The following is a 55,702-nucleotide window of genomic DNA, read 5'->3' on the forward strand; positions in this document are numbered from 1 at the left end:
ATCCCGGCCTCCGGCGCCCGGCCCGCCGGTGCTGTGACCTTCCGCACGGCAGGGCCCCCCGCTCGTTCCGAGAAGCTCCTTCAGGGTTTAGGGTTCGGCGTGCCGACAGGCCGGGAGGAAAACGGCATGAGACCCGGATCTGGGGGGCTGTGACATGAACCCGAACAACCGGGGACCCGAGGGGTTCGACGACGAGACAGAGCGCCGCGACGGAGAACGTCGCGGCGCCGCAGGCGATGCCCTGACCGTGCCGCAGCGGCAGGCGTTCGCGCGGACCGTCGAGCTCGTGGCGGCCGATCACCTGCTCACGGTCAACCCCGTCGACGGCAGTGAGATCGAGCCCTGCCCGCCCGGCGCCCACCCCGGCACGCCCCCGCGCCGCAGCGCCGAGGACCGCGCGGCCCGCAGCCGCGCCGCCCGGCCGCCCGCGCCGGTGGGCCCCGCCGTGACGGAGCCCCGGCCGGTCCTGGAGCGGGAGGAGGAGCGGGAGCGGCTCGTACGGCTGCTGTCCCGCGGTCGCTCCGTACGGGTGACCGGACCCGCCGGTTCCGGTCGTACGGCCCTGCTCGACGCCGTGGCGGCCGACTGCGCGGGGCTGGCCCCCGACGGGCTCGTCCGGCTCTCCGGCCACCGCCGCACCGCGACCGACCTGCTGCACGAGCTGTACGCCGCCGTCCACGACACCTCCGCGTACCGACCCGGACGGGCCGAGCTGCTGGCGGGCGTCCAGGGCATCGGGGCGGTCGTCGTCCTCGACGACATCGAGTTCGGCGGCAGCGCCCTGGACGAGCTGCTCACGTCGACCCCCGAGTGCGCCTTCCTCATCGCCGCCACGCCCGACGTGGCCGCACCGTCCCCCGACTCGCACCTCGAAGAGGTCTTCCTCGGCGGACTCAGCCGCTCCGCCTGCGTGGAGATCCTGCAGTGGGCCGTCCAGCGGCCGCTGGAGGAGCAGGAGACGTCGTGGGCGGGCGACCTGTGGTTCGAGTCCGAGGGGCTGCCGCTGCGCTTCGTCCAGGCCGGGGCGCTGCTGCGGCAGCGCGACGTCCTGTGGGCCGAGGCGGCGGCCGCCGACCCGGCGACCGCCACCGCGGACGGGACGGACGGCACGGGGGACGCGGGCGCCGTTGAGGGGGCGGACCCCGCGACGGGCGAGACGGGCACCACACCCGTACCCGGCGCGCCGCTCCCCGGCGAGACCCCCGCGCTCGGCACCCCCATCATCGACGGCACGCCCCCGCTGGGCACGCCCCTCGCCGAGGAGATCTCCAGCCTCGCGCTGCCCTCGGTCGGCCAGGCCGCGGCCCCCGCCGCCCTGCTCGGCTCGCGGCTCAGCGAGGCCGCGCGGGAGACGATGCGGTTCGCCCTCGCCCTCGGCGGCGCGTGCCCGCACCAGGCCCATCTGCCGGCGCTGGCCGGGGACACCCACGCCGACGCCGCCGTCGGCGAACTGATCGCCTGCGGGCTGCTCAGCACGGCAGGTTCGCACTACCGCCTCGCCCCCGGTGTCGCCCTCCAGCTCGACGCGGCGGGCTACGAGGAGGGCGCCGGAGCGCGCGCCCTGAGCGCCGCACAGCACTACGCGTGGTGGGCGGGCCACCCGTCCGTGACGCCCGAGCGCGTCGCCGCCGAGTCCGCCTCGATTCTCGCGGCGCTGTCCTCGCTGGTGGCGCAGGGCGAGGCCGGGCAGCCGAGCGCGGCCGTCCTGCTGGCCCGTACGGCGGCACCCGCGTTCGCCGCGGCCGGTGCCTGGGGCGCCTGGGAGCGGGCGCTGCGGCACGGCCAGGAGGCCGCGCGCGTGGCCGGCGAGGTCGCTGAAGAGGCGTACTTCCACCACGAGTTGGGCGTTCTGGCGCTCTGTACCGGGAATCTGGACCGGGCGCGCGCCGAGCTCGAGGCGTCGATAGCTCTGCGGGGTGCGCTCTCCGACCGGCGTGGCGCTGTCGCGGGGCGCAGGGCGCTGGCGCTCGTCACGGACAAGGCGCGCGGATTCGTCGCGGGCGTCGGGCGTACCGGGTCCGACGAGGAGTCCGCGGAGGCGAGGACGACGGCCGCGGGCGCGCCCGCGGCGTCCCCCACCACCGCCCGCACGGCGCTGTTCAAGCCCGGCTCGGACGAGGCCGTGACGGTCGTGACGCAGCGGGCCGAGCCTGCCGCCGGCGCCACGGGTTCCCACCGGCGGTCCGGTCTGCGCCGGTCGGTCGTGGGCGGGACCCGGCGCAATGTGGTCGCGGCGGGCGCGGGTGCCCTGCTGGCCGCCGTGCTCGGTACGTACGTGACCATCGGCATGACGTCCGGCGACGACGGACCGGCCGACCGCGTCACCTCCGAGCAGAGCGCGAACCAGGACGACGGCAACAACGGGCTGCTGCCCGAGGACCCGTCGACGAGCGACAGCACCAACGGCCCGCGGAAGCCGAGCGGCAGCACCTCGTCCGGATCGCCGGACGGCACGACTCCGGGCGGCAGCGGGGACACCGCCGAGGAGCCGTCGGACTCCGGCAAGCCGAGCTCGTCCACGCCGGAGGAGACGGACGACCCGCCTCAGACGCCGACGGAGCCGCCGTCCTCCACGACGAGTCGCCCGACGACGCGTCCGCCGTCCTCCACGCGTCCGCCGTCGCCGAGCCCGACCGAGACCGAGACGTCACCGACGCCGTCGGACAGCGGCTCGGGTTCGTCGAGCCAGTCCGCCACGGGCACGCCGTCCGGCAGCGGACCGGGCTCACCCACGGAGACCAGCCCCACGCCCACGCCGACGACGAGCGCCCCCACCACGGGCACAGGATCGGCCACCCCGTAGCGTCAACCGCTCCGAAAACCTTGTGTGGCCCGGCCCTTCGACGAAGGGCCGGGCCACACAAGGTTTTCGCGTACGGGGAGAGGCGGCGCCTTCTGTGTCGCCGCCGGCGGTCTCGGCGGCGACACAGAAGGCCTCGTCAGAAGAGACGGAGCTTGTCGTCCTCCAGGCCGCGCAGCGCGTCGTAGTCGAGCACGACGCAGCCGATGCCGCGGTCGGTGGCCAGAACGCGCGCTTGTGGCTTGATCTCCTGAGCCGCGAAGACCCCCTTCACGGGCGCCAGGTGAGGGTCGCGGTTGAGGAGTTCGAGATAGCGGGTGAGCTGCTCCACGCCGTCGATCTCGCCACGGCGCTTGATCTCGACGGCGACCGTCGCGCCGTCCGCGTCCCGGCAGAGGATGTCCACCGGGCCGATGGCGGTGGGGAATTCACGCCGAATCAGAGAATAGCCCTCGCCGAGGGTTTCGATACGGTCCGCGAGCAGTTCCTGCAGGTGTGCCTCGACGCCGTCCTTGATCAGGCCCGGGTCCACGCCGAGTTCGTGGGAGGAGTCGTGCAGCACTTCCTCCATGGTGATGATGAGCTTCTCGCCCGCCTTGTTCACCACGGTCCACACGCGGTCGTCCCCCTCCTTCAGCGTGCAGGGCGGGGACATCCAGTTGAGGGGTTTGTAGGCCCGGTCGTCGGCGTGCACCGACACGCTTCCGTCCGCCTTCACGAGGATCAGACGGGGGGCGGAGGGGAGGTGGGCCGTGAGCCGGCCCGCGTAGTCCACGGAGCAGCGGGCAATGACGAGACGCATGGTCGGTCACGCTACTCGACACCGCGCCGTCCACGCGATTCGCCCTGGATGGACCTGTTCGGGAGTGGCCGGTTGTGTGCCCATTCTCCTGGTGCGGCTGCGATGACCGGCTTAGATTGAAGCGGGAAGTTGTCGAACGAGCACGCAGCGTGCGCGACAACTTCCCTTCCCTGCCCGTAAGACCCCTTTTCGGGGTCGCGAGAGGAGAACCCATGTCGCTCGACGTCTCACCGGCCCTGCTTGCGAAGGCCGAGCGAGGCGAGGTCGATGAAGCCGAATTCGTCGACTGCGTCCGGACCTCCCTGCCCTATGCGTGGGAGATGATCAGCTCTCTGGTGGCTCAGCTCAAGGTCGACGGCGGAGAGTTCGCCGACAACCAGGTGCCGCCGCCGGACGAGCAGGCGCGCGGCCAGCTGCTTCGTGCGCTGGCGAGCGACGCGATACGGGGTGCGCTGCAACGGCACTTCGGGGTGCGGCTGGCGTTCCAGAACTGCCACCGCGTGGCGGTCTTCCCGCTCGACTCGTCGTCCGACGAGCGACTGGCCCGCTTCACGTCCGTGCGGGGGCAGTTGCTCAACCAGTCGCCGGAGTTCAGGGACTGCTGAGGACTTGGCTGCCGCTCTGCCGCGGGGGGAGGTGCATCAGGGCAGGAGCGGCAGCACCTCGCTGCCCAGCCGCCGTACGTTCTCCTCGGTGGCCGCGAGATCGCCCGACCCCTCCACGAGGAGGGCGAATCGCTTGATGCCGGTGCGCTCCGACGTGGCCGCGAGCCGGTCCGCGCACAGCGCGGGCGGGCCCACCGCGTGCAGCCGGCAGAGGAGTTCGGTGTACTCGTGCGGGTCGCGCATGCGTCGCGCCCTGCCGTCGACCGTGACGTGGGCGCCCAGGCCCTGACGCAGCCAGCCGGGCATGGCCTTGGTGAGCGCCTCGGCGGCGTCCCGCCGCGCGTCGGCGATCTGCACCACGCCCGCCGAGACATGCTCGGCCGAGGCGACCTCGTCCGGTGAACGGCCCGCCGCCAGCGCCGACTTCCGCCACAGCGCCACCGCCTCCGCCTTCTCCTCGTCACCGCAGTGCATGCCGAGCAGCATCGGCAGCCCGCGCTCGGCGGCCAGCCGCACGCTCGCGGGAGAGGTGCAGGCGACCACGACGGGCGGACTCCCGGGCCCGTCCAGGAGTTCGCCCGGGCGTGGCACCACGGGGACCTCCCGGAAGGAGAAGCGGTCGCCGTCCGCGCCGACGCGCGGCTCGCGCAGCCAGCGCATCAGCAGATCGAGGGATTCGGGGAAGCCCGACTCGTACGCCTCCAGACCCGGGCCGAAGACCTCCAGATCCACCCACGGGCCGCCCCGCCCCACGCCGAGGGTGAACCGGCCACCCGACGTGAGGTGCAGCAACGCCGCCTGCTCGCCCAGGGCGACGGGGTGCACGGTGGGCAGCACGCTGACCGCCGTGCCCACGCCGATGCGCCGCGTCCTGCCCAGGAGCAGCGCCGCGAGCGTCACGGCGGACGGACAGACCCCGTACGGTACGAAGTGGTGCTCGGCGAGCCAGACCGTGTCGAGCCCCGACGCCTCCGCGACATCGGCGGACCGCACCGCGCGGTGCAGCGCCTCCCCCTGTCCCTGGCCCGGGAATTGGGCGGCCAGTACAAAAATTCCTACGCGCATCGCCTTCTGCCTCCTCGCGGCCGACGCGGCATTCCCCCTTACTGGCATTAACGCCTGACACGTGCCAAAGGCACGGCCTCGCAAGAGTTTTTGCCGATTATCAGCGCGATGTGGCGGTCCCAGCGGCGGAGGCCGGCGTTCCGCGGGCGGAGGCGGATGTTCCGCGGGTTTTCCGGGGGTGGAGGCGGGTGGTCCGCGGTGTCCTGCGGGTGATCCACCGGTGCGGGGCGGCGCCGCCCGCAGGTGTCCGGCGCTCTGCCGGCGGGGCTCGGCCGCGTAGGCTGGACGGCCGTACCGTCCCCCGATGATCGCGAGGTGCCGCGTGTCTCCGCGTCGCAACCGCCCGCCCGGCGCAGGGAAGACCCCGCCCCCGCGCGGCTCCGGTGACCGCTACGGACTGGAGCGGACGGAGAGCTGGCAGGGCGAGTCGTGGGTCGTACGGCAGATCAGCGGCAGCGCCGCGACGAAGCCCTACCGCTGCCCCGGGTGCGACCAGGAGATCCCGCCCGGGTCACCGCATGTCGTCGCCTGGGCGCAGGACGGCACCGTCGACGACCGCCGCCACTGGCACCGTGCGTGCTGGAACGCGAGGGACCGCCGCACCACGCGGGTGCAGCGGTCCCGTAACGCTCCCCGGTACTGACCGGGTACCTCGTCACACGTCGCGCTTCTCCAGCAGGGCGAAGGCGGCGACGAGCGCGGCGGCGGTCACGCCCGCCAGGATCCACAGCAGGTCCCAGCCGGTGCCGCTGCCGCCGTCCATCGGCATGCGGTAGAGCGAGGCCAGTCCGTTCAGCGGCGAGTACTCGATGAGGAACTCGCGGACGTCCTGAAGGCTCTCGGTCGCCATGAACAGCGCGAGCAGCAGGGGCAGCAGTACGACGCCGAGCATCGCGGTGATCGCGCCCGCGGAGTGTCGGAGCATCGAGCCCACGGCCAGGGACAGCAGGCCGAGGATCGCCACGTAGAGTCCGGCGCCCACCGTCGCGCCGAGCCACTCGCTGCTGGAGGCGACGACCTTGCCCGCCTCCAGGGACTCCTTGGGGATGCTGGCGAACTCCGACGGCGGACGGCCGCCCAGCATCGCGTCGTTGATGAGCGCCGTCAGGCCGGTGGCCACGGTCGTCATCACGAACGACACGACGAAGAAGACGATCGACTTCGCGGCGAGCACCCGGCCACGCGAGGGGCAGGCGGTCAGCGTCGTACGGATCATGCCGGTGCCGTACTCGGAGGTGATCACCAGCACGCCGAGCGTGATGATGCAGATCTGACCGAGCATCAGCCCGAAGAAGCCGCCGGCCAGCACGGGCGTCGAAGCCTCGGAGCCGCTGAGGCCGAGGGCGGTGAGCAGGCCGACGCCGACGACGAGCATGAACATGATGCCGAGCGTCCACATCGTGGAGCGGACCGTACGGATCTTGGTCCACTCCGAGGTGAGTGCATGGCCGAGGTTGGTGCGGCGGACCGGGATCGGCGAGTGGTAGCCGGCGCCGTGTCCGCCCTGTCCCTGACCGCTCATGCCCTGCTGACCGCTCATGCCCTGTCCGCTCATGCCGTGTCCGCCGTGTGCCCGCTGCGGGTCCGGCGCGTGCGGCGGCGCGGCGGATGCCGGGTTCTGCGGGGGCGCCTGCGGCGGCAGGGGAGCCGCGCCGTGCTGCTGGTACGGGGTCGTCATCGGGCGTCCTCGCTGTTGCGCGTCGTCGGGTCGGGGACGGCGGGGGCCTGCGGAGCGGCGGCGCCGTGCGGCTGCGGCGGCTGCCACGCGGCCTGCGGCGCGCCGTACGGGTTCGGCGCACCGGCGGGCGGGCCGGCCGGGGGCTGCGCGTACGGGTTGGCACCGCCGGGCTGCGGCGCTCCGGCCCCGGGGACCTGGCCCGGAGCGGGCTGTCCCCAGCCCTGTCCGGCGGGAGCGCCCTGGCCCCAGCCGCCCTGCTGCGGCGGGGCGAAGCCACCGGGCGGCACCGGGCCGCCGGGGACGGCGCCGGGCACGCCCTGCGCGAAGCCGCCCGCGGGCGGGCCCTGCAGCCCGGCCCGGTGGTCGTCGGTGGAGCGGTAGTCCACGGCGCCCTGCGTCAGCTGCATGTACGCCTCTTCCAGCGACGCCTGGTGCGGGGAGAGTTCCCACAGCCGTACGTCCGCGCCGTGCGCGAGGTCGCTGATGCGCGGCAGCGGCAGGCCGGTGACGCGCAGCGCGCCGTCCGGCTCCGGCTGCACCTGGCCGCCTGCCTCCTTCAGCGTCGACTGCAGCTTCTCGGCCTGCGTCCGGTCGCCCTCGGGGGTGCGGACCCGCGCGAAGTCGGCGGAGTTGGCGGAGATGAACTCCTTGACGCTCATGTCGGCCAGCAGCTGGCCGCGGCCGATCACGATCAAGTGCTCGGCGGTCAGGGCCATTTCGCTCATCAGGTGGCTGGAGACGAAGACCGTACGGCCCTCGGACGCCAGGCGCTTCATGAGGTTGCGAACCCAGAGGATGCCCTCGGGGTCGAGGCCGTTGACGGGCTCGTCGAAGAGCAGAACCTGCGGGTCGCCCAGCAGGGCCGCCGCGATGCCCAGGCGCTGGCCCATGCCGAGCGAGAAGCCCTTGGACCGCTTCTTCGCGACATCCTGCAGACCGACGACGCCGAGCACCTCGTCGACCCGCTTGGCCGGAATGCCGGAGAGCTGGGCGAGGCACAGCAGGTGGTTGCGCGCGCTGCGGCCGCCGTGCACGGCCTTCGCGTCGAGCAGGGCGCCGACCTGGCGCGGGGCGTTGGGCACCTTGCGGTACGGGTGACCGCCGATGGTCACATGCCCGCCCGTGGGCTGGTCCAGCCCGAGGATCATGCGCATGGTGGTGGACTTGCCGGAGCCGTTCGGCCCCAGGAATCCGGTGACCGTACCGGGCCGCACCTGGAACGACAGGTTGTACACGGCCGTCTTGGCGCCGTAGCGCTTCGTCAGGCCGACTGCCTCGATCATTCTCCGCCCCTCGACAGGTTCGTCGGGGCACAGCTCGGGCCCCCGTAAGCGTTAGGACGCTATCGCAGGGTTGACGGTTCATTTCAAGTCGGCGCAATCCTGTGTGGACCGGCTCACCGGGATGTGCTGGAGCCGCCTGTCGGGGGAGGCAGGTCGTCGTGGAGCAGCGGTCCGGCCCGGTCGCCGTCGTACGGCGGGAAATCCGGCGGCGGCAGCACCCAGCCCTCCTCGGCGAAGACGCGTGCGCCGAACGCACGGAGCGCCGCGTCGGATCCGGCCCGCGCGACCCACGACTCCGGGCCGGGGCCGAACACTTGGCGCAGCCGGAGCGAGGCGGAGAGCAGCGCGGACAGCAGCGCGCGCTGGTCGCCTCCGCCCGGTCGGGGCGCCCCGCCGGGGCCCGCGAGCAGCCCGCGCTCGCTCGCGTAGACGTACGCGCCGGGCAGCCGCTCACCGGACGGCATGGTCATCGCGAACCCGTCTCCCGGCAGCAGCACCCGCCGGTAGTTGAGGTTCTCGGTGCCGTCCAGCGCCTCCATCTGGTCCCTCTCCAGCCAGCTCACCACGAGCGTCACCACGGCATCCGGTGCGGGGTACGGCGTCGCGGCCACGAAGCCGGGCCGGCTGATGTGGGCGGAGGCGGCGACGCCGATCCCGTGGAACCGGACCGGCACCATCGGTACCGCGACCGGCAGCCCGAGCCGCGTCAGCTTGTACCGGATCTGACCGGGCGAGGCGTTGGAACCCACCGCGGCCACCGGGTGGCGCCGTCCGGTGGCCGCCCGGCCCAGAGCGGTGAGCACGTCGTCCAGCGAGGGAGCGGGCCCGGAGCCGCCGTCCGTGCGTCCTCCGACGGGCCAGGTGCCCAGGCGGCCCGGCCGGACGGCCAGCGGCAGCAGCGCCTCGTCGGTGAGGAGACCGGGCCCGGGCGCGGGGCGGCCGGGATAGGTGAGGGGCTGCAGGGCCGGTACGTCGGCGAGGCCCAGCGCCTCCAGGCTGTGGTCCGGTGTCACCAGGCTGTGGCCCGACGTCTCCGGGCCGCGGTCCGGAGTCTCCGGACCATGGCTGTGCGCCTCGGTGCTGCGGTCCGTCACGGCTGTCTCTCCCCGGGCGGGACGGCGTTCCCCACCAGGTCTACCCGGAACGGGGGAGCGGCACCAGCGCGCCCCGACCGGGACGCTGCGCGGAGGAGCCCGCGCCGTACGGGCAGGCGCAGGTCAGGCGTCCCGGTTCCTGAGGACCGCGTAGCCGCCCAGCATCGCCGCGGCCACCCAGAGGATCATGATGCCCAGCCCGCCCCACGGCCCGTACGGCGCGGTGTCGTCCGGCGGGGTGATCACCTGCATCACGCGGCTGCCCGCCTGGTCAGGAAGGTACTGGCCGACCTTGCGGGTGGCGTCCACGTTGCCCAGGACGTTGGAGATGATGAAGAAGAAAGGCATCAGGATGCCGAGCGACAGCATCGGGCTGCGCAGCATCGCCGCGACGCCCATCGAGAACATCGCGATCAGGCCCATGTAGATCCCGGCGCCGAAGACCGCACGCAGCACACCGGGTTCGTCGATCGAGACGCTGTGGTCGCCCAGCAGCGCCTGGCCGAGGAAGAAGGCCCCGAAGCTCGTCACGAACCCGATGAGGAACGCCAGCGCGGAGGCCACGGCGATCTTGCCGAAGAGGAAGGTGCCGCGCTGCGGTACGGCGGCGAGCGAGGTGCGGATCATGCCGGTGCTGTACTCGCTGGAGACCACCAGCACCCCGAACACGATCATCGCGAGCTGGCCGAGGCCCATGCCCGCGAAGCTCGTGAACGTGGCGTCGAAGGAGAACTGGTCCCGCGACGACAGGTCGTCGAAGGTGTTGCGGGTGACGATACTGATGAGCGCGCCGAGCGCGAGCGAGACGATGAAGGCCAGGCTCAGCGTCCAGATCGTCGACGTCACGGACCTGATCTTCGTCCACTCCGACCGGAGGACATTCGTCGCCGCCATGGGTCAGTGCCCCTTTCGGTGCTTGGGGCCGGCCTGAGTGCGCCAGTCGGCGCCCCACGCGGGCGCCGCGGGCTCCCGCGGCGCGGCCCCCGCCGCTGCTCCCGGTGCGACCGGCTTCTCCAGCGACACGGCCGCGCTCTCCGTGCCGTCGTTGTGCGCGTGGTACTCCACCGCCCCGGCCGTCAGCTGCATGAACGCCTCCTCCAGCGACGCCTGCTGCGGGCTCAGCTCGTGCAGCACCAGCCGGTGCTCCGCGGCCAGATCCCCGATCCGCGCCGCGTCCCCGTCCTCCACCTCCAGCGAGCCGTCCTGCGCCGGGACGACCGAGGTGATCCCGGCGCCGCCCAGCACATCGCGCAGCTTCTCCTGCTCGGGCGCGCGCACCCGTACGTACGACCGGGAGTTCTGCGCGATGAACTCGCGCATCGAGGTGTCCGCCAGCAGCCTGCCCTGACCGATGACGACCAGGTGGTCGGCGGTCAGCGCCATCTCGCTCATCAGATGGCTGGAGACGAAGACGGTGCGGCCCTCGGCCGCCAGACGCTTCATCACATGGCGGATCCAGTGGATGCCTTCGGGGTCCAGGCCGTTCACCGGCTCGTCGAACATCAGGATCCGCGGGTCGCCGAGCAGGGCCGCCGCGATACCGAGCCGCTGGCCCATGCCCATGGAGAAGCCCTTGGCGCGCTTCCTCGCGACCGAGGTCAGTCCGACGACGTCCAGCACCTCAGGGACCCTGCTGCGCGGGATGCCGTTGCTCTGGGCCAGGCACAGCAGATGGTTGTACGCGCTGCGCCCGCCGTGCACCGCCTTGGCCTCCAGCAGGGCGCCGATGGAGGTCAGCGGATCGCGGAGCGCCGCGTAGTGGCGGCCTTCGATGCGGACGTCCCCCGCGGTCGGACGGTCCAGGCCCAGGACCATGCGCATGGTCGTGGACTTGCCCGCCCCGTTGGGGCCCAGGAAGCCGGTGACGGTGCCCGGCCGGACCGTGAACGTCAACCGGTCGACGGCGAGCTTGTCGCCGTAGCGCTTGGTCAGCCCCTCGAGCTCGATCATTCCCTCACGCTAGGCATGGGACGCGGCAGCCTGCCATGCGAGGGCATCCGGCCGGGGCAGAGGGCGGACTGACCGAGCCCGTGCGGGACTTCGCAACAGAAGAACCGCGGCCCCGCGCCACCTCGGGGTGGCACGGGGCACGCGGTTGGTGCGGGCTGCTCCCCTGCGGAGGAGGGTCAGCGCGTCTGCTGGGCGGGCACGCCGCGGGTGGCCTGCTCCTCGTCCTGCGTGCCGGCCGCTGCGACCGCGGCACCGGTCAGCGTGGCGAGCATCTCGCGGACGTTGGTGAGCTGCGCGTTGATGCTGTCGCGGCGGTTGGTGAGCGCGGCCAGCTCACGCTCGGACTCGCTGCGGATCCGGTCGGCCTTGGCGTTGGCGTCGGCGACGATGTCCTCCGACTGACGCTGGGCGGTCTCGACCGTCTGACGGGCACGGCGCTCCGCGTCCGTACGCAGCTTCTCGGCCTCCAGGCGGAGCTGCTCGGCGCGGTGCTCGATCTCCGCCAGGCGCTTCTCGGCCTTGGCCTGACGGGAGGCCAGGTCGCGCTCGGACTGCTCACGGCGCTTGGCGAGGTTCGTCTCGAAGTCGGCGGCGGCCTGCGCGGCCTTGGCACGCGTCTCCTCGAAGAGGGTGTCCGCCTCCTCGCGCTTGGACTGCGCGTCCTTCTGCGCGTCCGCGCGCAGGGCGGAGGCGTCGCCCTTCGCCTTCTCGACGATACGGGCGCCCTCGTCCTCGGCCTTCGCCTTGCGCTCGGAGGCGTACGACTCCGCGTCGTTGCGGACCTGCTGCGCGGCGCCCTCGGCCAGCTCGCGGTGCTGCTCGGCGGCCCGGCGGGCCTCCTCGCGCAGATCCTTCGCCTCCTCCTCGGCGAGCCGGAGGATCTTCTCGACGCGGGCACCGAGGCCGGCGTACGAGGGCTCGGCGTCGTTGACCTGGGCCTGCGCGTTCTGCGTTTCGAGGTGGAGCTCCTCGATGCGCTTCTCCAGAGAGGTGATTCGAGCAAGTGCACTGTCACGGTCGGCGACGAGCTTGGTGATGCGGTCGTCCACCTGCCCGCGGTCGTAGCCACGCCGCACGAGCTCGAAGCCGAAGGGGGAGGAAGTGTCGCTCATGGGGTTCCTGTCGAAAGAGACCGGTGAGGTGATAGAGGGAATCCTAGGGGCGCGAGCGGCGTGTCATCGAGTCAATGCGGGTTTGATCTGGAGAATGAACCCTCTTTTGGGTGGCTTAGCCCTCTGATTGCTTGCCACTCGTTCGGGTTGCACCTGCTCCTGCCGCTGCCTTGACACCGCTCGCGGTCGAGCTGCCGTTGGCGCCCGGTTTCCCGGCACCTGGCGTCTCGAAGGACTCCAACGCCTCCAGGACGTCCTGGACACGGGAGATCTCGGCGTTGATGTCCTCACGGCGCCGGACGAGGACCTCCAGCTCGTGCTTGCCCTCGTCGACCGTGCGCTTGGCGTCCTCGGCCGCCTCGGCCCGGATGCGCTCCGCCTCCCGCTGCGCCTCGGCCTTCTTCTGCTCGGCCTCCTTGAGCAGGCCCTCGGCCTTGCGCACGGCGGCGATCCGCACCTTGCTGGCCTCGCTGTTCGCCTCCGAGACCAGCGACTTGGACTTCTCCTCGGCCTCGGTGAGCTGCTCGCTCGCCGCCTTGACGAGCTTGTCCACCCGCTCGCCCGCGGACTTCATCGTCTCGGAGGTCTCGCGGCGGGCCCGCTCGTGGAGTTCCTCGACCTCGGTGTCGACACGGGCGCGCAGCTCCTCGGCGCGCTCGCGGATCGCGGTGGCGTCCCGGCGTGCCTCGCCGAGCAGTGTGTTGGCGTCCGTACGGGCCTGCTCCACCAGCCCGTTGCCCTCGTTGGTCGCGTCCTCGACGATGCGGTCGGCCTCCTTGCGGGCCGCGCCGACCATCGCGTCGGCCTGCTCCTCGGCGGTGGTCGCCGCTCGGACGGCCTCCTCCTGGGCCTTGGCCACGAGTTGGTCCGCCTGCTCGGCCGCCGAGCTCAGACGCTTGGCCGCCGCCTCGCGCGCCTCGTCGGCCTTCGCCGTCGCCTCGTTGTGCAGCCGCTCGGACTCCGCCCGGGCCTCGGCCACGAGACGGTCGGACTGGTCGGCGGCGGCGGAGCGGCGCTGGTTGGCCTCGGCGCGGGCCTCCTCGCGCAGGCGCGCGGCCTCCCGCTCGGCGGTGCCCAGCGCGTCGGCGGCTTCGGTGCGCAGCCGCTGCGACTCCGACGTGGCCTCGGACATGAGCCGGTCCGCCTGCTCCGCGGCCTCGCCGCGCTTGCGCCCCGCGTCCTCGCGCGCGGCGGCGACCAGCCGGTCCGCCTCGTCGATCGCTTCCGAAACGGTCCGCTCCGCCAGCGACTTGGCGGCCTCGGTCTCGTCCTGCGCCTCGCGCCGGAGCCGGGTCGCGTCCTCCGAGGCACGCTCCCGCTCGGCGTACGCGTCGGCGCGGACCCGGTCGGCCTCCTCCTGCGCCTCCGTACGGGTGCGCCCCGCGGCGTGCTCGGCGGCCGACCGCAGACCGGCGATCTCCTCCTCGGCCTGCTCGTGCAGCCCGGCCACCGAGTCGCGCACCTGCTGTGCCGTCTGCTCGGCGGCGGCGACCAGTTCGGCCGAGCGGCGCTCGGCCTCCTCGACCAGGCGCTGCGCCTCGGTCTGCGCCTCCTCGACCCGCTGGCGGGCCGTGGCCAGCAGCTCGTCGCTCTGCTCGCGTGCCTGCGTCCGCTCCTGGTGCGCCTCCTCGCGGGCGTCGCCGAGCAGCGTCTCCGCCTCCCGGCGGCGGCGGGACGCCTCCTCCTGGGCGGCGGCCAGCGCCTCGGCGGCCTCGGTGCCGGTGCGCTCGGCGGCGGTCGCGGCCTCCGCCCGTACGCGATCGGCGGTCTCCTGGGCCTGCGCCCGCAGCTCCTCGGCCTCCGCGGCCGCCTCGCTGCGCAGCCGTACGGCGGCGGACTCCGCCTCGGCTCGGGTGTTGGACGCGTCGCCCGCAGCCTCGTTGCGCAGCCGCTCGGCCTCGTCCTCGGCCTGCTGCTGCAGGGAGCGCAGCCGTTCGGCGGACTCGCTCCGCAGCCGCTCGGTCTCCTCGGCCGCCTCCCGGCGCAGCCGTTCGGCCTCCGTACGGGCCTCGCGCAGCGCCTCCTCGGCGGCCGTGACCCGGGTCTCGGCCTCGGAGCGGAGCCGGGACAGCTCGTCCTCGGCCTCCGCGCGCCGGTCGCGGGCGGCCTGTTCGGCCTCCTCGCGGAGCTGCTGGGCCTCGTCGGCCGCGGCCTGCGAGAGCTGCCGGGTCTGCTCGGTGGCCTCGGCCCGCAGCTCCTCGGCCTCGGTACGGGCCCGCTCCAGCGCCTCGTCGGCCTGGCGGCGCAGGGTGGAGGCGCGCTCGATGGCCTCGGTGCGGACGCGCTCGCTCTCGGCCGAGGCGGAGCCGCGCATCTCCTCGGCGTCCGCCTTGGACTTGGACAGCAGCTCCTCCGCCTTGCTGGCGGCCTCCTCGATCTGCTGGACCGCCTCGCGCCGGGCCTCGCCGCGCAGCCGCTCGCCCTCGGCGACCGCCTGTGCGCGCAACTCCTCGGCCTCGCCGCGCAGCCTCCGCGCCTCGTCCTGCAGCTCGACGGTCTTGGCGCGGTACTCCTTGGTGTCGTCCTTGGCCGCGCCCTTGAGCTGCTCGGCGGAGTCCTGCGCCTCGTTCCGCAGCCGGTCGGCCTCGGCCTCGGCCTCGCGGCGGATCCGGTCGGCCTCCTCGCGGGCGGCCTTGGTGGTCGACTTCGCGTCGTCCGACGCCCTGTCGAGAACCTCCTCGGCGCTGCGGGCGGCCTTGGCGAGCGCGGCGGCGGAGTCCTCGGCGGCCCGGGAGTGGGCGGACTCCTGGGCCTCGGAGACCATGCGCTCGGCCTCGGCGCGGGCGTCGGCGCGGATCTGCTCGGCCTCCGCCTTGGTGGCCTCGGCCTCCTTGACGGCCTCGGCGACCATCCGGGCGATCTCGCCCTTGGCGGTACGGGTCCGCTGCTCGTTCTCCGACTCGGCGTTGCTCAGCCGCTTCGCCGCGGCCGCCTCGGCCTCCTCGCGCAGCCGGTCGGCCTCGGCACGCGCCTCGCGCAGCGCGTCCTCGGCCTCCTTCATGCGCTCCTCGGCGCCGCGGGTCAGCTCGCCGGCCTGGCGGCGGGCGCTGTCGGACTCGGTGACCGTGGACGTACGGAGCTGCTCGGCGTGGTCCGTGGCCTCCTGCGCCTGCGTGGAGGCGGCGTTGAGCAGCCGCTCGGCGTCCGTACGGGCACGGCGCAGGATCGCTTCGGCTTCGGCGCGCGCGGTCTCGCTGTCGGCGTGGAGGCGCTCGCGGGCCTGCTCGGCCAGGCGCTGGGCCTCGGCCCGGGCGGCGGCCAGCGACTGCTCGGTCTCGGCCCGGGTCTCCTCCATGAGCCGACGGGCCTGCGCCTCGGTGCGGGCGCGGAGCTGCTCGGCCCAGGCGACGTTGTCGTTGACGTGCGACTCGACGGTGGCCCGGCGCTCGGCCAGTTCCTCGTCCAGGCGCTGGCGGCGGGTGACGGCCTCGGCGTGCAGATCGGCTTCGAGGCGGGCCTGGCGCTCGGCCTGCTCCTGGAGTACGCGCTGGGTCTGGGCACGGGCCTCGCGCAGCTCGCGCTCGGCGTCGGTGCGGAGCTGGTCGGCCTGGATCTGGGCGTTCCGCAGGAGCTGCTCGGCCTGGTAGCCGAGTCCGGAGGCGTCGTAGGCGGGGCGGGACGCGAGATTGCGGCGCGCCTCGTGCAGCTTGGCGCGCAACACCTCGACCTGGTAGCCGAGGTCGTCGGCGTGCTGGACCGCCTTCTCGCGCTCGGTCCGGAGCCGCTCCATCTCGGCTTCGAACTTCGAGAGGTGGTCGTCAGCCTCGTAGCGGTCGTAGCCCCGCACTGCGCGGTCCCATCCGTCCCCTGGTCGCGTCACCGGCACCATCCCTGCCCGTCCAGGCGCCGGCCCGGTCTCCGATCTGCACTGTTGCCCTTCTCCGGTACGTGTCTGGATACGTGCCTATCGGAGAATGGTGTCAGATCATCGGCGAGGCATGGGTCACAGCCCCCAACCCGTACCCCGGCCGAGCGGCCACTCTACCGGCCGGGGCTCGATGAGGTCAGTGCTCGTCACCTGCTGGGGGAGCTGCTGTGACCAGTTCGGTGAGCACGCCGTGGCAGTCCTTGGGATGCAGAAAAGTGATGCGCGAACCCATGGAACCGGTGCGCGGTTCGTCGTAGAGCACGCGCACGCCCTTCTCGCGGATGTCCGCGGCGTCACCGTCCACGTCGGCGGTGCCGAAGGCGATGTGGTGCACGCCCTCGCCGTTCTTGGCCAGCCACTTGCCGACCGCGGAGTCCTCGCGGGTGGGCTCCAGGAGCTGGAGGTAGGAGGCCCCGCCGTCCGAGGTCTCGTTGATCTTGAGCATGGCCTCCCGGACGCCCTGCTCCTCGTTGACCTCGGTGTGGAACACCTCGAATCCGTACGTGGCACGGTAGAACTCGACGGTCGTGTCGAGGTCGAAACAGGCGATCCCGATGTGATCGATACGCGTCAGCATGAGTCCAGTGCACCCTTCTCACAGCTCGTTACGCAACGTGCGCGCCATCACACCGTCCGGCCGATGACCCGGGGCTGTACCGCTCAGTACATTGAAAGTAAACCCTCGTTCACATCCTTCTCCCCGAAGGGGCCGCTCCATGACTGGTTCGACCGGCACCACCTCCGTGATCGTTGCAGGAGCCCGTACGCCCATGGGGCGCCTGCTCGGATCCCTGAAGACCTTTTCCGGGGCCGACCTCGGCGGTGTCGCCATCAAGGCCGCGCTGGACCGGGCCGGCATCGGCGGCGACCAGGTGCAGTACGTGATCATGGGCCAGGTGCTCCAGGCGGGTGCAGGCCAGATCCCGGCCCGCCAGGCGGCCGTGAAGGCCGGCATCCCGATGAACGTGCCGGCCCTGACGATCAACAAGGTGTGCCTGTCCGGGCTCGACGCCATCGCGCTGGCCGACCAGCTCATCCGCGCGGGTGAGTTCGACGTGGTCGTCGCCGGCGGCCAGGAGTCCATGACCAACGCACCCCACCTGCTGCCGAAGTCCCGCGAGGGCTACAAGTACGGCGCGGTGGAGATGCTCGACGCCATGGCCCACGACGGCCTGACCGACTCCTTCGAGAACGTCGCGATGGGCGAGTCCACCGAGAAGCACAACACCCGCCTCGGCATCGCCCGCGAGCCGCAGGACGAGATCGCCGCGCACTCCCACCAGCGCGCCGCGGCCGCCCAGAAGAACGGGCTCTTCGAGGCCGAGATCACCCCGGTCGAGATCCCGCAGCGCAAGGGCGACCCGGTGATCTTCGCCAAGGACGAGGGCATCCGCGCCGAGACCACCGTCGAGTCGCTGGCCAAGCTGCGCCCGGCCTTCGCCAAGGACGGGACCATCACCGCCGGCTCGTCCTCGCAGATCTCCGACGGTGCCGCCGCCGTCGTGGTGATGAGCAAGGCCAAGGCCGAGGAGCTGGGCCTGGAGTGGATCGCCGAGATCGGCGCCCACGGCAATGTGGCGGGCCCCGACAACTCCCTGCAGTCCCAGCCGTCGAACGCCATCCGGCAGGCGCTGGGCAAGGACGGCCTGGGCGTGGAGGACCTCGATCTGATCGAGATCAACGAGGCGTTCGCCGCCGTCGCCGTCCAGTCAATGAAGGACCTGGGCGTTTCCCCCGAGAAGGTGAACGTCAACGGCGGTGCCATCGCGCTCGGCCACCCGATCGGCATGTCCGGCGCCCGGATCGTGCTGCACCTGGCGCTGGAGCTGAAGCGGCGGGGCGGCGGCACGGGCGCGGCCGCGCTGTGCGGTGGCGGCGGTCAGGGCGACGCCCTGATCGTCCGGGTGCCCAAGAACGGGAAGTGAGCCGGGCCCGGCCGCGGGCGACCGGTAGGAACAGCGCGAAGACAGCGCGAGGAGCGGAGCATTCATGGCTGATGTCCCCACCCTGGTGGAGCAGGCGAGGCAGGGGCGGCCGCGTGCCGTGGCCCGGCTGATCTCACTGGTGGAGGGGGCGTCGCCGCAGCTCCGCGAGGTGATGGCGGCCCTGGCCCCGCTCTCCGGCGGTGCCTACGTCGTCGGGCTCACCGGTTCGCCCGGCGTCGGCAAGTCGACGTCGACCTCGGCGCTGGTGTCCGCGTACCGGAAGATCGGCAAGCGGGTCGGCGTCCTGGCCGTCGACCCGTCCTCGCCGTTCTCCGGCGGGGCGCTGCTCGGCGACCGGGTGCGGATGAGCGACCACTCCTCCGACCCCGGCGTCTACATCCGCTCGATGGCCACCCGCGGACACCTCGGCGGCCTCGCCTGGTCCGCGCCCCAGGCGATCCGCGTGCTGGACGCCGCCGGGTGCGACGTGGTGCTCGTCGAGACGGTCGGGGTCGGCCAGTCGGAGGTCGAGATCGCCTCGCAGGCCGACACCAGCGTGGTGCTGCTGGCCCCCGGGATGGGGGACGGGATCCAGGCGGCGAAGGCCGGGATCCTGGAGATCGGCGACGTGTACGTGGTGAACAAGGCCGACCGGGACGGCGCCGACGCGACCGCCCGGGAGCTCAACCACATGCTGGGCCTCGGCGAGTCCCGGACCCCGGGCGACTGGCGCCCCCCGATCGTCAAGACCGTCGCCTCGCGGGGCGAGGGCATCGACGAGGTCGTCGAGGCGCTGGAGAAGCACCGCGCCTGGATGGAGGAGCGGGGGACACTCGCCGAGCGACGCGCCCGGCGGGCGGCCGGCGAGGTCGAGGCCATCGCCATGACCGCGCTGCGGGAGCGGATCGGCGACCTGCACGGGGACCGCCGTCTCGGCGCGCTCGCCGAGCGGATCGTGGCGGGCGAGCTCGACCCGTACACCGCCGCGGACGAGTTGATCGAGGGTGTGACGAACGGCGGCTGACCGCCCGCCCGGAGGCCGGGCGGGCGGACGGACGCAGGCGTACGACGACGGGCCCGGGGCCGCTCCTTCGCGGCGCCGGGCCCGTTCGTGCGCGCGGGGGACGTGCGCCGTGGACGGTCAGTCGTCCTGGCCGCGGTCGTCGTCCCGGTCCTCGCGCTCGTTCCGGTCGTCGGCGTCGTCGTCACCGTTCCGGTCGTCGCGGTCGTCCCGGTCGTCGGCACGGTCGTCGTCACCGTCACGGTCGTCCCGGTCGTCCGCCTCCGCCGGTCCCTGGGTGACCTTGCCGGTCTTCAGGTCGACGCGGACGTCGTGCTCCTTGCCGTCCTGGCCCTGGACCTCGAGGTCCCAGGCGTAGGCCGGGCCGTCGTCCTCCAGGTCGACCGAGGTGACCGTGCCGGGGACGGCCTTCAGCGCGGCGTCGACGGCCTCGGCGGCGTCCGTCCTGGCGCTCTTGGCGGCCTCGATCTCACGGGCGTCGTCGCGGCCGTTGTCGTCCTGGCCGTTGTCGTCGCGGTCGTCCCTGGCGTCGTCGGCGTCGTCCCGCCGGTCGTCGCGGTCGTCCCGGTCGTTCCGGTCGTCGTCCCGGTCGTCACCGCGGTCGTCCCGGTCGTCGTCGGCGACCTGCAGGCTCGCGGCGGACTGCTGCTGCGCAGCCGTCGCGCCGCCGTCGCCCGAGACCGCGAGGGCGCTGGCCGTACCACCCGTGACGAGTGCGGCGGCGGTGACGGTGGCGATCACGATGTTGCGCTTCATGAGGTTCCTCCCCTATCGGGTGAATCGCGGTTGCTTGCGATGGGAACCACCGTGCCGAACCGAGGCTGAAGCCAGGCTGAAGACGTCTGAAGGTTTCTTCAGGAACGGTCTGCGACTCTGGGCGTCATGCGTTTGCTGATAGTCGAGGACGAGAAGCGGCTCGCCCTGTCGCTGGCCCGCGGGCTCGAGGCGGAGGGCTTCGCCGTCGATGTGGTGCACGACGGCACGGAGGGGCTGCATCGCGCGAGCGAGGGCGAGTACGACCTGATCGTCCTCGACATCATGCTGCCGGGGATGAACGGCTACCGGGTGTGCGCGGCGCTGCGCGCCGCCGGCAGCGAGGTGCCGGTCCTGATGCTCACGGCGAAGGACGGCGAGTACGACGAGGCCGAGGGCCTGGACACCGGCGCGGACGACTATCTGACCAAGCCGTTCAGCTACGTGGTGCTCCTCGCCCGGGTGCGGGCCCTGCTGCGCCGCCGCGCCCGTACGGCCTCCCCGGTTCTCACGATCGGCGAGCTGAGCGTGGACACCGCGGCCCGGCGCGTGACCCGCGAGGACACCGAAGTCGCGCTGACCGCCAAGGAGTTCTCCGTACTGGAGCATCTCGCCCTGCGCGCGGGCGAAGTGGTCTCCAAGTCCGAGATCCTCGAACACGTCTGGGACTTCGCCTACGACGGGGACCCCAACATCGTCGAGGTCTACATCAGCGCGCTGCGGCGCAAGCTGGGCGCGCAGACGATCGGCACCGTGCGCGGCGCCGGATACCGGCTGGTGGCCGACCGTGCGTAGGGTCTTCGGAACCGTACGCTCCCGCGCGGCGCTCGGCGCCACCGCGGTGGTCGCGCTGGCGCTGGTCGCCGCGGGCATCGCCGTCCTGATGGTGCTGCAGGGCAATCTCGACGGGCAGGTCAGCCTGCGGGCGGAGGTGAAGGCCCGGGAGGTCGCGGGGAAGCTCGCCTCGGGCACCACGTACGACAAGCTCGACCTCCCCGACGCCGACGAGAGCGTGGTCGAGGTCCTCGACGAACGCGGGCGGCCGCTCGCGGTGAGCGAGGGGCTCGGCGCCGTCAACGGCCAGAAAGCCCGCCCCGCGCCCCCGGGTGGGAACGAGAACCGCGCGCGGACCCCGGCGGACGACCGGGACGACCGCGAGGACCAGGAGGCGGACGACCGCGACGACCCCGGCGATGCCACCGAGGACCTCGAGGACAGCGAAGACAGCGACCCCGAGCCCCGGAAGATCTCGGACGACGCGCACATCAGCAGCGGCACCGCCACGGTGGAGGGGAGGACGAGCGACTACCGCTTCGCCTCCGTCGAGGCGACCTCGCCCGACCGCACGACCGTGACCGTCCGCGCCGGTGCGCCGCTCGCCCCCGAGCGGGAGATCGTCGGCGTCGTACGCAACGCCATGCTCATCGGCCTGCCCCTCCTGCTGGTGGTCGTCGCGGGTGTGACCTGGCTCGTCACCCGGCGGGCCCTGCGCCCCGTGGAGGGCATCCGCGGCGAGATGGCGGCGATCACCGCCTCCACGGACCTGTCCCGGCGGGTGCCCGAGCCGCAGGCACGCGACGAGATCGCGCGCCTGGCCCGTACGACCAACGAGACGCTGGCGGCGCTGGAGGCCGCGGTGGAACGGCAGCGGCGCTTCGTCGCCGACGCCTCGCACGAGCTGCGCAGCCCCATCGCGAGCCTGCGCACCCAGCTCGAAGTGGGCGTCGCGCACCCGGAGTTGCTCGATGTGGGCGGCGCGGTCGCGGACACCGTACGGCTGCAGCAGCTCGCCGCCGACCTGCTGCTCCTGGCCCGCCTCGACGCGGGGGAGGGGCCCAAGGCGGGCAGCAGGGTCGAACTGGCCGCGATGGTGCGGAAGGAGCTGGCCCAGCGGCACTGCGACCGGTTCCCGGTGGCCGCCGAGCTCGGCGCGCGGCCGGTGGAGGTGGCGGGTTCGCGCGGCCAGTTGGCGCGTGTGCTGGGCAATCTCGTCGACAACGCGCAGCGGCACGCCGCCGGCGAGGTGCGCGTCACGCTGCGGTCGGAGGGCGGCTGCGCGATCCTGGAGGTGGCCGACGACGGGGCGGGTGTGCCTCAGGCCGAACGGGAGCGGATCTTCGAGCGGTTCGTGCGCCTGGACGACGCGCGCAGTCGCGACGACGGAGGCGCCGGTCTGGGCCTGGCCATCGCCCGTGACGTGGCCGAACGGCACGGGGGGACGCTGACGGTGGGCGAGGCGCGCACGGGCGGGGCGGCGTTCGCGCTGCGCCTCCCGGTGGCGTCTCCGGCGGGCGCGACCCGGGGAACGGGCGCGACGGCGCTGCGTGCGACGGGGACGCGGGAGGCGGCGAAGCCGGGCCCGGCAGATGCGACGGGTGCGACGGGGGCTGCGGGTTCGGCGGGTTCGGAGGAAGGACTCCGCGCCGGCGGCCGGCCGGGCTCGTAGGAACGGAGCCGGCCGGGTGCGTCGGGGCCGCTCGTACGTCAGCGGTCCCGGCGTCTGCGTGGCACTGTGCCTGCGACGGTGTGTACGCGAAGAACGGCGCGCCTAGGCGCGGCCGCGCTGGGTACGCAGATGCTCGGCGACCGGGGTCAGCGAGGTGCGCAGCGCCTCGAGTTCCTCGGCCGGCAGCAGGTCGATGAAGTGCCGGCGAACCGACTCGACATGGTGCGGCGCGACCTTCCGCATGGTCTCGGAGCCCAGGTCGGTGAGGACCGCGTACAGGCCCCGGCGGTCCGATTCGCAGTGCTCACGGCGGACCAGACCCGCGTTCTCCATCCGCGTGATCTGATGGGAGAGGCGGCTCTTGGACTGGAGCGTGGCGGCGGCGAGGTCGCTCATCCGCATCCGCAGCTCCTCGGACTCGGACAGGTTCACCAGGATCTCGTAGTCGTTGTTCGTCAGGCCGAACGGCTGAAGATCCTTCTCGAGCTGGTGCATGAGTAGCTTGTTGACATCAAGGTGGGTACGCCAGGCCCGCTGCTCCTGGTCGGTGAGCCAGCGGACATCCGTCTCGGTCTCCATAGAGTGATTCTACCTACAAAAGTTGAAATACGGACTATTGGCTGGTCAGGCAACGCCGTCCGTCCCCCCGAGACGCACGCGTGGGTGCACGCGTTCGACGTTACACTCCGCAGACTACCGCTCACAGCCCGAAACGGCGCTGGAGGCCCCCCAGGGATCCGGGGAGTTGAGGGAGTTGCTGTGACCCGGGCTGACCGGTGTGACCGCCCTGTCCTCCGCCGGGCACCCCGGCCTGGTGCGGCACGACCCCGGTGTCCTGCTCGGCCATCAGCACCTCGGTGGACTGCAGCAGGACCTGCCCGGCGCCGACGAACTCGAACTGGTGCTCCTCGCCCGAAGCCCCACCGACCCCCGTCAGCGCCCGCAGGCTGCCCAGCACGCCCCGCATGTAGTGGTGGTCGTAGTGATGGCAGGGCGAGGGGCAGTCGGCCCAGCCCACCAGCGCCTGCGGGTCGACGCGGACCGGCGGCTCGACGAACTCGACCGGCCCGTTGGACGCGGCCACGAACTTCCCCGTGCCGATGAGGGTGAGGAACCCCGGGATGATCGACTGCTTCAGGGACAACCCGGGCTGGAAGGCCAGCAGATTGCCGGAGCGGATGGTGAGGTTGCCGTCCTCGAGGTCGTAGGAGTTGACGTCGAAGGCCCGGTCGGCGAGCAGCATCTTGCCCTGGCCCTCGGCCACCACCCAGTCCTGGGCGTGCAGCGGGGAGTGGAAGTTGGCCGCGATCAGGCCGTCGAGGGCGCCGTGGCCGATGCCGTTGAAGTCGATCCGCCCGTAGTAGGCGATCATCTTCCCCTTCTGCAGGAACCACTGGCCCTTGAGGGCGACGCAGAAGGTGTACGCGTTGACGTTGTCGTCGACCGGCAGCGTGTGCGGGTCGTACACGGCGGGACCGGTCACAGCTTCTCCTCCGAGGCCTGGACGAACACGGCGCCGTTTCCGGACAGTTCGAGCTGGAAGGCCTCGCCGGATCCGCGCCCCACCATGTCGCGCCAGCCGAGCGCGGTGGACAGCTTGTTGCGGACGTCGCCGTGGTGCGCGACGTACGCCTGCGGGTCGACGTGGACCGGCCGCTGCGGGGTGACCGGCAGCTCGATGACCCCGCCGTGGGCCATCACGGCGACCGAGCCGTGGCCCTTGAGCGTGGTGGTGAACAGCCCCTGGCCGGTGACCTGTCCGCGCACCATGCCCATCACGCCCCCTTGTGAGCCCATGAACATCGTGCCCTGCTCCAGGGTGCCGTCGAAGGCCAGAAGCCGGTCGGCCTCCACGTAGAGGGTGTCGCCGGAGAGGTCGATGACCTGGATGTGGTGGCCGCCGTGGCCGAACATCACGGTGCCACTGCCCTCCACCGTCATCAGCGGGGTCGCCTCGCCCGCGACCCGCCGGCCGATCATCGAGGTCAGACCGCCCTGCCCGCCCTGCATGTTGGGGGTGAAGGTCACCTCGCCCTTGTACGCGAGCATGGCGCCGCGCTGGCTGAACATCCGCCGGCCGGGCACGATCCGCGCCTCGACCATCCTGGAGTTGATCTCCCGGAACGGCATCAGACCTCGCCCCCGACCGTGTTGCGCTCGCTGGGCTGCACGTAGACCAGCCCCTCGCCCTCGAAGCGGATCTGGAAGGACTCGCCCGAACCCTCGCCGATGAACGTGCGGAAGTTCACACCCGACTGGAAGTGCTGGCGCAGATTGCCGGTGTGCGCGATGTACGCCCCGGGGTCGACCTGGAGCGGGTACTGCGCGGAGACCCGGAGGACGACGGCCGGGCCGTCCGACATGATCGCCGCCTGGCCGGTGCCCTCGACGGTCGTGGTGAACAGCCCGTTGCCCTGGGAGGCGCCGCGCAGTCCGGTGAAGCTGGTCCCGGTGCGCAGACCGCCGTCCGTGCACAGCAGATTGCTGGCCTCGACGTACAGCGTCTCGCCGTTCAGGCTCACCAGGTTGATCTCGCTCGCGCGATCGGCGAAGAAGCAGGTGCCGCGGCCCTTCACCTCCATCACCGTGAGCTGTTCGCCGGTGAGCCGGCGGGTGACCATGCCGCGGAGCCCGTCACCGCCGCCGGACAACTTCTTGAACGCCATGTCGCCGTCGTACGCGATCATCGAGCCGTTCTTGGCCTTCACCGCGTCGCCGGCCATGTCGACGGCGAGCACTTTGCTGCCGTTCATCCGAAACTGAGCCACGCGCTGACGGTACCCGGGCGGAGGGTGCCCGCGGAGGGGCTGTCACAATGGATTCGCTTGTGCGTCCGTTCGCAAACTCGAAGAGGAATTGCCCGTGGACATCAAGACGGCTTCCGCCCTCCGCCGACTGCGCCTGGTCTCCGCCCCGGAGGCCGTGTCCTTCCTGCTGCTGCTGGTCTGCTCGGTCCTGAAGCGGACCACCGAGTTCAACGCGGTGCCCGTCATGGGCGCGATCCACGGCGTGCTGTTCATCCTGTACGTGATCTTCTGGCTCGACGCCTGGAACCGCACCAAGTGGAGCTTCGGTACCGCCGCCCTCTACTTCGTCCTCTCCGTCCTGCCCACCGGCGGTTTCTTCGCCGACCGGAAGCTGCGCCGTGAGGCCGAGGCGAGCGTGATCGCCGCCCGCGCCCGTCAGGAAGGCGTCGTCAACGCATGATCGTCGCCTTCTCGGTCACGCCGCTGGGCGTCGGCGAGGACGTGGGCGCGTATGTCGCCGACGCCGTGCGCGTGGTCCGCGAGTCCGGGCTGCCGAACCGTACGGACGCGATGTTCACCTCGGTGGAAGGTGAGTGGGACGAGGTGATGGACGTCGTGAAGCGCGCCGTCGCGGCGGTCGAGGCGAGCGCCGGCGGCCGGGTCTCGCTCGTCCTCAAGGCCGACATCAGGCCGGGCGTCACGGACGGGCTGGTCTCCAAGGTCGAGACGGTGGAGCGACACCTGTCGGAGCGGCCCGCGGACTGACGCGGGCCGTTCCGTGCCCCCGGGTTCAGGCCGCCTCCGCCAGCGCGATCCCCAGCGGCGTGCGCTCGTAGAGGACTTGGTGGCCGAAGCGGTAGGACGTCAGCAGGCCCGCCCCGCGCAGCGTCGAGAGATGCGCCGACACCGAGGACGGGGCGAGCCCCAGGCGCTGGGCGAGTGCGGTCGTCGTCGCGGGCTCGGCGAGCGCGGCCAGGACGGTCGCTCGGCCGCGGCCGAGGAGAGCGGCCAGAGCCTGGGGCGGGCCGCCGCCCGGTTCGGTCCAGAGCCCGCCTGTGCCGCGCGCCGGGTACACCACCGTCGCCGCCTCCGGGCGCGTGGTGCCGGGCGCGCGCTCCGGGGCGAATCCGCGCACCCCGTCCGGCCCGACGAAGATGCTGGGTACGAGAACCAGCCCCTCCCCGCCCGTGATCCGCGACTCCTCGACGCCCGGGCGGTCCTCGGGCTCGTCACGGACCGTGAGCGTCCCCCGCGACCAGGAGAGCCGCGGGTGCAGCTCGCCGACGAGGCGCTCGGGACCGCCGTCCGCCAGGTGCAGGGAGTGGAAGGCGATGTCCGCCTCCAGCAGGCCCCGCAGCCAGGGCCAGTCCGGGGAGACCAGGGCCCGCCAGGCAAGCTCCAGCAGATCCGCCAGCTCCCGGACCGTACGACCGGGGTCCTCCAGCAGGGCGCGGCCCAGCGCGGCGTCGGCGGCGCCCGGGGTCGCGGCAAGCGAGCGGGCCAGATCCTCGTACGCCCGGTCCGGAGGCGTGCTCCGGACCTGGGCCAGCTCGTCGTCGATCACGGAGAACGGCCCGCCGGGCGGAGGGCACAGGAAGGCCGGGGCGGGGCCGTGCCCGGGCATCAGCAGCCGCAGTGCCCGCAGATCCAGCCCGGCCGCGGCGGTCGCCATGCGTCGCAGCCACGGCAGATGGCGGCCGGGGCGCAGCGGGCGCCCGAGCATACGGACGGCTTCCCGCACCTCCCAGAGGGGGGAGACGGCGAACCGGCAGCGCAGCGGGTCACCGGCCGCGAAGCGGATGTGGATCGGCACCCGACGGCACCTCCCTTGGGGCCGGCCCTCCGGCCTGGCCCGAGAAACGTTGCGTCGCCGCGCATCTACCCAGCGGACATGCCGGGCATGTCTCCTTTGCTGCTCACGTGAATCCGCAGCGTGAGACGGGGCTGACCGCAGTGTGACCGGCCGCTAAGGTCGAAGCGTGCCGAAGCCGCTCAGCCTGCCCTTCGATCCCATCGCCCGGGCCGACGAACTCTGGAAGCAGCGATGGGGGTCGGTGCCGTCCATGGCGGCGATCACTTCGATCATGCGCGCCCACCAGATCCTGCTCGCGAACGTCGACGCGGTCGTCAAGCCGTACGGTCTGACCTTCGCCCGGTACGAGGCGCTGGTGCTCCTCACCTTCAGCAAGGCCGGCGAGCTGCCCATGTCGAAGATCGGCGAGCGCCTGATGGTGCATCCGACCTCGGTGACCAACACCGTGGACCGCCTGGTGAAGTCGGGCCTGGTCGACAAGCGGCCCAATCCGAACGACGGCCGCGGGACGCTGGCCTCCATCACCGAGAAGGGCCGCAAGGTCGTCGACGACGCGACGCGCGACCTGATGTCGATGGACTTCGGCCTCGGGGTGTACGACGCCGAGGAGTGCTCGGAGATCTTCGCGCTGCTGCGGCCCCTGCGGATCGCGGCCGAGGACTTCGAGGGCCAGTGATTCCGGGCCCCGACCGGGGTGCGGGGCCCGCCGGAGGGTCGCCGCGCACCGGCGGTTACGCTCGTGTGCCATGAAGAAGAGCGTGCTGACCCGCTACCGGGTGATGGCCTACGTCACCGCCGTCATGCTGCTGGTGCTGTGCACCTGCATGGTCTTCAAGTACGGATTCGATACGGGCGAGGACGTCACCTTCGTCGTCTCGCAGATCCACGGCCTGCTGTACATCGTCTACCTGGTCGTGACCTTCGATCTGGGGTCCAAGGTGAAGTGGGACTTCGGCCGGCTCGCCTGGGTGCTGCTGTCCGGGACGATTCCTTTCGCCGCCTTCTTCGTCGAGCCGAAGATCGCTGCCCAGGTGAAGCCGCTGGTCAGCGACGTGCCGGCGCGCCCCGTCAAGGCCTAGGACCACCGCCCCGCGGACGCTGCGGGGCGGGTTCCCGTCGACAATTACTAGGACGTCCTAGTAAATTCGATGGTATGGACGACGCCGACGCCATCGAAGAGGGCCGCCGCCGCTGGCAGGCCCGGTACGACGCCTCCCGTAAGCGGGACGCGGACTTCACCACGCTCTCCGGGGATCCCGTCGAGCCCGTCTACGGTCCGCCGCCCGGGAGCACCGTGCCGGGCTTCGAGCGGATCGGCTGGCCCGGGGAGTACCCGTACACCCGTGGCCTGCACGCCACCGGGTACCGCGGCCGCACCTGGACCATCCGCCAGTTCGCGGGCTTCGGCAACGCCGAGCAGACGAACGAGCGCTACAAGATGATCCTCGCCAACGGCGGCGGCGGGCTCAGCGTGGCCTTCGACATGCCGACGCTCATGGGCCGCGACTCCGACGACCCCCGCTCGCTCGGCGAGGTCGGCCACTGCGGTGTGGCCATCGACTCGGCCGCCGACATGGAGGTCCTCTTCAAGGACATCCCGCTCGGCGACGTCACCACGTCGATGACGATCAGCGGTCCCGCCGTGCCGGTCTTCTGCATGTACCTGGTGGCCGCCGAGCGCCAGGGCATCGACCCGGGCATCCTCAACGGCACCCTGCAGACCGACATCTTCAAGGAGTACATCGCGCAGAAGGAGTGGCTCTTCGAGCCCGAGCCCCATCTGCGTCTGATCGGCGACCTGATGGAGCACTGCACGCGTTCCATCCCCGCGTACAAGCCGCTCTCGGTCTCCGGCTACCACATCCGCGAAGCGGGTGCGACGGCCGCGCAGGAGCTGGCGTACACCCTCGCCGACGGCTTCGGGTACGTCGAGCTGGGCCTCTCCCGCGGCCTGGACGTCAACACCTTCGCCCCCGGCCTCTCCTTCTTCTTCGACGCGCACGTCGACTTCTTCGAGGAGATCGCCAAGTTCCGCGCGGCGCGCCGTATCTGGGCCCGCTGGATGCGCGAGGTCTACGGCGCCACCTCCGACAAGGCGCAGTGGCTGCGCTTCCACACCCAGACCGCGGGTGTCTCGCTGACCGCCCAGCAGCCGTACAACAACGTCGTACGGACCGCGGTCGAGGCGCTGGCCGCCGTCCTCGGCGGCACCAACTCCCTGCACACCAACGCCCTCGACGAGACCCTGGCCCTGCCCAGCGAGCAGGCCGCGGAGATCGCGCTGCGCACCCAGCAGGTGCTGATGGAGGAGACCGGCGTCGCGAACGTCGCGGACCCCCTCGGAGGCTCCTGGTACATCGAGGCGCTGACCGACCGCATCGAGGCCGACGCGGAGAAGATCTTCGACCGCATCAAGGAGCGGGGCCTGCGCGCCCACCCGGACGGCAAGCACCCGATCGGGCCGATCACCTCGGGCATCCTGCGCGGCATCGAGGACGGCTGGTTCACCGGCGAGATCGCCGAGTCCGCCTTCCAGTACCAGCAGTCCCTGGAGAAGGGCGACAAGCGGGTCGTGGGCGTCAACTGCCACACCGGCTCGGTCACCGGCGACCTGGAGATCCTCCGCGTCAGCCACGAGGTCGAGCGCGATCAGGTGCGTGTCCTCGCCGACCGCAAGGCCGCGCGCGAGGAGGACGCCGTACGCGGTGCCCTGGACGCGATGGTCGCCGCGGCCCGCGACGGCGGCAACATGATCGAACCGATGCTGAACGCCGTACGGGCCGAGGCCACCCTCGGCGAGATCTGCGGCGTGCTGCGCGACGAGTGGGGCGTCTACACCGAGCCCGCGGGCTTCTGACGGCTCCGTCCCTCCTCACCGGCTCCGGTGGCCCTCCCGGCCGCCGGAGCCGCTGTGCTGCGGGGCGGTCCGTGCGCCGGACGGGCCGGGGTCAGTCCCGGGCCGGGAAGCGGATGGTGAAGACCGCGCCTCCGCCCGGCGCCCGCCCGGCCTCCGGCTCCGCGCCGTGGGCCAGCGCGATACGCCGGACCATCGCGAGGCCGAGCCCCGAGCCCGGCAGCGCGCGGGCGGCGTCCGCGCGGTAGAAGCGGTCGAAGACGTAGGGCAGGTCAGCCTCCGCGACACCGGGCCCGTGGTCCCGTACGACGAGCCGCGGCGCTCCGCCCTCCACCGTCAGGGCCGTCTCGACCGGGCCGCCCGGCGGGCTGAACTTCGCCGCGTTGTCCAGGAGGTTGCCCAGCATCCGGCTCAGCCGGGACGGGACGCCCGGGACCGTCAGCCCGGACGCGTCCGGGGTGATCTCGAGGGTGAACGCGACCCCCGGCCAGTGCTCCCGCGCCGCCCCCACCCCGTACTCCAGCAGGCTCGCGAGCCGGACCTCCTCCAGGAGCGGCTGCGGCTCCTCGTCCCGCGCCAGTTCGATGAGGTCGCCGACCAGCTGCCCCACCTCGCGGAGCTGCCGCCCCAGCGCACCCGCCGCACGCTCGCGCTGCGCCGCGGTCAACCGGTCGCCGCGGGCGAGCAGTTCGGCGTTGGTGCGCAAGGCGGTCAGCGGGGTGCGCAGTTCGTGCGAGGCGTCCGCGACGAGCTGCCGCTGGGCGGCGACCGACTGCTCCAGCTCGCCCAGCATGGTGTTGAAGCTGCTCGCCAGCCGCGTCACCTCGTCCTCGCGCCCCGGCGGGCCGGGCGGCAGCTCGATGCGGTGCCGGGCGTCGCGCGTCGCCGCGATCCGCTCGGCGGTCGCGGTCAGCCGGGCGACCGGGGCGAGGCCGGTGCGCGAGACCCAGTAGCCCAGCCCGCCCGCCAGCAGCACGCCCGCGCCGCCGACGCCGCCCAGCAGCCAGGCGGCCCGCCGTACGCCGCGCTCGACGGTGTCGGCGCGCAGCGCCGCCTGGACCGCCCGGTCCCCGGTGACGCGCTGGGTGAGCACGCGCATCCGGTAGCCCTGGAAGCTGATGTCCTTGTATCCGGCGGCGCGGCGGCCCGCGGCCACGTCGCGGGCGCCCTGGGTGACCGGCAGCAGGTACGGGCGTCCGGGATCGTCGCCCCGATCCGCCGGGACGATCTGGACGCAGGCGGAGCCCAGGAAGCGGCACTCCCCGTGGACGACCCCAGGGCCGTTGTCGAGGGAGGTCCGGCCGACGGCCGTCACCGCCTGGCTGAGGCTGAGGTCGAGCTGACGGTTGAGCTCGTGCCGGATCACCACGAACGCGCCCGCGCACACGCCCACCACGACCATGGCCACCGCCGCCGCCGCGACCAGCGCGAGCCGGGTGCGCAGGGGACGGCGGCGGCGCCAGCGGGCACCGAGGGAACGGCGGGCGCTCACGCGAGGTCCAGCCGGTAGCCGATGCCGTGCACGGTGTGGACGAGGCGCGCTTCGCCGCCCGCCTCCAGCTTCCGGCGGAGGTAACCGACGTACACGGCCAGGGAGTTGGTGTCCGGGCCGAACGCCGCGCCCCACACCCGCTCCAGGATCAGTTCCCGGGGCAGCACCTGCCCGGGATGCGCGAGCAGCAGTTCCAGGAGTGCGAACTCGGTCCTGCTGAACTCCAGCCGCCGCCCGCCCCGAACGCCGGTGCGCGTGGCCGGGTCCACGACGAGGTCGGAGAAGGAGGTCGCGGTGGGCTCCTCGGAGGCGTCCGGGGCCGCGCGTCGCAGCAGGGCCCGTACGCGCGCGGTCAGTTCGTCCAGCGCGAAGGGTTTGACGAGGTAGTCGTCGGCTCCGGCGTCGAGCCCGTCGACGCGTTCGCTCACCGCGTCCAGCGCGGTCAGGACGAGGACGGGCGTACGGTCGCCCAGTCCGCGCAGCCGGCGGCACACCGCCAGCCCGTCGAGCACGGGCATGAGCACATCGAGCACGAGCGCGTCCGGCTGCCACTCGGCCACGGCGCTCAGCGCGCCCAGGCCGTCGGACACACCGCGGACGGTGAAGCCCTCGATCGCCAGGCCGTCCTCGACCGCGGCCCGCACCTCCGGGTCGTCGTCCACGACGAGGATCCGTGCCCCGCCGGCCACGCCGCTCACCTCACGCCCCTGGCCGCCGCGGCGCCTTCGTGTGCCGGCATACGGCCCGGGCAGGCGGCGGACGGTTCCGTAAGACCTCGGCGGCAGGTCGGCGGCGCTGTGCTCATAGCACCCAAGGCTGCCAAACCCTGCTCTTAGATCCGTCTTAGGCCCGCCCCGCAGCCTGACGTCCATGACCGAGCCAGAAGAAACCCCGCGCACCGCCCCGTCGCGGCCGCTGTCCGTGGTCATCGGGGCGGGCGGAACCGGGGGCCACATCTATCCCGGCCTGGCACTCGCCGAGGCCCTGCGCCGCGCGGACCCGTCCGCGCACATCAGCTTCGTCGGCACCGATCGCGGGCTGGAGACCCGTCTCATCCCCGAGGCGGGATACCCGCTGCACACCGTCGACATGATCCCGTACGACCCGGCGCTCGGGGCCCGCCGCTATCTGCTGCCCGCCGCGCTGATGCGCTCCGGAGCCCAGGTCCGCGGCATCATGCGGCGCCAGGGCGCGCAGGTCGCGGTCGGCATGGGCGGCTATCCCAGCGCTCCCGTGATCGTCGGCGCGCGGCTCGCCGGGCTGCCGAGCCTGATCCACGAGTCCAACGCCGTACCGGGCAGGGCGAACCGCTTCGCCGCCCGCCTCACCCCGCACATCGCGCTCGCCTTCGACCGCACCCGCGCGCACCTGCCGTCCGGCGCGGACGCCGAGACCGTCGGCATGCCGCTGGTCGGCCCCGTCGCCGGCCTGGACCGGGACGGGACGCGGGCGGCCGCGCGCACCGCGTTCGGTGTGCCCGCCGGGGTGCGGCTGTTGGTGGTCAACGGCGGCAGCCTCGGCGCGGCCCGCCTCAACGAGGCCGCCGTGGGCCTTGCCCGGCGCTGGCAGGACCGGCCGGACGTCCGGCTGCTGGTGAAGACCGGTCCTGACGCACTCCCCGGGGTACGGGCCCGGCTCGCCGCCGAGGGCGGCGACCGGGTCGCCGAGGCCGTGGCCTACCTCGACCGCATGGACCTCGCCTACGCGGCGGCGGACCTCATCGTGTGCCGCGCCGGTTCGGCCACGGTCGCCGAGCTGGCGGCCACCGGCGTCCCCGCCGTGCTCGTGCCCTACCCCCACGCCCCGGGCGACCACCAGACACACAACGCCCGCGTGCTCTGCGACGCCGGCGCGGCCCTGCTGCTGCCGGACGGCGAGACGACCCCGGACCGTCTCGCCGCCCTCACCGAGCCCCTGCTGGACGACCCCGCGCGGCTGGTAGCGATGAGCGGCACCGCCGACCCGGGGACCCACGCACGGGCGGCCGACCTCCTGGCCGCCAAGGTGCTGCGGCTCGCCGGCCGCCCCGCACCGACGACCGACCGCCACGCCCGTACGAAGGAGCACCACGCGTCATGACCGATCCGACCGCACCGTCCTGGGCCGGCCGCACCGTTCTGGTGACCGGCGCCGAGGGCTTCATCGGCAGCACCCTCGTCGATCTGCTCGTCGAGCGCGGCGCACGGGTCCGCGCGCTCGTCCACTACAAGCCGTACGCCGCCGCGGGGCACCTCGCCCATCACCTGGGCCCGGACAGCCCCGTGGAGACGCTCGCCGGGGACGTACGGGACGCGGGTCGCGTGATGGACGCGGTGGAGGGGTGCGACACCGTCTTCCACCTCGCCGCGCTGATCGGGATCCCGTACAGCTACGCGTCCCCCGAGTCCTACGTGCAGACCAACGTCACCGGCACCCAGAACATCGCCGGGGCCTGCCGCCGCCACGGTGTGCGCAGGCTGGTCCACACCTCCACGAGCGAGGTCTACGGAACCGCGCGCACCGTCCCCATCGCCGAGGACCACCCGCTGCAGCCCCAGTCGCCGTACTCCGCGTCGAAGATCGGCGCGGACATGATGGCCCTGTCGTACGCGCACGCCTTCGACCTGCCGGTGACCGTCGTGCGGCCGTTCAACACCTACGGACCGCGCCAGTCCTCGCGGGCGGTGATCCCCACGATCCTGGCCCAACTCCACGCCGGTGCCGAGGAGATACGGCTCGGGTCGCTCACGCCCACCCGCGACTTCACCTACGTCACGGACACGGCCGCCGGGTTCCTCGCGCTGGCGGACTGCGACCGCGCGCTGGGCGAGGTGGTCAATCTCGGCACCGGCCGGGAGATCGCCGTCGGCGATCTCGCCCGGGCGCTGATCGCCGCGACGGGGAGGGACGCGCGCGTGGTGGTCGACCCGGCGCGGCTGCGCCCCGCGGGCAGCGAGGTGGAGCGGCTGCTGTCGGACAACTCCCGCGCGCGGGAGTGGGCGGGCTGGCGTCCGGAGGTCGGCCTGGAGGAGGGCCTGCGCCGTACGTCGCGCTGGGTCGCGGAGCATCTGCACCGCTTCTCGGCCGACCGGTACGGCGTCTAGGACCGCACGCGGGAGTCGGACCGCACCTGCCGCGATCCGGCGGGTGCGGCGGGGGCCGCGCCGGTCAGTCCGGCCGGCCCACCGCCCCGAGCCCGCCGAGCAGCACGGCGGCGTAGTCACGGGCCCATGCCTCGTCCACGGGCTCACCGCTGACCAGCGAGCGGTGCACCACCGCGCCCGCCGTCACGTCGAAGATCAGGTCCACGAAGCGGGCCGCGGCCGCCGCACCGACCGCGCCCGGTTCGTCGGGCGGCAGTTCGCCCCGCGCCTGGGCACGCTCGCGGCCGAGCAGCACCAGCCGCTTCTGCCGGTCCACGATCGCGGACCGGATTCGGGCCCGCAGCCCCTCGTCGCCGGTGGACTCGGCGACGACCGCCATCAGAGCTGTCTTGGTCTCGGGCCGCTCCAGCAGCGCCCCGAACTGCAGCACCACGCCCTCGATGTCCGCCTGCAGGCCGCCCCGGTCGGGGAGTTCGAGCTCGTCGAAGAGGATCGCGACCGCGTCCACGACGAGCTCGTTCTTGTTCGCCCACCGGCGGTAGAGCGTGGTCTTCGCCACTCCGGCGCGCGCCGCGACGTCGCCCATCGTCAGCTTTCCCCAGCCGAGTTCGACGAGCGCGGCGCGGGTCGCGTCGAGAATGGCCTGGTCGGCCTCGGCGCTGCGCGGACGTCCCGTACGGCCGGAGCGGCTCGTACGGCCGGAGATGCTGCACATGCGGGCGACCCTACCGCGCGGTATGCCGGGGGGCGGGGTTGCTGCGGCCGGGGTGGCATCAGATACGCTACGGCTCGTAGCGAAACACGGTGATGGTGCGACAGCCACGGGCGCGAGGGTGGGGACCCGGCGCCGAGCAGGACGCCGTGTCCATGACGGAAACAGGCGCTTTTCCGATCTCTGCGCGGAAGGGGGAGGATGTACTCATGCAGCCACGGAACATGTCCATGAGCGGAGTCGTCGACCTCGCCGCGGTGAAGGCCGCCGGGGAAGCCAAGCAGAAGGCTGAGCAGGCCCGGGCCGAGGCGGCCCGCGGCGGCGGCTCGCAGACGACCCCCGCCCGACTCGTCTTCGACGTCGACGAGGCGGGCTTCGAGAACGATGTCCTCCAGCGCTCCGCCGAGGTGCCCGTCGTCATCGACTTCTGGGCCGAGTGGTGCGAGCCCTGCAAGCAGCTCAGCCCCGTGCTGGAGAACCTCGCGACCGAGTACGCGGGCAAGTTCGTACTCGCCAAGATCGACGTCGACAGCAACCAGATGCTCTTCCAGCAGTTCGGCGTGCAGGGCATCCCGGCCGTCTTCGCGGTGATCGCGGGCCAGGCGCTGCCGCTCTTCCAGGGAGCCGCCCCGGAGGGCCAGATCCGCCAGGTGCTCGACCAGTTGATCCAGGCCGCGGAGCAGCGCTTCGGGATCGTGGGCGCCCCGGCCGCGCCCGCCGGGGAGGACGCCGAGGAGCCCGCCGAGGCCCCGGCCGCGCCCGCCGGCCCGTACGACAGCGCGCTCGGTGCCGCGCACCAGGCGCTGGACGCCGGGGATCTGGGAGGGGCGATCCAGGCGTACACCAATGTGCTCGCCGACGACCCGGCCAACGCGGAGGCCAAGCTCGGCCTGGCTCAGGCGGAGTTGCTGAAGCGGGTGGAGGGCGCGGACCCGGCCGCGGTGCGCAAGGCCGCGGCGGACAGCCCCGCGGACGTCACCGCCCAGCTTGCGGCCGCGGACCTGGACCTGGTCGGCGGTCATGTCGAGGACGCGTTCGGGCGGCTCATCGACACCGTCCGGCGCACGGCGGGGGAGGACCGGGAAGCCGCCCGTGTCCGGCTGCTGGAGCTGTTCGAGGTGATCGGCGGTGACGACCCCCGGGTGACCGGCGCGCGCAACGCCCTCGCGCGCGTTCTCTTCTGACCGGTTCGCCCCGGTCAGGAGTGGAGGGTGTCGGGGTGGGGGAAGAATCTCCTGCCGCGACCGACGGACGGGCCATCCGCCCGCGTTGTACAGGGTGACGGCCGCTGTGCCGCCACCCAGACCCGCCCCGGGGACGCCTGACGTAGCGTCAACCGGGGCCTGAAGTGATCACAGCGGCCGCGCTTTACCAAAACTTGGTAATCGCGGCCGCTGTTACTGGCAGTAAATGAAGCGCGGAGCCTTGTCCGCGTATGTGCCAATTACTCCTCCACAATCGGGCATTGAACCGGCGACCCTGCGTACCCGGCCGAGATGTGTCGGCCACGGATCGGTTATCCGTCCGTTACTCCCCAGTAACGCGGGCCTTGTGCCGGACCCGGTTGATGCACCACGATCGGCCACGCTCGGTCCAAACCCGCAGCCCGGGATCCACTCGGTGCTGGGGGTGTCCTGGGTCCCCACCGAGCAGGCCGGCGGCAGTGGCGCCGGCCTTGGACAGGGGGGTCTCTGCCGAACCCTCGGCAGGGCCTGTCCAGAGAGGTTGCGCGGATGCGTGGCCAGTGGTTGTCGCTCGGGGGTGATCGCCGGTGTGGTTCGGGTGCGGTACGCGCCTCCCGAGTACGACGGCGCTCTCCTTCCCGAGGACGTAGCACTTCTCCCATCCCAGGTCGGGCCGGCCCACCGGCCCCGCCGGAGATGTACGTCCGAGAAGGAGGAAAGTCATGGAGTCCCTGGCACGTGGCGGGACCAGATGGAAGCGGTTCGCCGTTGTCATGGTGCCGAGCGTCGCGGCGACCGCCGCGATCGGCGTCGCCCTCTCGCAGGGTGCGCTCGCGGCATCGTTCAGCGTTTCCGGCCAGCAGTTCAAGGTCAGCGCTGAGCGGCTCGAGGGTAAGGGTTTCGTCCAGTACGGGGCCTACGACACACAGGTCGGCGGGAAGAACGTCCCCGTTGCTGTCTCCGCGTTCAAGAGCGCGAAGATCAACAGCATGTGTCAGTCCGTCGTCACGCCGGACGTCCCGCTGATCGGCACCGTCACCCTGCAGCTCAACGCAGGTGGCGGCGCGGCGCCGGTCGAGGCCGAGAACCTGTACATCGACGTGGCGCAGCTCGACGCCGACGCCACGTTCAAGAACATCAACGTCGGTGTCGCCGCCGGTGCCAGCACCAAGGGCCCCGGCATCAACAAGGGTGACCACGCGAGCCCTGCCGGCTTCGCTCAGGAGGCCGACAGCGCCACCCTGACCGACGTCAAGCAGACCGCTTGGGCCACCAGCGCCGGAACCTTCAAGCTGAGCGGGCTCAGCATGAGGCTCCACAAGGGCGTCAAGGAGTGCTACTAAGCGCTCGCCGGGCGGGTGGGGAGCCCCGGTTTCCCGCCCGCCCAACCCCTGAACTCTGTTGTAACAACGCCGTCCCCAGGAGCTGTTTTCCATGAGCGCCGAGTCACCAGGGCTGCGTGACCGAATTCGATACTGGCGGCTTCGCTTCCGCGGATGGCGCGGCAGCCGGCCGTTCTGGGCGGGCCTGCTGACGATTCTCGGCGGCGTGCCGATCGCGTACCTGCCCTATGCCAACCTCAAGGTCGGGCAGCTCACCATCCGCATGGCGACGACAGCGGGCGCGGGCTCGCTGATCATCGGCGTACTGCTGGTGACACTCGGCCTGACCATGTGGTTCCACCACATCGTCCGGGTGTTCGCGGGTGTCGCGACCATTTTGCTGGCCCTGGTCTCCATCCCCGTGTCCAACCTCGGCGGCTTTCTGGTCGGCTTCCTCCTCGCGCTGACGGGTGGTGCTCTGTCCATCGCCTGGGCACCGGCCGAAGGCGGCGGGAAGCCCGCCGAACGGCCGGACGACGAGCCGGACACGGCGCCCACGGACGCCGGGGACTCCTTCGAAGCGGGAAGGGTTGTCGAAGTGAATGGCGGGAGGCACCGTGCAGGCTGACGAGGCCCGGCCGGTCGCGGCCGGAAGCGGCGACTCCCCCGTGGCTCGCCCCGTCAGAACGGGGCCGCGCCACGCGGCACCCCGGAAGTCGCTGCTCACCAAGTTGCAGATTCCGGCGGGCAAGGCGATAGCCCTGGCCGCGATGCCCACAGCGGTGTTCGTGGGCATGGGCCTGACCCCGAAGCTCGCCCAGGCGGACGAGGTTCCCGGGAACCCCTTCGCGCCCGGGCCCTGCGTCTCCCGCTCCGACGAGCCGTCGGAGAAGGAGAAGGAGAAGGCGGAGGACGAGAAGAAGTCCCCGTCCCCGTCGCAGTCGCCGGACGCGTCCACGTCGGACGAGCCGAGCGATGAACCGTCGGCGAAGAAGCCGAGTCCCTCCGGGGACAAGGCGGAGGACTCCGACGCGTCGAAGACGCCGGAGCCGTCCGAGTCCGCCCCGGCCGACGAGAGCCCGTCGCCCGAGCCGAGCCCCTCGGAGTCGGAGTCCGACAACCCGCTGGACCCGCTGGGCGTGGGCGAGAAGCTCAAGGACCTCTTCGACGGCGACGACGACGAGGAGGAGGAAGAGGAGCCGGCCCCGGCCGAGAGCAGCTCCACCCCCTCCGAGGAGCCGAGTTCCGAGACGGCGGAACCCGAGCCGTCCGAGACCGCGGACAAGCCCGCGGAGACCGTCGACAAGACCAAGGACGCCATCAAGGGTGCGGCGGACAAGGTCGGAGCGAAGGTCGAAGAGGTCGGCGACGAGGCCAAGAAGTCGGCCGAGAAGGCGACCGAGGACGCCAAGGACACCGCCGAGGGCGCGACCGGGACCAAGGACGGCAAGAAGCCGTTCCCGTGCCCGGAGAAGGACCCCGAGGCGCTGGCCGCCGCGGACCTGGAGCAGGGCATCCCGCTGCTCCCGGACGAGGCATGGCGCCTGGAGACCTCCAAGCTCACGCTGCGCGGTCTGGACTTCAAGGGCATCGTCGAGGTCAAGACGTACAGCGGCAACGTGAAGAAGGTCCTGAAGTTCACCGCCGACGAGACGGACATCAAGGACATGCACCAGATGGTGGACGGTCCGTCGGGCACCACCGGGCATGTGAAGGCGGCCGAAGGCAGCACCTCGAAGCTGCGCGGGGGCACGGTGACCATGTACACCGAGGAGCTGAGCGGCAAGTTGTTCGGGCTGATCCCCGTCACCTTCAGCCCCGACAGCCCGCCTCCGCTCAACGTACCCTTCGCCATCTTCACCGACGCGAAGGTGAAGCAGGCCGGTCAGTTCGGCGGCACGCTCACCGTCCCGGGCATACAGCAGTTCAGCACCAAGTAGGCCCGGACAAACGCACGCCGAAAGGGCGGTGGCCGGCTCCCCAGGGAGCCGGCCACCGCCCTTTCGCGTGACGGGGGTTGTCAGCCGCCCAGGTGGTGCACCCGGACCATGTTGGTGGTGCCGGGGACGCCGGGGGGCGAGCCCGCGGTGATGATCATGGTGTCGCCGGCGCCGTAACGGCCGAGCTTCAGCAGCTCCGCGTCGACCAGGTCGACCATCGCGTCGGTGTTCTCCACGTAGGGCGCGATGTAGGACTCCACGCCCCAGCTCAGCGTGAGCTGGTTACGAGTGGATACGTCGGTGGTGAAGGCCAGGATCGGCTGTTGGGCGCGGTAGCGGCAGAGCCGGCGGGCGGTGTCTCCGGACTGGGTGAAGGCCACCAGCGACTTGGCGCCCAGGAAGTCGGCGATCTCGCAGGCGGCACGGGCGACCGAACCACCCTGCGTCCGCGGCTTCTTGCCGGGCACCAGCGGCTGCAGCCCGCGGGACAGCAGCTCCTTCTCGGCGGCCTCCACGATGCGCGACATCGTCTTGACCGTCTCGATCGGGTACTTGCCGACCGAGGACTCGGCGGAGAGCATCACCGCGTCCGTGCCGTCCAGGATGGCGTTCGCCACGTCGGAGGCCTCGGCGCGGGTCGGCCGCGACGAGTTGATCATCGACTCCATCATCTGGGTCGCGACGATCACCGGCTTGGCGTTCCTGCGGCACATCTCGATGAGCCGCTTCTGCACCATCGGGACCTTCTCGAGCGGGTACTCCACGGCCAGGTCGCCGCGCGCGACCATGACGCCGTCGAAGGCCAGCACGACCTCCTCCATGTTCGCCACCGCCTGCGGCTTCTCGACCTTGGCGATGACCGGGACCCGGCGCCCCACCTCGTCCATGACCCGGTGGACGTCACGGATGTCGCCCGCGTCCCGTACGAAGGACAGCGCCACCATGTCGCAGCCCAGCGCGAGCCCGAAGCGCAGGTCCTCGATGTCCTTCTCCGACAGCGCCGGGACGTTGACCGAGACGCCGGGCAGGTTGATGCCCTTGTGGTCGGAGACCACGCCGCCCTCGATGACGATGGTCCGCACCTGCGGGCCCTCGACCTCCACGACCTGGAGTGCCACCGCGCCGTCGTTGATCAGGATCGTCTCGCCCTTGGAGACGTCCCCGGGCAGGCCCTTGTACGTGGTGCCGCAGATCGTCCGGTCGCCGGGCACGTCCTCGGTGGTGATGGTGAACTCGTCACCACGCACCAGCTCGACCGGGCCCTCCGCGAAGGTCTCCAGACGGATCTTCGGGCCCTGCAGGTCGACGAGGACACCGACCGCGCGGCCGGTCTCCTCCGACGCCTTGCGGACGCGGTGATAACGCTCCTCGTGCTCCGGGTGGGAACCGTGGCTCATGTTGAAGCGGGCCACGTTCATGCCGGCATCGATCAGCGACTTCAGCTGATCGAAGGAGTCGACGGCAGGGCCCAGGGTGCAGACGATTTTGGAACGGCGCATGAGGGCGATCCTATCGGTTTTGTTTAGGAGCGGAATATTGGAGCTGTAGGTACATCCGAGGGCGCGGCGCTGACCAGGGCGTATGTCTCCGTGGCGATCTCCAGTTCCTCATCGGTGGGCACCACGGCGACCGCCACCCGGCTGTCCACGGCCGAGATCAGCCTCCCCCAGCTACCGCCGGGGGGACCCCCACCCCAGCTACCGCCGGAGGCGCCTTCGGACGAGGCCCGCAGGGCATTGCGCACCGTGTCCAGCTCGATGCCCAGACCTCCCAGCCCGTGCATGGCCGCCTCGCGTACGGCCGCGGAATTCTCGCCCACCCCCGCGGTGAACGCGACGACGTCCACCCTCCCGAGTACCGCGAAGTACGCGCCGACATACTTCCGCAGCCTGTGGATGTAGACGTCGAAGGCGAGCTGCGCCCGCTCGTCGCCCTCGCCCATCCTCCGGCCGATCTCCCGCATGTCGTTGTCGCCGCACAGACCGAGCAGCCCGCTGCGCTTGTTCAGCAGGGTGTCCGTCTCGTCCGTGGACATGCCCGCGACCCGGGAGAGATGGAAGATCACGGCCGGGTCGATGTCGCCCGAGCGGGTGCCCATGACCAGGCCCTCCAGCGGGGTCAGGCCCATCGAGGTGTCCACGCACACCCCGCCGCGTACGGCAGATGCGCTGGCGCCGTTGCCCAGGTGCAGCACGATCGCGTTGGTGTCGGAGACGTCCTTGCCCAGCAGCCTCGCGGCGGCCCGTGAGACGTACGCGTGCGAGGTGCCGTGGAAGCCGTAGCGGCGCACGCCGTGCGCGTCGGCGGTCGCGGCGTCGATGGCGTAGCGGGCCGCGGCCTCCGGGATCGTTGAGTGGAACGCGGTGTCGAAGACGGCCACCTGCGGGAGGTCGGGCCGCAGTTCGCGGGCGACCTTGATGCCGGTGATGTTGGCCGGGTTGTGCAGCGGGGCGAGCGGGACCAGGTCCTCGATGGCGGCCACGACACCGTCGTCGATCAGGGTGGGCTCGGTGAACCGGGTGCCGCCGTGCACCACCCGGTGGCCGACCGCCGCGAGCGCGGGGGAGTCCAGCCCGAGCCCCGCGGCGGCCAGTTCGGCGGCGACCCGCTTGAGTGCGGCCGTGTGGTCGGCCACCTCGCCCTGGCCGATGCGCTCCACGATGCCCGAGGCGAGCCGTTCGCCGGCCCCGCCCGCCATGTCGAGGAGCTGGTACTTCACCGACGAGGAGCCGGAGTTGAGGACGAGGACGCGAGTGGCGCTCACGCGGACTCCGCATTCTGGGACGGGGACGGGGCAGGGGAGGGGCCCGTGCCGGACCGCTCACCCTGTGCCTGGATCGCGGTGATGGCGACGGTGTTGACGATGTCCTGGACCAGCGCGCCGCGCGAGAGGTCGTTGACCGGCTTGCGCAGCCCCTGGAGGACCGGGCCGACCGCCACCGCCCCGGCCGACCGCTGCACGGCCTTGTACGTGTTGTTACCGGTGTTGAGGTCGGGGAAGACCAGCACGGTGGCCTTGCCCGCGACTTCGGAGTCCGGCAGTTTCGTCGCGGCCACGGCGGTGTCCACCGCCGCGTCGTACTGGATCGGCCCGTCCACCGCCAGGTCCGGGCGGCGCTCGCGGACGATCTCGGTGGCCTTGCGCACCTTGTCGACGTCCGCGCCCGAACCGGAGGTGCCGGTGGAGTACGAGAGCATCGCGATCCGCGGCTCGACGCCGAACTGGGCGGCGGTCGTGGCCGACTGGATCGCGATGTCCGCCAGTTGCTCGGCGTCCGGGTCGGGGTTGACCGCGCAGTCGCCGTAGACGAGCACCCGGTCGGCGAGGCACATGAAGAAGACGGAGGACACGATCTGCGCGCCCTGCGCCGTCTTGATCACCTCGAAGGCAGGGCGGATCGTGGCGGCGGTGGAGTGGACCGCGCCCGAGACCATCCCGTCGGCCAGCCCCTCCTCGACCATCAGCGTGCCGAAGTACGAGACGTCCGCGACGATGTCGTACGCCAGCTCGTACCCGACGCCCTTGTGGGCCCGGATGGTGGCGTACAGCTCGGCGAATCGTTCCCGCAGCGCGGAGGTCTGCGGGTCGATGAGATGGGCGCCGGTGACGTCTATGCCCAGCTCGGCAGCGCGCTTGCGGATCAGGTCCTCGTCGCCGAGGAGCGTGAGGTCGCAGACGTCGCGGCGCAGCAGCACGTCCGCGGCGCGCAGCACCCGCTCCTCGGTGCCCTCGGGGAGCACGACACGGCGGCGCTCGGTACGGGAGCGCTCGATCAGCTCGTGCTCGAACATCATCGGCGTGACGCGGCTGGAGCGCGCCAGGGATATGCGGTGGGTCAACGCGGCCGTGTCCACGTGCCGTTCGAAGAGTCCGAGGGCGGTCTCGGCCTTGCGCGGGGAGGCCGCGTTGAGCTTGCCCTCGATCCGGGACAGCTCACCGGCCGTCGGGAAGCTCTGGCCCGGCACCGACAGGACGGGCGTGCCCGGGGCCAGCCGGGAGGCCAGCGCCATGATGTCAGGGCCCGGCCGCTCGTCGAGGGTGAGCAGCACGCCCCCGATGGGCGGGGCGCCGGCGCTGTGGGCGGCGAGCGCCCCGACGATCAGGTCGGCCCGGTCGCCCGGGGTGATCACCATGCACCCCTCGGTCAGCGCGCGCAGGAAGGTCGGCAGCATCGCGCCGCCGAAGACGAAGTCCCGTACGTCACGGGCGAGTCCGGCCGCGTCACCGAGCAGCACCTCGGCGTGCAGGGCGTGCACGATCTGCTGCACGGTGGGGGCGGAGAGGGAGTCGTGCTCGGGGAGGGTGTAGCAGGGGACCGGCAGCCGGTCGGTGAGGCGTACGGAGACCTCCTCGTGGTCCGCGCGCGCGACCCGGTTCACGATCATCGCGGTGATGTCGCAGCCGAGGGAGTCGAGGGCGGCGTACGCGTTGTGGACCTCGGCGCGTACGGAGACGGCGTCCTGGTCCTGGCCGCCGACGACCGCGATGACGGAGGCGCCGAACTCGTTCGCCAGCCGGGCGTTGAGATTCAGCTCGGCCGGGAGGTTGGTGCCCGCGAAGTCCGTGCCGAGAACGAGCACGAATTCGTAACCGCGGGCCACTTCGTGGAAACGGGCGACGAGTTGGGAGACGAGCTCGTCGGTGCCGCGCTCGGCCTGGAGGCGGGCGGCCGTGTGGTAGTCCATCCCGTACACGCTCTCGGCGGGCTGGCTGAGGCGGTAGCGGGCCCGCAGCAGCTCGAAGAGCCGGTCGGGACCGTCGTGGACGAGGGGGCGGAAGACCCCCACCCGGTCGACATGACGGGTCAGGAGCTCCATGACTCCCAGCTCGACGACCTGGCGGCCGTCGCCCCGGTCGATCCCGGTCACGTACACGCTGCGCGTCACGCCTGCTCTCCGATCTTCGAACGCCGGATCGGCTCGATGCAGCCGACGTCAGTGGGCCTACCCTCTTGACAATACCTGCACGGATGAGTAGGGCCCGGGGCCGGGTGGAGGGGCCGTACGCAGGGCGGACGGGCCGGGAGAATCGGGCGGACCGCGGTCGGCGCCGGCGGTCCGCCCGGCCTGGAACAGCGGCCCCCGGCGTCGTGGAACAATCGAACGGGTCGACGTGCGCGACCCCCCGGCCACCGAGTACCGAGCAGGAGAGTCAAGCCGATGCGTATCGGAGTTCTCACCGCAGGCGGCGACTGCCCCGGCCTGAACGCCGTCATCCGGTCGGTCGTGCACCGCGCGATGGCTGCTCACGGCGACGAGGTCATCGGATTCGAGGACGGCTTCAAGGGACTGCTCGACCGCCGGTACCGCAAGCTCGACCTCGAGGCCGTCGGCGGCATCCTCGCCCGCGGCGGCACGATCCTGGGCTCCTCGCGGCTGGAGCGCGCCCGGCTGAGCGAGGCCACCGACAACGCCGAGGAACTCTGCCGTGAACTCGGCCTCGACGTGCTGATCCCGATCGGCGGCGAAGGCACGCTCACGGCGGCCCGGATGCTCTCGGAGGCCGGGATGCCGGTCGTCGGCGTGCCCAAGACGATCGACAACGACATCTCCTCCACGGACCGCACGTTCGGCTTCGACACCGCTGTCACGGTCGCGACGGAGGCCATCGACCGGCTGAAGACGACCGCCGAGTCCCATCAGCGCGTCATGGTCGTCGAGGTCATGGGGCGGCACGCGGGCTGGATCGCGCTGGAGTCCGGGATGGCGGGCGGCGCGCACGGGATCTGCCTGCCGGAGCGGAAGTTCGACGTCGACGCGCTCTGCACGATGGTGGAGGAGCGCTTCGCGCGCGGCAAGAAGTTCGCCGTGATCTGCGTCGCCGAGGGCGCACACCCGACCGACGGCTCGATGCCGTACGAGCGCGGCGCGATCGACAGTTACGGCCACGAGCGCTTCGCCGGGATCGGCAACCGCCTGGCCACCGAGTTGGAGAGCCGGCTCGGCACGGAGGCCCGGCCGGTCATTCTCGGCCATGTCCAGCGCGGCGGGACGCCGACGGCGTACGACCGTGTGCTGGCCAACCGCTTCGGCTGGCACGCAGTCGAGGCCGCGCACCGCGGTGAGTTCGGCATGATGACCGCGCTGAGCGGGACGGACATCCGGATGGTGCCGCTGGCGCACGCCGTCACCGAGCTGAAGACGGTCCCCGAATTCCGCATGCGAGAGGCGGAGTCCGTCTTCTAGACGGACTCCGTCCGGACGTCCCGCGCCGCTGCGGCCGGCGAACCGGCCCTCCCGGACCGGCGGGCGAGCCTGACGCCGGTCCGCCGTCGGCGTCCGCCGCGGCCTAACGGCTCTCGCGCTCCTGTGCGTACAGCAGCGACCAGAACAGCTCCAGCACCTCGTCGAGGAAAGCTTTCCCCGCGTCTCCCGACTGGGTCGACGTGGCGCCCACGCCCCAGTTGAGCGTGCCGACCATTCGCGCCTGGTAGTCGGAGTGCAGCTGGTGCAGGACGTCACCCAGGCGTTGCTTGGGGAGCGGCAGCATCTTCGTCAGCGGTTTGACGTAGGCCTGCCAGCGCGTGGTGACGGCGTTGCGCAGCAGATCGGTCAGGGCGTCCGAGCGCCCGGTGAACTCGATGAACGCGGGCAGCGGCAGCGCCAGGGTCTCGGCGAGCGCCGTGGCCTGACGGTCGTTTCCTGTCCAGTGGCCCGTCTGCTCGACCAGTTCGTACGCGGCCGGGTCCATGCCGATGTGCAGTGCCAGGTCGGAGGCGGCTAAACCGCGCGCCAGCCGGTGCTCCCGCAGGGTGCTCGGTGAGCCCAGGAGATCGCCGGGCGAGCACCAGAGGGCTCCGGCCAGCGCGGTGAGTTCGGCTTCGGTCGGTGAGTCGTCGCCGAGCTCCCAGGCAGCCACCATCGCCGGACTGACCTGCAGTCCGTAGGAGGCCCAGATTCCGTAGGCGACCTGGGCATGGCCCATACCCAGCCCTTCTCGCAACCGGCGTGCGGTAGTTGCGTCAAAGGGGGGTTTGTGGGCGTCGGGTGGGGGGAACGAACGCACGCCCGAAAGGCTAGGGGCTACTGGCGAGTAACTACTACGGTTCGTCCACAGAAGCTCACGACTTGTGCAATCGCACCGAGATGTCAATCGGTGACACTCTCGCCTGGCCCGGCGCCCGCGCTCCGCGGCACCGTCCCCCGCCGTCAGCCGAGCGTCGGCCGTACGCCCCACTGGCCGCGGAACGCCTCTCCGGGCGCCAGAATCCTGAGCCCGTAGCCGTTGTTGAACGCGTTCGCGGCACAGGAGTACGGCTCGACGGCCAGCCCGCGCCGGCGGCCGTCGGGATCGGGGAGGGTGTCGCCCGTGTAGACCTGAAGGAAGGGGTGCTGCCGGTCCTGCCACACCTCGAGCGAGACAGGGCTCGCGGGGGAGGCCATACGGACGACCGCCGATCCGTCGGCGTCCCGGACGAGATCGGCGAATCCGGTGTCGAGAACGGTGCTCCCCAACCGGCGCGGACGCAGGAAGTCGTAGGGGGTTCCGGCCACGGGGACGGGTGGCGGAAGGGGGATGGCGCGCTCGTTCGTACGGAACCAGGTCCGGGCCGGAAGCGTGAGCACGATGTCGTCGATGTACTCGGTGCCGAGCGTGAAGTACGGGTGGGCACCCACGCCGTACGGCACCCGGCTCCCGCCGGTGTTGCGCGCGGTGTTGGTGACCACCAGCCCCCGTTCGGTCAGTTCATAGGTCTGCCGCAGGCGCAGCACGAACGGATAGCCGGGCTGGGCGTGCAGGGTGAGCCCCATGACCAGCCGTGACGTGGTGCGCTCCACGGCCTCCCAGTTCATCCACCGGGTCAGCCCGTGGATGGCGTTCTGCTGGGCGGGCTCGCTCCAGGGCAGCATCTGCTCGGTGCCGTCGAAGGTGTAGGTGCCGTGGTCGATCCGGTTCGGCCACGGAATGAGCACCTGACCGTACGAGGCGCCGGTCGGATAGGAATCCGCGGCGAAGGTGTCGAGCAGTTCATGGCCCTTCACCGTGTACGACCTCAGCCCGGCACCCAGTTCGGTGACGACGAGGTGCTGGTCGCCGCGGGAGATCTCGTACTGCTCGCCCGAGAGGGAGGACGACGGCGTCCGCCTTCCGGCCGGGGCGGAGCCGGGGACCGCGTGCGCGGCGCCCGCGCCCGTGGTCATCAGCGCGAGACCGGTGCCGATTCCCGCCGTGAGAACGCCGCGCCGGCCCGGGCGCGCGGATTCCTTGTCGCCGTGCCCAGTCATGTCCACCGCTCCTTCGCCCGTTCCGCCGATGCCGGTGCCGCGGCGGTCCTCTGTCGGCTTTCCGCCGGTCGAGCCGATGGCCCGGCCATTTCCGGGTCGATCTTGACGCGTGTCGTGAGCGGGCGGGCTCACGACACGCGTGGACAGCATGCGGAGCGTGACCGATCCTGGGTGTACCGGCCGGTGCAGCGGGTACGCGGCCCGGCGCGACGCGGACGGCGGCGACCGACGCGGACCGACGTGGACCGACGTGAAGAGGTGCGCGATGGACTGGTGGGTGTGGATCGTCATCATTGCGGTGATCGTCGGCGTCCTGGCGCTGTCGACCCTGGGGATCCAGGCACGCCGCCGCAGTGGTGGCGTCATCGCCGTGAAGCGGCGCGGACGCGGCCGGACGGGCGGGCTGAGGTGACCGGCGCCCTGATGCTCGCGACGGAGATCACCAAGCGCCCGGTGGTCACCCTCGGCGGAGACGCGGTCGGCCAGGTCAAGGACGTCGTGTTCGACGGCGCCGGCGGGCGGATCGTCGGGTTCACCCTCAGCGGCCGCAAGTGGTTCTCCGGACCGATGAAGCAGAGCCTCCCCTGGACGGCGGTCCACGGCCTCGGCCGCGACGCCCTCATGATCAGGAGCGAGGACGTCCTCGAGACCCGAACGGACGTGGTGGAGAAGTCCGAGGCCCGGGGCGGGGACGTGCTGCAGTCCCGCGTCCTCACCGACGCCGGGACCGACATCGGCCGGATCGTGGACGTCGTCGTGGACCCGGGCGCCGGCGCCGATGTCGTCGGCTACGAGATCGCCCCGACCGAGGCCCTCGGCCGCCGCGCCCGCACGGTGTTCCTGCCCCGGGCCGAGACCATCGCGGTCTCCGGCGAAGCCCTGGTCGTACCCGCCACGGTGACCGAGTACGTCGCCGAGGACCTCGCCACCTTCGAGGAACGGGTCAGGGCCTACCGTGACCGCCCGCGAGCGACGGAGGCGTGATGCTGTTCAGCCAGACCGAGGACCGGCGCGTGGTGAGCGTCGCCGACGCGACCACGGTCGGGATCGTGGACGCCTGCGTCGTCGATGTGGCCCAGGGCCGCGTCGTGGCGCTCCGCCTGCACAAGACCAAGGACTCCAAGCGCACCGTCCTCACCCTGGCGCGCGCCCGCGCGATCGGGTCCGACGCCGTGATGGTGGACGATCCGGACGTGCTGGAGGCCGCCGAAGGCGACCTCAAGGAGCTCGCGGACAAGCACAACGACCTGCCGCAGAAGCGGGTCCTCACCGACCGCGGCGACGAACTCGGCTCGCTCACCGACGTGGACTTCGACCCCGAGAGCGGTGCGATCCTCACCCTGCACACGACGGCCGGTGACCTGGAGGGCAAGGCGCTGCTCGGCAACGGCGGCTACGCCGTGGTCGTCCGCGCCGAACTCACTCCGGCGGGATCGAGCACCGCCTCCCCGGGCACGGCGACCTGACCGGACCCGCCCCCGGGAAGGCTCTCGCGCCGCCGCCGCTCCGACGACGCGGTACGTCAGCCCTTGACCGCGCCGCCGAGCGTGAAGCCGCCGCCCAGCCGCCCCGAGATCAGCACGTACAGCAGCACCACCGGGGTGGAGTAGAGGATGGAGAAGGCCGCGAGCTGGCCGTAGACGATGGATCCGTAGTTGCCGAAGAACGTGAAGATCGAGACGGACGCGGGGAGTTGATCGGGCGTCAGCAGCAGCATGAAGGGGACGAAGAAGTTTCCCCACATCATGATGAAGCTGTAGATCGTCACCACGGTCACGCCCGGGCCCATGAGCGGCAGCACGACCCGGAGCAGCGTCTGCAGGGCCGAGGCGCCGTCCGTCCAGGCGGCCTCCTCCAGCACCATCGGGACCCCGTCCATGAAGTTCTTCATCAGCCAGATGGCGAACGGCAGTTGGGACGTGGCGAGGAACAACGCGGTGCCGTGCATGGTGTCGATCAGGTCGACCTGGACGAACAGACCGTAGACCGGGACCATCACCGCGGTGATCGGCAGACAGGTCGTGAACAGCACCGTCAGCAGATACGGCCGGTTCAGTCGCGACCGGAAGCGGGACAGCGGGTAGGCGGCGAGTGCCGCGCACACGACCGTCAGCGCGGTCGCACCGCCGCACAGCAGCAGGCTGTTGAGCATCGGTGTGAAGGTGATGTCGTCCGTCATCACCGCGGAGAAGTTGTCGAGCGTGGGCGTCCCGGGCGGCCGTACGCGCAAGGTCGCGTCGGCGTCCACCGAGGCGAGCAGCAGCCACGCCAGCGGTACGGCGAAGGCGAACGCGAGGACGAGGAGCGCGGCGTCGGCGGCCAGACGGCGGCGGGTGCGGCGGGAGAGCGCGGCCTTACGGGGCCGGGGTGAGGTCACCGGTCAGACCTCCGTCCGCAGCAGGCGCAGATAGACGACCGAGAACAGCGCACCCACCAGCAGGAGGAGCAGCGCCACCGCCGTGCCGTAGCCGATCAGGCTCTTCAGGAACGCCTGGTCGTACATGAACACCGGCAGGGTCTGGCTGCGGTTGCCCGGTCCGCCGCGCGTCATGGCCCAGATGAGGCCGAAGACCGAGAGGGTCTGGAGGGTGTTGAGCATGAGGTTGGTGCCGATGGAGCGGCGGATCATCGGCAGGGTGATGTGCCACAGCCGCCGGTGCCCGCGCGCCCCGTCGACCTCCGCCGCCTCGGTGATCTCCTTCGGGATCTCCGAGAGGGCGGCCGAGTAGACGAGCATCGAGAAGGCGGTGCCGCGCCAGACGTTGGCGAAGGAGACCGCGAGGATGGGGAGGGTGAACAGCCAGTTCTGGGAGGGGAGATGGAGCTGGTCGAGGAGCGCGTTGAGCGTCCCCTCGCGGCGGAAGAACGCGTAGAGCAGAAAGCCCGCCACGATCTCGGGCAGTACCCAGGCGGTGATGACGATCGCGCCGGTGAGGGTGCGTACCGGTTTCGACGCGCGCCGGAGCAGCCCGGCGAGCGCCAGCCCCAGGGTGTTCTGGCCCAGGATCGAGGAGATGAAGGTGAAGACGAGGGTCAGGACGACGGCGTTGCGGAAGTCGTCGTCGGCGAAGGCCCGGCGGAAGTTGTCGAGAGCGACGAAGTCCGCGGACGACGAGCCCGTCAGCTGCATGTCGGTGAAGGCGATCCAGACGCAGTAGCCGATGGGCCCGCCGAGGAAGAGCAGCAGCAGAAGGGTGGCGGGAGCCAGCGGCAGCAGCCGCAGCGGGCGGCGGGCACGCGGGCGCGGGCGGCCCGCCGCCGCTCCGGGAGGCGCCGCCTCGGCGGGCGGCGCGGTCGCGGTGCTCATCAGCCCTTGTTCACGACGGCGCCGTCGGCGATCGACGCCACCTGGTCGTCGTAGGACCGCGCCGCCTCGGCGGCGGATGCGTCACCGGTGGTCACGGACTCCATGGCCTCGCCGATCGCGCTGGAGACCTGCGGATAGACGGGGAGCGCCGGCCGGTAATGGGTGTGCTCCACCAGCGAGGTGAAGAACTCGATTCCCGGCATCGACTTCTTGTACTCCGGGTCGGCCGCGACGTCCTCGCGGACCGCGATCTGGGCGTTGACCACGTCCCACTCGACCGCGTTCTCCTTCGTCTGGAGCTGCTCGACGAACTTCCAGGCGAGATCGGGGTTGTTGGCCTTCGCGGGGATGGCCCAGGTCCAGCCGCCGGACATGCTCACCTTGCCGGGCGCCTGGCCCTTCTGCGTCGGCATCGGCGCCTGGCGGAGGACGTCGGGCCACTCGGGCCACGGCTTGCCGCCGGACTTCAGCCACTGCTGGCCGATCCAGGAGCCGTCGAGGTTGATGGCGAGCTTGCCCTCGGGCAGCAGCTCGGTGGCCACATGGGTGTTGATGTTGGGGTCGAGCGCGTCGGACGGGTCGGGGCCGAGCTTCTCGCCGTAGACGGTGCGGACGAACTCCAGAGAGTCCTCGAAACCCTGGCTGCCGGCGACCCACTTCTTCGCCTTCGGGTCGTAGAGCGGGTCCTCGCCGGTGCCGTAGAGCAGCATCTCGAAGCCCTGCATGGCGGCGACTTCACCGGGTGCCTTGCCGGTGTAGACGTTCAGCGGGACGACACCGGGGACCTTCTTCTTGATGGTGCGGGCGGCGTCGAGGATCTCGTCCCAGTTCTTCGGCCGCCAGTCCTCGGGAAGTCCTGCCTTGGCGAAGATGTCCTTGTTGAACCAGAGCCCGCGGGTGTCGGTGCCGTCCGGGACGCCGTACGTCTTGCCGTCCTCGGCCTTGGCCGCGGTCTTCGCCGTGTCGACGAATCTGTCCCAGGTGGACCAGGTCTTCAAGTAGTCGTCCAGCGGCCGGAGATAGCCCGCCTTGATGTCGGAGTTGATGCGGAAGGTGTCCTCGTAGACCAGGTCCGGCGCGGTCTTGGGAGAGCGCATCATCTGCTGGACCTTGGTGGCGTAGTCGTTGTCCGGCGCCTGGATGGGCACGAGTTCGACCGTCTTGCCGGGGTTCGCCTTCTCGAACTGCTTCTTGACCTTGGCCAGCAGGTCGTCCTTGAACCGGATCTTGTTGTCGGTGCTGCGGTTGTACGCGATCTTCACGGTGTCGGGGTCGCTGCCCGAACCACCACCGCAGGCGGTGAGGGCGGAGGCGGCGAGGACGGCGGAGAGGGTGATCAGCGGAGCGGTGGAGCGCACGGCACGACCTCCTGAGAGCACCTGGCGGGCTGCTGGGTGACCGTACGAGCGGCTGAACGGGCGGTCAATGCCCCCGGATATCCCCTCGTCAGATCCGTGACAACGTTGTTATTCGCCATCCTGGAACGGGAGTCCGGGCCGGGTCGTAACCGGTGCGCGAACCGGAGTTCGCCTGACGAGCCGTCAGCGGTGGCTGAGCCAGCGGTAACAGAGTTCGGGCCGCCCCACCTGTCCGTACTGCGGGCTGCGTTCGGCGCGGGCCGCGTCCACCAGATGCTCCAGATAGCGCCGGGCGGTGATCCGGGAGATGCCCACCGCCTCGCCCGCCGCGCTGGCGGTGACGCCCTCCGCCCCCGAGGCGCGCAGCACGCGCGTCACCGCCTCCAGCGTGGGGCCGCTCAACCCCTTCGGCAGCGCGGCCGGCTGGGGCGCGCGCAGCGCGGCGAGCGCGCGGTCCACCTCGTCCTGGCCGCTGGCCTCGCCCGCGGTCGCGCGGAACTCGGCGTAGCGGACGAGCCGGTCGCGCAGAGTGGCGAAGGTGAACGGCTTCAGCACGTACTGCACGACCCCGAGCGAGACGCCCTCCCGGACGACCGCCAGATCGCGCGCCGAGGTCACCGCGATGACGTCGGCGGTCTGCCCCGCCGCGCGCAACGACCGTACGAGCTGCAGGCCGTGGCCGTCCGGCAGGTAGAGGTCGAGCAGCAGCAGATCCGCGGGTGCGCGCTCCAGATGGCGCTGCGCCCCGGCGCCGGAGTGCACGGTCCCGGCGACGGCGAAGCCGGGCACCCGCTCGACGTAGAGGGCGTGCGCGTCGGCGGCGACCGGGTCGTCCTCGACGACCAGGACGCGGATCGCCGGGCGGCCGGTCATGCGTGCACCCGCGCGGGCAGCGGGAGCCGGACGGTGAACTCGGCGCCGCCGTCGGGCGACCGGCTCAGCGCGATGGTGCCGCCGTTGCGGCGCACGGCCTGGCGGACGAGGGCGAGGCCGAGGCCGCGGCCGGGTCCCAGCCCGGCCTTCCCCGAGGGGGCCTTGGTGCTCCAGCCGCGGCGGAAGATCTCGTCCACCTCGCAGGCGTCCACGCCGGGCCCGGTGTCCGCGACCCTGACGAGCAGTTCGCCGTTCTCGGCGCGGGCTGTGACGGTCACCTTGGCGCGGCGCCCCGCCCGGCCCTCGGTGGCCGCGTCCACGGCGTTGTCGAGGAGATTGCCGAGGACCGTGACGAGGTCGCGGGCCGGCACCGTGTCGGGGAGCACGCCGTCGTGGATGCTGCTGTCCGGGGTGAGTTCGAGCTCCACCCCGCGCTCGTTCGCCTGTGCCGCCTTGCCGAGCAGCAGCGCGGCGAGCACCGGCTCGGCCACGGCTCCCACCACGGTGTCGGTGAGGGCCTGGGCGAGTTCGAGTTCGGCGGTCGCGAACTCCACGGCCTCGTCCGCCCGTCCCAGCTCGATGAGCGAGACGACGGTGTGCAGCCGGTTCGCCGCCTCGTGCGCCTGGGAGCGCAGGGCTTCGGTGATCCCGCGCACCGAGTCCAGCTCTCCGGAGAGCGCCTGCAGCTCGGTGTGGTCGCGCAGGGTCACCACCGTGCCGCGCTTCTCCCCGCTGGAGACGGGCGAGGTGTTGACCACCACGATCCGGTCCGTGGTCATGTGGACCTCGTCCACCCGCTCCTCGGTGGCCAGCAGTGCGCCGGTCAGCGGGGCCGGCAGGCCCAGCTCGGCGACGTTCGCGCCCACGACGTCCGCCCCGACGCCGAGCAGTTCCCGCCCGGCGTCGTTGATCAGGGCGATCCGCCGCTGGCCGTCCAGCATCAGCAGCCCTTCGCGGACCGCGTGCAGCGCGGCCTGGTGGTAGTCGTGCATCCGGCTCAGCTCGGTCGCGTTCATCCCATGCGTATGACGGCGCAGCCGGGCATTCACCACATACGTCCCGATACCCCCCAATATCACCGCTCCGGCCGCGACCGGCAGCAGGCCGGCGAGCTGCCGCTCCACCTGCGCGCTGATCCGCTCGACGGTGATGCCCGCGCTCACCAGCCCGATGATCGGGCCGTCCCCGTTCGCGCCGTCCCGTATCGGCGTGACCACGCGGACGGAGGGGCCGAGCGTGCCGGTGTAGGTCTCGGTGAAGGTGCCGCCGCGCAGGGCCTCCGCCCGGTGGCCGAGGAACGTCTCGCCGATCCGCTCGGGGTCGGGGTGCGTCCAGCGGGTGCCCCGCGGATCCATGATGGTGACGAACGCCACCCCCGCCTCCTTGCGGACCTTCTCGGCGTACGGCTGGAGCACCGCCGACGGGTCGTCGCCGTGGATCGCGGTCCGGACGGAGGGGGAGTCGGCGATGGCGCGGGCCGCCGCGGTCGTCTGCCGCTCGGCCGCGTCCTCGGCCTGCCGGCGGGCCGTGAGGTACGCGAAGACCGCGCACCCGGCCACCACGGCGGCGACCAGCACGACCTGCATCGCGAAGAGCTGGCCCGCCAGGCTGCGGGGACGGGGGATGCGCATGGCAGCCAGTCTGCCTGGCCTCCGGCGTGGTGCGGAGATCCGGTCGTGAACGAAATGAACGCAAGGGTGACGCAAGTCACAGCCTGGAGGATATTCGGCTGGACCTCCAGGACGTGAGCCGCACGTACTGCGCCAGAACAAGGAGAAACCCGTGCCAGCGCAAACCCCGCCGCACCAGCCGCCGGTGAAGACCGGCCAGAGCAAGAAGCGGGACCGGACCCACTACCTCTACCTCGCCGTCATCGGAGCCGTGCTCCTCGGCATCGTGGTCGGCTTCGCCGCGCCCGGGGTGGCGGTCGAGCTGAAGCCGCTGGGCACCGGCTTCGTGAACCTGATCAAGATGATGATCTCGCCCATCATCTTCTGCACGATCGTGCTGGGCGTCGGGTCGGTACGCAAAGCCGCCAAGGTCGGTGCGGTGGGCGGGCTCGCGCTCGGCTACTTCCTGGTGATGTCCACCGTGGCGCTCGGTATCGGCCTGGTGGTCGGCAACATCCTCGAGCCCGGCTCTGGACTGGAGCTGACCGAGGCGGCGCGCAGCGCGGGCGAGGCGGAGGCCGAGGGCGCGGCCACCTCCACCCCGGACTTCCTGCTCGGCATCATCCCGACGACGCTCGTCTCCGCCTTCACCAGCGGCGAGGTGCTGCAGACCCTGCTGATCGCCCTGCTCGTCGGCTTCGCCCTGCAGGCCATGGGGTCCGCGGGTGAGCCGGTCATCCGCGGCATCGGCCACATCCAGCGGCTGGTCTTCCGCGTGC

The 55,702-nt window shown here is 71.9% G+C and carries 53 protein-coding genes (2 of these 53 only partly in view); 24 read left to right on the forward strand and 29 right to left on the reverse strand.

The features are described 5' to 3' along the window. Nucleotide 1 carries a 1-nt sliver of an STAS domain-containing protein gene (locus ABZ822_RS03780; RefSeq protein ID WP_360846370.1) on the forward strand. Its footprint begins 323 nt before the window's first position, so a 1-nt sliver of its 324-nt coding sequence is all that appears in the window; the start codon falls outside the window, past its left edge; the stop codon is cut by the window's left edge — 1 of its three bases falls inside, at nt 1. Nucleotides 2-154: 153 nt separating this feature from the next. After that, entirely contained in the window at nt 155-2,803 is a 2,649-nt protein-coding gene (locus ABZ822_RS03785) for an ATP-binding protein (protein ID WP_360846372.1), read from the forward strand. Nucleotides 2,804-2,939: 136 nt separating this feature from the next. Here the strand turns inward: ABZ822_RS03785 and nucS are convergent, their stop codons facing one another. Next, nucleotides 2,940-3,602, reverse strand: coding sequence for an endonuclease NucS (gene nucS / locus ABZ822_RS03790; RefSeq protein WP_360846374.1), 663 nt, complete (start codon nt 3,600-3,602; stop codon nt 2,940-2,942). A gap of 212 nt (nt 3,603-3,814) precedes the next feature. Here nucS and ABZ822_RS03795 point away from each other — a divergent pair, with 212 nt between their 5' ends. Further along, on the forward strand, nt 3,815-4,207 hold the full coding sequence (locus ABZ822_RS03795) for an SCO5389 family protein (RefSeq protein WP_360846376.1): 393 nt from the start codon (nt 3,815-3,817) through the stop codon (nt 4,205-4,207). A 36-nt stretch (nt 4,208-4,243) separates the two neighbouring features. On the opposite strand, the gene ABZ822_RS03800 is transcribed toward ABZ822_RS03795, so the two are convergent. Further along, nucleotides 4,244-5,272: an LLM class flavin-dependent oxidoreductase gene (locus ABZ822_RS03800; protein ID WP_360846377.1), complete on the reverse strand. Its 1,029-nt coding sequence runs from the start codon at nt 5,270-5,272 to the stop codon at nt 4,244-4,246. Nucleotides 5,273-5,594: 322 nt separating this feature from the next. On the opposite strand from ABZ822_RS03800, the gene ABZ822_RS03805 reads away from it, so the two are divergent. Beyond that, a complete protein-coding gene (locus ABZ822_RS03805; RefSeq protein WP_360846379.1) occupies nt 5,595-5,915 on the forward strand; it encodes an ATP/GTP-binding protein in 321 nt (106 codons plus the stop codon). 12 nt (nt 5,916-5,927) lie between these two features. Here ABZ822_RS03805 and ABZ822_RS03810 read toward each other — a convergent pair whose 3' ends face one another. The 8 genes from ABZ822_RS03810 to mce all read right to left on the reverse strand — a co-directional run bounded on the left by ABZ822_RS03810 (nt 5,928) and on the right by mce (nt 16,834). Then, on the reverse strand, nt 5,928-6,950 hold the full coding sequence (locus ABZ822_RS03810) for an ABC transporter permease (protein ID WP_360846380.1): 1,023 nt from the start codon (nt 6,948-6,950) through the stop codon (nt 5,928-5,930). Continuing rightward, nucleotides 6,947-8,233 (reverse strand): ABC transporter ATP-binding protein, encoded by a 1,287-nt coding sequence (locus ABZ822_RS03815; RefSeq protein WP_360846382.1) that lies wholly within the window; start codon nt 8,231-8,233, stop codon nt 6,947-6,949. The genes ABZ822_RS03810 and ABZ822_RS03815 overlap by 4 nt, the downstream gene beginning before the upstream one ends. Before the next feature lie 113 nt (nt 8,234-8,346). Further along, nucleotides 8,347-9,327 (reverse strand): hypothetical protein, encoded by a 981-nt coding sequence (locus tag ABZ822_RS03820; protein WP_360846384.1) that lies wholly within the window; start codon nt 9,325-9,327, stop codon nt 8,347-8,349. Between the two features lie 123 nt (nt 9,328-9,450). After that, nucleotides 9,451-10,221: an ABC transporter permease gene (locus tag ABZ822_RS03825; RefSeq protein WP_360846386.1), complete on the reverse strand. Its 771-nt coding sequence runs from the start codon at nt 10,219-10,221 to the stop codon at nt 9,451-9,453. A gap of 3 nt (nt 10,222-10,224) precedes the next feature. Further along, nucleotides 10,225-11,277 (reverse strand): ATP-binding cassette domain-containing protein, encoded by a 1,053-nt coding sequence (locus ABZ822_RS03830; RefSeq protein ID WP_360846387.1) that lies wholly within the window; start codon nt 11,275-11,277, stop codon nt 10,225-10,227. Nucleotides 11,278-11,453: 176 nt separating this feature from the next. Next, a complete protein-coding gene (locus ABZ822_RS03835; protein WP_360846388.1) occupies nt 11,454-12,389 on the reverse strand; it encodes a cellulose-binding protein in 936 nt (311 codons plus the stop codon). Between the two features lie 115 nt (nt 12,390-12,504). Then, the gene (gene scy / locus ABZ822_RS03840) at nt 12,505-16,176 is read right to left on the reverse strand and encodes a polarized growth protein Scy (RefSeq protein WP_360847030.1); all 3,672 of its coding nucleotides are present in this window, start codon (nt 16,174-16,176) and stop codon (nt 12,505-12,507) included. 217 nt (nt 16,177-16,393) lie between these two features. Further along, a complete protein-coding gene (gene mce, locus ABZ822_RS03845; RefSeq protein ID WP_360846389.1) occupies nt 16,394-16,834 on the reverse strand; it encodes a methylmalonyl-CoA epimerase in 441 nt (146 codons plus the stop codon). 139 nt (nt 16,835-16,973) lie between these two features. Between mce and ABZ822_RS03850 the strand changes: the two genes are divergently transcribed. Next, nucleotides 16,974-18,182, forward strand: a complete 1,209-nt coding sequence (locus tag ABZ822_RS03850; RefSeq protein ID WP_360846390.1) for an acetyl-CoA C-acetyltransferase — start codon at nt 16,974-16,976, stop codon at nt 18,180-18,182. A 64-nt stretch (nt 18,183-18,246) separates the two neighbouring features. Then, nucleotides 18,247-19,206 (forward strand): methylmalonyl Co-A mutase-associated GTPase MeaB, encoded by a 960-nt coding sequence (gene meaB / locus ABZ822_RS03855; protein WP_360846391.1) that lies wholly within the window; start codon nt 18,247-18,249, stop codon nt 19,204-19,206. Nucleotides 19,207-19,323: 117 nt separating this feature from the next. On the opposite strand, the gene ABZ822_RS03860 is transcribed toward meaB, so the two are convergent. Continuing rightward, the gene (locus ABZ822_RS03860) at nt 19,324-19,959 is read right to left on the reverse strand and encodes a PepSY domain-containing protein (RefSeq protein ID WP_360846393.1); all 636 of its coding nucleotides are present in this window, start codon (nt 19,957-19,959) and stop codon (nt 19,324-19,326) included. Nucleotides 19,960-20,085: 126 nt separating this feature from the next. Here ABZ822_RS03860 and ABZ822_RS03865 point away from each other — a divergent pair, with 126 nt between their 5' ends. Together ABZ822_RS03865 and ABZ822_RS03870 are read left to right on the forward strand one after the other, a co-directional pair. After that, nucleotides 20,086-20,751, forward strand: a complete 666-nt coding sequence (locus ABZ822_RS03865; protein WP_360846395.1) for a response regulator transcription factor — start codon at nt 20,086-20,088, stop codon at nt 20,749-20,751. After that, nucleotides 20,744-22,402, forward strand: a complete 1,659-nt coding sequence (locus ABZ822_RS03870) for a HAMP domain-containing sensor histidine kinase (RefSeq protein ID WP_360846397.1) — start codon at nt 20,744-20,746, stop codon at nt 22,400-22,402. Before ABZ822_RS03865 ends, ABZ822_RS03870 begins: the two co-directional genes overlap by 8 nt. Nucleotides 22,403-22,504: 102 nt before the next feature. On the opposite strand, the gene ABZ822_RS03875 is transcribed toward ABZ822_RS03870, so the two are convergent. The 4 genes from ABZ822_RS03875 to ABZ822_RS03890 form a co-directional block, all read right to left on the reverse strand. Then, nucleotides 22,505-22,981, reverse strand: coding sequence for a MarR family transcriptional regulator (locus ABZ822_RS03875; RefSeq protein ID WP_360846399.1), 477 nt, complete (start codon nt 22,979-22,981; stop codon nt 22,505-22,507). Between the two features lie 121 nt (nt 22,982-23,102). Continuing rightward, on the reverse strand, nt 23,103-23,885 hold the full coding sequence (locus tag ABZ822_RS03880) for an AIM24 family protein (protein WP_360846401.1): 783 nt from the start codon (nt 23,883-23,885) through the stop codon (nt 23,103-23,105). Continuing rightward, nucleotides 23,882-24,532, reverse strand: coding sequence for an AIM24 family protein (locus ABZ822_RS03885; protein WP_360846403.1), 651 nt, complete (start codon nt 24,530-24,532; stop codon nt 23,882-23,884). The genes ABZ822_RS03880 and ABZ822_RS03885 overlap by 4 nt, the downstream gene beginning before the upstream one ends. Then, nucleotides 24,532-25,155 carry an AIM24 family protein gene (locus ABZ822_RS03890; RefSeq protein ID WP_360847033.1) on the reverse strand — a complete coding sequence of 208 codons (624 nt, stop codon included), beginning with the start codon at nt 25,153-25,155 and terminating at the stop codon, nt 24,532-24,534. Before ABZ822_RS03890 ends, ABZ822_RS03885 begins: the two co-directional genes overlap by 1 nt. Before the next feature lie 109 nt (nt 25,156-25,264). Here ABZ822_RS03890 and ABZ822_RS03895 point away from each other — a divergent pair, with 109 nt between their 5' ends. Then, complete coding sequence (locus ABZ822_RS03895; protein ID WP_360846405.1) at nt 25,265-25,609, forward strand: DUF3817 domain-containing protein; 345 nt, start codon at nt 25,265-25,267, stop codon at nt 25,607-25,609. After that, nucleotides 25,606-25,914, forward strand: coding sequence for an MTH1187 family thiamine-binding protein (locus ABZ822_RS03900; protein WP_360846407.1), 309 nt, complete (start codon nt 25,606-25,608; stop codon nt 25,912-25,914). The genes ABZ822_RS03895 and ABZ822_RS03900 overlap by 4 nt, the downstream gene beginning before the upstream one ends. A gap of 25 nt (nt 25,915-25,939) precedes the next feature. Here ABZ822_RS03900 and ABZ822_RS03905 read toward each other — a convergent pair whose 3' ends face one another. Further along, entirely contained in the window at nt 25,940-26,962 is a 1,023-nt protein-coding gene (locus tag ABZ822_RS03905; RefSeq protein WP_360846409.1) for a winged helix-turn-helix domain-containing protein, read from the reverse strand. A gap of 166 nt (nt 26,963-27,128) precedes the next feature. Here ABZ822_RS03905 and ABZ822_RS03910 point away from each other — a divergent pair, with 166 nt between their 5' ends. The 3 genes from ABZ822_RS03910 to ABZ822_RS03920 all read left to right on the forward strand — a co-directional run bounded on the left by ABZ822_RS03910 (nt 27,129) and on the right by ABZ822_RS03920 (nt 29,819). Continuing rightward, nucleotides 27,129-27,638 (forward strand): MarR family transcriptional regulator, encoded by a 510-nt coding sequence (locus ABZ822_RS03910; protein ID WP_360846411.1) that lies wholly within the window; start codon nt 27,129-27,131, stop codon nt 27,636-27,638. A gap of 70 nt (nt 27,639-27,708) precedes the next feature. Beyond that, nucleotides 27,709-28,041 (forward strand): DUF3817 domain-containing protein, encoded by a 333-nt coding sequence (locus ABZ822_RS03915; RefSeq protein ID WP_360846413.1) that lies wholly within the window; start codon nt 27,709-27,711, stop codon nt 28,039-28,041. Between the two features lie 74 nt (nt 28,042-28,115). Further along, the gene (locus ABZ822_RS03920) at nt 28,116-29,819 is read left to right on the forward strand and encodes a methylmalonyl-CoA mutase family protein (RefSeq protein ID WP_360846415.1); all 1,704 of its coding nucleotides are present in this window, start codon (nt 28,116-28,118) and stop codon (nt 29,817-29,819) included. Nucleotides 29,820-29,910: 91 nt separating this feature from the next. Here ABZ822_RS03920 and ABZ822_RS03925 read toward each other — a convergent pair whose 3' ends face one another. Beyond that, nucleotides 29,911-31,308: a HAMP domain-containing sensor histidine kinase gene (locus tag ABZ822_RS03925; protein WP_360846417.1), complete on the reverse strand. Its 1,398-nt coding sequence runs from the start codon at nt 31,306-31,308 to the stop codon at nt 29,911-29,913. Beyond that, nucleotides 31,305-31,997, reverse strand: coding sequence for a response regulator transcription factor (locus ABZ822_RS03930; RefSeq protein ID WP_360846419.1), 693 nt, complete (start codon nt 31,995-31,997; stop codon nt 31,305-31,307). The genes ABZ822_RS03925 and ABZ822_RS03930 overlap by 4 nt, the downstream gene beginning before the upstream one ends. A 181-nt stretch (nt 31,998-32,178) precedes the next feature. Between ABZ822_RS03930 and ABZ822_RS03935 the strand changes: the two genes are divergently transcribed. Continuing rightward, entirely contained in the window at nt 32,179-33,387 is a 1,209-nt protein-coding gene (locus ABZ822_RS03935; protein WP_360846421.1) for a UDP-N-acetylglucosamine--N-acetylmuramyl-(pentapeptide) pyrophosphoryl-undecaprenol N-acetylglucosamine transferase, read from the forward strand. After that, nucleotides 33,384-34,391: an SDR family NAD(P)-dependent oxidoreductase gene (locus ABZ822_RS03940; RefSeq protein WP_360846423.1), complete on the forward strand. Its 1,008-nt coding sequence runs from the start codon at nt 33,384-33,386 to the stop codon at nt 34,389-34,391. Before ABZ822_RS03935 ends, ABZ822_RS03940 begins: the two co-directional genes overlap by 4 nt. A 64-nt stretch (nt 34,392-34,455) precedes the next feature. Here the strand turns inward: ABZ822_RS03940 and ABZ822_RS03945 are convergent, their stop codons facing one another. After that, the gene (locus ABZ822_RS03945) at nt 34,456-35,106 is read right to left on the reverse strand and encodes a TetR/AcrR family transcriptional regulator (RefSeq protein WP_360846425.1); all 651 of its coding nucleotides are present in this window, start codon (nt 35,104-35,106) and stop codon (nt 34,456-34,458) included. Nucleotides 35,107-35,312: 206 nt separating this feature from the next. Here ABZ822_RS03945 and ABZ822_RS03950 point away from each other — a divergent pair, with 206 nt between their 5' ends. From ABZ822_RS03950 to ABZ822_RS03965, 4 genes are all read left to right on the forward strand, one after another. After that, a complete protein-coding gene (locus ABZ822_RS03950; RefSeq protein ID WP_360846427.1) occupies nt 35,313-36,287 on the forward strand; it encodes a tetratricopeptide repeat protein in 975 nt (324 codons plus the stop codon). A gap of 722 nt (nt 36,288-37,009) precedes the next feature. Continuing rightward, entirely contained in the window at nt 37,010-37,630 is a 621-nt protein-coding gene (locus ABZ822_RS03955) for a DUF6230 family protein (protein WP_360846429.1), read from the forward strand. Nucleotides 37,631-37,721: 91 nt separating this feature from the next. Further along, entirely contained in the window at nt 37,722-38,237 is a 516-nt protein-coding gene (locus tag ABZ822_RS03960; RefSeq protein ID WP_360846431.1) for a DUF6114 domain-containing protein, read from the forward strand. Continuing rightward, on the forward strand, nt 38,227-39,549 hold the full coding sequence (locus ABZ822_RS03965) for a hypothetical protein (protein WP_360846433.1): 1,323 nt from the start codon (nt 38,227-38,229) through the stop codon (nt 39,547-39,549). Before ABZ822_RS03960 ends, ABZ822_RS03965 begins: the two co-directional genes overlap by 11 nt. An 80-nt stretch (nt 39,550-39,629) precedes the next feature. Here the strand turns inward: ABZ822_RS03965 and pyk are convergent, their stop codons facing one another. The 3 genes from pyk to pta are packed head-to-tail and all read right to left on the reverse strand — an operon-like array spanning nt 39,630 to nt 44,436. Further along, complete coding sequence (pyk, locus tag ABZ822_RS03970; protein WP_360846435.1) at nt 39,630-41,048, reverse strand: pyruvate kinase; 1,419 nt, start codon at nt 41,046-41,048, stop codon at nt 39,630-39,632. A 23-nt stretch (nt 41,049-41,071) separates the two neighbouring features. Then, on the reverse strand, nt 41,072-42,313 hold the full coding sequence (locus ABZ822_RS03975; protein ID WP_360846437.1) for an acetate kinase: 1,242 nt from the start codon (nt 42,311-42,313) through the stop codon (nt 41,072-41,074). Continuing rightward, entirely contained in the window at nt 42,310-44,436 is a 2,127-nt protein-coding gene (gene pta, locus ABZ822_RS03980; RefSeq protein ID WP_360846439.1) for a phosphate acetyltransferase, read from the reverse strand. The genes ABZ822_RS03975 and pta overlap by 4 nt, the downstream gene beginning before the upstream one ends. A gap of 273 nt (nt 44,437-44,709) precedes the next feature. Between pta and ABZ822_RS03985 the strand changes: the two genes are divergently transcribed. Continuing rightward, complete coding sequence (locus ABZ822_RS03985) at nt 44,710-45,735, forward strand: 6-phosphofructokinase (protein ID WP_360846441.1); 1,026 nt, start codon at nt 44,710-44,712, stop codon at nt 45,733-45,735. A 103-nt stretch (nt 45,736-45,838) separates the two neighbouring features. On the opposite strand, the gene ABZ822_RS03990 is transcribed toward ABZ822_RS03985, so the two are convergent. After that, nucleotides 45,839-46,474, reverse strand: coding sequence for a helix-turn-helix transcriptional regulator (locus ABZ822_RS03990; protein WP_360846443.1), 636 nt, complete (start codon nt 46,472-46,474; stop codon nt 45,839-45,841). 224 nt (nt 46,475-46,698) lie between these two features. Continuing rightward, on the reverse strand, nt 46,699-47,775 hold the full coding sequence (locus tag ABZ822_RS03995; protein WP_360846445.1) for an aldose 1-epimerase family protein: 1,077 nt from the start codon (nt 47,773-47,775) through the stop codon (nt 46,699-46,701). A gap of 157 nt (nt 47,776-47,932) precedes the next feature. On the opposite strand from ABZ822_RS03995, the gene ABZ822_RS04000 reads away from it, so the two are divergent. The 3 genes from ABZ822_RS04000 to ABZ822_RS04010 are packed head-to-tail and all read left to right on the forward strand — an operon-like array spanning nt 47,933 to nt 49,241. Continuing rightward, a complete protein-coding gene (locus tag ABZ822_RS04000; RefSeq protein ID WP_360846447.1) occupies nt 47,933-48,187 on the forward strand; it encodes a hypothetical protein in 255 nt (84 codons plus the stop codon). Beyond that, a complete protein-coding gene (locus tag ABZ822_RS04005; RefSeq protein WP_360846449.1) occupies nt 48,184-48,759 on the forward strand; it encodes a PRC-barrel domain-containing protein in 576 nt (191 codons plus the stop codon). The genes ABZ822_RS04000 and ABZ822_RS04005 overlap by 4 nt, the downstream gene beginning before the upstream one ends. Next, nucleotides 48,759-49,241 carry a hypothetical protein gene (locus tag ABZ822_RS04010; RefSeq protein ID WP_360846451.1) on the forward strand — a complete coding sequence of 161 codons (483 nt, stop codon included), beginning with the start codon at nt 48,759-48,761 and terminating at the stop codon, nt 49,239-49,241. The genes ABZ822_RS04005 and ABZ822_RS04010 overlap by 1 nt, the downstream gene beginning before the upstream one ends. A gap of 56 nt (nt 49,242-49,297) precedes the next feature. On the opposite strand, the gene ABZ822_RS04015 is transcribed toward ABZ822_RS04010, so the two are convergent. The 5 genes from ABZ822_RS04015 to ABZ822_RS04035 all read right to left on the reverse strand — a co-directional run bounded on the left by ABZ822_RS04015 (nt 49,298) and on the right by ABZ822_RS04035 (nt 54,944). Then, nucleotides 49,298-50,152, reverse strand: coding sequence for a carbohydrate ABC transporter permease (locus ABZ822_RS04015; RefSeq protein WP_360846453.1), 855 nt, complete (start codon nt 50,150-50,152; stop codon nt 49,298-49,300). Between the two features lie 3 nt (nt 50,153-50,155). Next, nucleotides 50,156-51,082, reverse strand: a complete 927-nt coding sequence (locus ABZ822_RS04020; protein ID WP_360846455.1) for a sugar ABC transporter permease — start codon at nt 51,080-51,082, stop codon at nt 50,156-50,158. Beyond that, nucleotides 51,082-52,440: an ABC transporter substrate-binding protein gene (locus ABZ822_RS04025; protein WP_360846457.1), complete on the reverse strand. Its 1,359-nt coding sequence runs from the start codon at nt 52,438-52,440 to the stop codon at nt 51,082-51,084. The genes ABZ822_RS04020 and ABZ822_RS04025 overlap by 1 nt, the downstream gene beginning before the upstream one ends. A 183-nt stretch (nt 52,441-52,623) precedes the next feature. Next, nucleotides 52,624-53,313, reverse strand: coding sequence for a response regulator (locus ABZ822_RS04030; RefSeq protein WP_360846459.1), 690 nt, complete (start codon nt 53,311-53,313; stop codon nt 52,624-52,626). Further along, on the reverse strand, nt 53,310-54,944 hold the full coding sequence (locus tag ABZ822_RS04035; RefSeq protein WP_360846461.1) for a sensor histidine kinase: 1,635 nt from the start codon (nt 54,942-54,944) through the stop codon (nt 53,310-53,312). Before ABZ822_RS04035 ends, ABZ822_RS04030 begins: the two co-directional genes overlap by 4 nt. Nucleotides 54,945-55,128: 184 nt before the next feature. Here ABZ822_RS04035 and ABZ822_RS04040 point away from each other — a divergent pair, with 184 nt between their 5' ends. Then, nucleotides 55,129-55,702: the beginning of a cation:dicarboxylase symporter family transporter gene (locus tag ABZ822_RS04040; protein WP_360847036.1), read on the forward strand. Its footprint extends 809 nt past the window's final position; the window shows 574 of its 1,383 coding nt (coding positions 1-574); it begins with the start codon at nt 55,129-55,131; its stop codon lies beyond the right edge, outside the window.

The sequence above is a fragment of the Streptomyces sp. NPDC047108 genome (assembly GCF_040643575.1).
Taxonomy (GTDB): Bacteria; Actinomycetota; Actinomycetes; order Streptomycetales; family Streptomycetaceae; genus Streptomyces.

What these genes read in the sequence shown, in the direction of transcription:
- ABZ822_RS03915 (WP_360846413.1), top strand. Translation starts at nt 27,709, where the DNA reads ATGAAGAAGAGCGTGCTGACCCGCTACCGGGTGATGGCCTACGTCACC.
- ABZ822_RS03940 (WP_360846423.1), top strand. Translation starts at nt 33,384, where the DNA reads ATGACCGATCCGACCGCACCGTCCTGGGCCGGCCGCACCGTTCTGGTG.
- ABZ822_RS04030 (WP_360846459.1), bottom strand. Translation starts at nt 53,313, where the DNA reads ATGACCGGCCGCCCGGCGATCCGCGTCCTGGTCGTCGAGGACGACCCG.
- nucS (WP_360846374.1), bottom strand. Translation starts at nt 3,602, where the DNA reads ATGCGTCTCGTCATTGCCCGCTGCTCCGTGGACTACGCGGGCCGGCTC.
- ABZ822_RS03900 (WP_360846407.1), top strand. Translation starts at nt 25,606, where the DNA reads ATGATCGTCGCCTTCTCGGTCACGCCGCTGGGCGTCGGCGAGGACGTG.
- ABZ822_RS03835 (WP_360846388.1), bottom strand. Translation starts at nt 12,389, where the DNA reads ATGAGCGACACTTCCTCCCCCTTCGGCTTCGAGCTCGTGCGGCGTGGC.
- ABZ822_RS03865 (WP_360846395.1), top strand. Translation starts at nt 20,086, where the DNA reads ATGCGTTTGCTGATAGTCGAGGACGAGAAGCGGCTCGCCCTGTCGCTG.
- ABZ822_RS03860 (WP_360846393.1), bottom strand. Translation starts at nt 19,959, where the DNA reads ATGAAGCGCAACATCGTGATCGCCACCGTCACCGCCGCCGCACTCGTC.
- ABZ822_RS03960 (WP_360846431.1), top strand. Translation starts at nt 37,722, where the DNA reads ATGAGCGCCGAGTCACCAGGGCTGCGTGACCGAATTCGATACTGGCGG.
- ABZ822_RS03810 (WP_360846380.1), bottom strand. Translation starts at nt 6,950, where the DNA reads ATGACGACCCCGTACCAGCAGCACGGCGCGGCTCCCCTGCCGCCGCAG.
- pyk (WP_360846435.1), bottom strand. Translation starts at nt 41,048, where the DNA reads ATGCGCCGTTCCAAAATCGTCTGCACCCTGGGCCCTGCCGTCGACTCC.
- ABZ822_RS04020 (WP_360846455.1), bottom strand. Translation starts at nt 51,082, where the DNA reads ATGAGCACCGCGACCGCGCCGCCCGCCGAGGCGGCGCCTCCCGGAGCG.
- ABZ822_RS03830 (WP_360846387.1), bottom strand. Translation starts at nt 11,277, where the DNA reads ATGATCGAGCTCGAGGGGCTGACCAAGCGCTACGGCGACAAGCTCGCC.
- ABZ822_RS03995 (WP_360846445.1), bottom strand. Translation starts at nt 47,775, where the DNA reads ATGACTGGGCACGGCGACAAGGAATCCGCGCGCCCGGGCCGGCGCGGC.
- ABZ822_RS03785 (WP_360846372.1), top strand. Translation starts at nt 155, where the DNA reads ATGAACCCGAACAACCGGGGACCCGAGGGGTTCGACGACGAGACAGAG.
- ABZ822_RS04035 (WP_360846461.1), bottom strand. Translation starts at nt 54,944, where the DNA reads ATGCGCATCCCCCGTCCCCGCAGCCTGGCGGGCCAGCTCTTCGCGATG.
- ABZ822_RS03875 (WP_360846399.1), bottom strand. Translation starts at nt 22,981, where the DNA reads ATGGAGACCGAGACGGATGTCCGCTGGCTCACCGACCAGGAGCAGCGG.
- meaB (WP_360846391.1), top strand. Translation starts at nt 18,247, where the DNA reads ATGGCTGATGTCCCCACCCTGGTGGAGCAGGCGAGGCAGGGGCGGCCG.
- ABZ822_RS04010 (WP_360846451.1), top strand. Translation starts at nt 48,759, where the DNA reads ATGCTGTTCAGCCAGACCGAGGACCGGCGCGTGGTGAGCGTCGCCGAC.
- ABZ822_RS03945 (WP_360846425.1), bottom strand. Translation starts at nt 35,106, where the DNA reads ATGTGCAGCATCTCCGGCCGTACGAGCCGCTCCGGCCGTACGGGACGT.
- ABZ822_RS03795 (WP_360846376.1), top strand. Translation starts at nt 3,815, where the DNA reads ATGTCGCTCGACGTCTCACCGGCCCTGCTTGCGAAGGCCGAGCGAGGC.
- ABZ822_RS03990 (WP_360846443.1), bottom strand. Translation starts at nt 46,474, where the DNA reads ATGGGCCATGCCCAGGTCGCCTACGGAATCTGGGCCTCCTACGGACTG.
- ABZ822_RS03955 (WP_360846429.1), top strand. Translation starts at nt 37,010, where the DNA reads ATGGAGTCCCTGGCACGTGGCGGGACCAGATGGAAGCGGTTCGCCGTT.
- ABZ822_RS03890 (WP_360847033.1), bottom strand. Translation starts at nt 25,155, where the DNA reads ATGAACGGCAGCAAAGTGCTCGCCGTCGACATGGCCGGCGACGCGGTG.
- ABZ822_RS03985 (WP_360846441.1), top strand. Translation starts at nt 44,710, where the DNA reads ATGCGTATCGGAGTTCTCACCGCAGGCGGCGACTGCCCCGGCCTGAAC.
- ABZ822_RS03920 (WP_360846415.1), top strand. Translation starts at nt 28,116, where the DNA reads ATGGACGACGCCGACGCCATCGAAGAGGGCCGCCGCCGCTGGCAGGCC.
- ABZ822_RS03885 (WP_360846403.1), bottom strand. Translation starts at nt 24,532, where the DNA reads ATGCCGTTCCGGGAGATCAACTCCAGGATGGTCGAGGCGCGGATCGTG.
- ABZ822_RS03800 (WP_360846377.1), bottom strand. Translation starts at nt 5,272, where the DNA reads ATGCGCGTAGGAATTTTTGTACTGGCCGCCCAATTCCCGGGCCAGGGA.
- ABZ822_RS03950 (WP_360846427.1), top strand. Translation starts at nt 35,313, where the DNA reads ATGCAGCCACGGAACATGTCCATGAGCGGAGTCGTCGACCTCGCCGCG.
- ABZ822_RS03935 (WP_360846421.1), top strand. Translation starts at nt 32,179, where the DNA reads ATGACCGAGCCAGAAGAAACCCCGCGCACCGCCCCGTCGCGGCCGCTG.
- ABZ822_RS03825 (WP_360846386.1), bottom strand. Translation starts at nt 10,221, where the DNA reads ATGGCGGCGACGAATGTCCTCCGGTCGGAGTGGACGAAGATCAGGTCC.
- ABZ822_RS03850 (WP_360846390.1), top strand. Translation starts at nt 16,974, where the DNA reads ATGACTGGTTCGACCGGCACCACCTCCGTGATCGTTGCAGGAGCCCGT.
- ABZ822_RS03815 (WP_360846382.1), bottom strand. Translation starts at nt 8,233, where the DNA reads ATGATCGAGGCAGTCGGCCTGACGAAGCGCTACGGCGCCAAGACGGCC.
- mce (WP_360846389.1), bottom strand. Translation starts at nt 16,834, where the DNA reads ATGCTGACGCGTATCGATCACATCGGGATCGCCTGTTTCGACCTCGAC.